38 protein-coding genes and 1 pseudogene (1 of these 39 only partly in view) are annotated in these 55,407 nt (G+C 61.6%); 29 read left to right on the top strand and 10 right to left on the bottom strand.

Annotated elements, in window-relative coordinates; all coding sequences use genetic code 11:
• The first annotated feature begins 1,039 nt into the window (after nt 1–1,039).
• From BJG93_RS32915 to BJG93_RS32905, 3 genes are all read left to right on the top strand, one after another.
• Nucleotides 1,040–2,251 (top strand): ParA family protein, encoded by a 1,212-nt coding sequence (locus BJG93_RS32915; RefSeq protein ID WP_027194638.1) that lies wholly within the window; start codon nt 1,040–1,042, stop codon nt 2,249–2,251.
• Nucleotides 2,248–3,222, top strand: a complete 975-nt coding sequence (locus BJG93_RS32910; protein ID WP_027194637.1) for a ParB/RepB/Spo0J family partition protein — start codon at nt 2,248–2,250, stop codon at nt 3,220–3,222. Before BJG93_RS32915 ends, BJG93_RS32910 begins: the two co-directional genes overlap by 4 nt.
• Before the next feature lie 1,151 nt (nt 3,223–4,373).
• Complete coding sequence (locus tag BJG93_RS32905) at nt 4,374–4,628, top strand: hypothetical protein (protein ID WP_071336712.1); 255 nt, start codon at nt 4,374–4,376, stop codon at nt 4,626–4,628.
• 1,359 nt (nt 4,629–5,987) lie between these two features.
• On the opposite strand, the gene BJG93_RS32900 is transcribed toward BJG93_RS32905, so the two are convergent.
• Nucleotides 5,988–6,326, bottom strand: a complete 339-nt coding sequence (locus BJG93_RS32900) for a hypothetical protein (protein ID WP_027194634.1) — start codon at nt 6,324–6,326, stop codon at nt 5,988–5,990.
• 1,398 nt (nt 6,327–7,724) lie between these two features.
• Between BJG93_RS32900 and BJG93_RS32895 the strand changes: the two genes are divergently transcribed.
• The 23 genes and pseudogenes from BJG93_RS32895 to BJG93_RS32785 all read left to right on the top strand — a co-directional run bounded on the left by BJG93_RS32895 (nt 7,725) and on the right by BJG93_RS32785 (nt 41,504).
• Entirely contained in the window at nt 7,725–8,699 is a 975-nt protein-coding gene (locus tag BJG93_RS32895) for an efflux RND transporter periplasmic adaptor subunit (protein WP_027194633.1), read from the top strand.
• Nucleotides 8,696–11,755, top strand: coding sequence for an efflux RND transporter permease subunit (locus tag BJG93_RS32890; RefSeq protein WP_027194632.1), 3,060 nt, complete (start codon nt 8,696–8,698; stop codon nt 11,753–11,755). The genes BJG93_RS32895 and BJG93_RS32890 overlap by 4 nt, the downstream gene beginning before the upstream one ends.
• Nucleotides 11,752–13,230 (top strand): efflux transporter outer membrane subunit, encoded by a 1,479-nt coding sequence (locus BJG93_RS32885; RefSeq protein WP_027194631.1) that lies wholly within the window; start codon nt 11,752–11,754, stop codon nt 13,228–13,230. Before BJG93_RS32890 ends, BJG93_RS32885 begins: the two co-directional genes overlap by 4 nt.
• Nucleotides 13,231–13,331: 101 nt before the next feature.
• Nucleotides 13,332–14,768: a basic amino acid/polyamine antiporter gene (locus BJG93_RS32880; protein ID WP_027194630.1), complete on the top strand. Its 1,437-nt coding sequence runs from the start codon at nt 13,332–13,334 to the stop codon at nt 14,766–14,768.
• A 151-nt stretch (nt 14,769–14,919) separates the two neighbouring features.
• On the top strand, nt 14,920–15,417 hold the full coding sequence (locus BJG93_RS32875; RefSeq protein WP_027194629.1) for an amino acid permease: 498 nt from the start codon (nt 14,920–14,922) through the stop codon (nt 15,415–15,417).
• 225 nt (nt 15,418–15,642) lie between these two features.
• Nucleotides 15,643–15,927 (top strand): hypothetical protein, encoded by a 285-nt coding sequence (locus tag BJG93_RS32870; RefSeq protein WP_027194628.1) that lies wholly within the window; start codon nt 15,643–15,645, stop codon nt 15,925–15,927.
• 860 nt (nt 15,928–16,787) lie between these two features.
• Complete coding sequence (locus BJG93_RS32865) at nt 16,788–17,438, top strand: response regulator transcription factor (protein ID WP_027194627.1); 651 nt, start codon at nt 16,788–16,790, stop codon at nt 17,436–17,438.
• Between the two features lie 254 nt (nt 17,439–17,692).
• Nucleotides 17,693–18,229 carry a fimbrial protein gene (locus BJG93_RS32860; RefSeq protein WP_034477510.1) on the top strand — a complete coding sequence of 179 codons (537 nt, stop codon included), beginning with the start codon at nt 17,693–17,695 and terminating at the stop codon, nt 18,227–18,229.
• Nucleotides 18,230–18,319: 90 nt separating this feature from the next.
• Nucleotides 18,320–19,093 (top strand): fimbria/pilus periplasmic chaperone, encoded by a 774-nt coding sequence (locus BJG93_RS32855; RefSeq protein ID WP_027194625.1) that lies wholly within the window; start codon nt 18,320–18,322, stop codon nt 19,091–19,093.
• 257 nt (nt 19,094–19,350) lie between these two features.
• On the top strand, nt 19,351–21,942 hold the full coding sequence (locus BJG93_RS32850; RefSeq protein WP_231337645.1) for a fimbria/pilus outer membrane usher protein: 2,592 nt from the start codon (nt 19,351–19,353) through the stop codon (nt 21,940–21,942).
• 72 nt (nt 21,943–22,014) lie between these two features.
• Nucleotides 22,015–22,575: a fimbrial protein gene (locus tag BJG93_RS32845; protein WP_034477507.1), complete on the top strand. Its 561-nt coding sequence runs from the start codon at nt 22,015–22,017 to the stop codon at nt 22,573–22,575.
• Nucleotides 22,576–22,602: 27 nt separating this feature from the next.
• Nucleotides 22,603–23,310 carry a DotU family type IV/VI secretion system protein gene (locus BJG93_RS32840; RefSeq protein WP_231337644.1) on the top strand — a complete coding sequence of 236 codons (708 nt, stop codon included), beginning with the start codon at nt 22,603–22,605 and terminating at the stop codon, nt 23,308–23,310.
• 395 nt (nt 23,311–23,705) lie between these two features.
• Nucleotides 23,706–24,980 carry an OmpA family protein gene (locus tag BJG93_RS32835; RefSeq protein WP_231337680.1) on the top strand — a complete coding sequence of 425 codons (1,275 nt, stop codon included), beginning with the start codon at nt 23,706–23,708 and terminating at the stop codon, nt 24,978–24,980.
• A 211-nt stretch (nt 24,981–25,191) separates the two neighbouring features.
• Entirely contained in the window at nt 25,192–25,725 is a 534-nt protein-coding gene (tssB, locus tag BJG93_RS32830; protein WP_027194621.1) for a type VI secretion system contractile sheath small subunit, read from the top strand.
• A 43-nt stretch (nt 25,726–25,768) separates the two neighbouring features.
• Entirely contained in the window at nt 25,769–27,274 is a 1,506-nt protein-coding gene (gene tssC, locus BJG93_RS32825; protein ID WP_407675343.1) for a type VI secretion system contractile sheath large subunit, read from the top strand.
• A gap of 108 nt (nt 27,275–27,382) precedes the next feature.
• Nucleotides 27,383–27,865, top strand: a complete 483-nt coding sequence (locus BJG93_RS32820) for an Hcp family type VI secretion system effector (RefSeq protein ID WP_027194619.1) — start codon at nt 27,383–27,385, stop codon at nt 27,863–27,865.
• Nucleotides 27,866–28,005: 140 nt separating this feature from the next.
• Entirely contained in the window at nt 28,006–28,551 is a 546-nt protein-coding gene (gene tssJ, locus BJG93_RS32815) for a type VI secretion system lipoprotein TssJ (protein WP_034477505.1), read from the top strand.
• A 5-nt stretch (nt 28,552–28,556) separates the two neighbouring features.
• Nucleotides 28,557–29,906 (top strand): type VI secretion system baseplate subunit TssK, encoded by a 1,350-nt coding sequence (tssK, locus tag BJG93_RS32810; RefSeq protein ID WP_027194617.1) that lies wholly within the window; start codon nt 28,557–28,559, stop codon nt 29,904–29,906.
• Nucleotides 29,903–31,236: pseudogene (gene tssL / locus BJG93_RS32805) on the top strand (type VI secretion system protein TssL, long form). The gene tssK and the pseudogene tssL overlap by 4 nt, the downstream one beginning before the upstream one ends.
• 13 nt (nt 31,237–31,249) lie before the next feature.
• Nucleotides 31,250–35,215 carry a type VI secretion system membrane subunit TssM gene (gene tssM, locus BJG93_RS32800; RefSeq protein ID WP_027194616.1) on the top strand — a complete coding sequence of 1,322 codons (3,966 nt, stop codon included), beginning with the start codon at nt 31,250–31,252 and terminating at the stop codon, nt 35,213–35,215.
• Nucleotides 35,216–35,248: 33 nt separating this feature from the next.
• Nucleotides 35,249–37,690, top strand: a complete 2,442-nt coding sequence (locus tag BJG93_RS32795; protein ID WP_027194615.1) for a type VI secretion system Vgr family protein — start codon at nt 35,249–35,251, stop codon at nt 37,688–37,690.
• 86 nt (nt 37,691–37,776) lie between these two features.
• Entirely contained in the window at nt 37,777–38,043 is a 267-nt protein-coding gene (locus BJG93_RS32790) for a PAAR domain-containing protein (protein WP_027194614.1), read from the top strand.
• Nucleotides 38,044–38,069: 26 nt separating this feature from the next.
• A complete protein-coding gene (locus BJG93_RS32785) occupies nt 38,070–41,504 on the top strand; it encodes an RHS repeat-associated core domain-containing protein (RefSeq protein ID WP_034477742.1) in 3,435 nt (1,144 codons plus the stop codon).
• Here BJG93_RS32785 and BJG93_RS32780 read toward each other — a convergent pair.
• From BJG93_RS32780 to BJG93_RS32745, 8 genes are read right to left on the bottom strand one after another with little or no spacing between them, the layout of a single operon-like run.
• Nucleotides 41,409–42,812 carry a GlcNAc-transferase family protein gene (locus BJG93_RS32780; protein WP_027194613.1) on the bottom strand — a complete coding sequence of 468 codons (1,404 nt, stop codon included), beginning with the start codon at nt 42,810–42,812 and terminating at the stop codon, nt 41,409–41,411. The genes BJG93_RS32785 and BJG93_RS32780 overlap by 96 nt on opposite strands.
• 40 nt (nt 42,813–42,852) lie before the next feature.
• Nucleotides 42,853–43,929 carry a fimbrial protein gene (locus BJG93_RS32775; RefSeq protein ID WP_231337643.1) on the bottom strand — a complete coding sequence of 359 codons (1,077 nt, stop codon included), beginning with the start codon at nt 43,927–43,929 and terminating at the stop codon, nt 42,853–42,855.
• 6 nt (nt 43,930–43,935) lie between these two features.
• Nucleotides 43,936–45,018, bottom strand: a complete 1,083-nt coding sequence (locus tag BJG93_RS32770; protein ID WP_027194611.1) for a type VI secretion system protein TssA — start codon at nt 45,016–45,018, stop codon at nt 43,936–43,938.
• Nucleotides 45,015–46,082, bottom strand: a complete 1,068-nt coding sequence (gene tssG / locus BJG93_RS32765; RefSeq protein WP_154671702.1) for a type VI secretion system baseplate subunit TssG — start codon at nt 46,080–46,082, stop codon at nt 45,015–45,017. Before tssG ends, BJG93_RS32770 begins: the two co-directional genes overlap by 4 nt.
• A 2-nt stretch (nt 46,083–46,084) precedes the next feature.
• On the bottom strand, nt 46,085–47,965 hold the full coding sequence (gene tssF, locus BJG93_RS32760; protein ID WP_027194609.1) for a type VI secretion system baseplate subunit TssF: 1,881 nt from the start codon (nt 47,963–47,965) through the stop codon (nt 46,085–46,087).
• A 1-nt stretch (nt 47,966) separates the two neighbouring features.
• Nucleotides 47,967–48,485 (bottom strand): type VI secretion system baseplate subunit TssE, encoded by a 519-nt coding sequence (gene tssE, locus BJG93_RS32755; protein ID WP_027194608.1) that lies wholly within the window; start codon nt 48,483–48,485, stop codon nt 47,967–47,969.
• Entirely contained in the window at nt 48,482–49,258 is a 777-nt protein-coding gene (locus BJG93_RS32750) for a type VI secretion system accessory protein TagJ (protein ID WP_231337679.1), read from the bottom strand. Before BJG93_RS32750 ends, tssE begins: the two co-directional genes overlap by 4 nt.
• Nucleotides 49,259–49,301: 43 nt before the next feature.
• Nucleotides 49,302–49,883 carry a TagK domain-containing protein gene (locus tag BJG93_RS32745; protein WP_231337642.1) on the bottom strand — a complete coding sequence of 194 codons (582 nt, stop codon included), beginning with the start codon at nt 49,881–49,883 and terminating at the stop codon, nt 49,302–49,304.
• Between the two features lie 647 nt (nt 49,884–50,530).
• Between BJG93_RS32745 and tssH the strand changes: the two genes are divergently transcribed.
• From tssH to BJG93_RS32730, 3 genes are all read left to right on the top strand, one after another.
• A complete protein-coding gene (gene tssH, locus BJG93_RS32740; protein WP_027194605.1) occupies nt 50,531–53,221 on the top strand; it encodes a type VI secretion system ATPase TssH in 2,691 nt (896 codons plus the stop codon).
• 585 nt (nt 53,222–53,806) lie between these two features.
• On the top strand, nt 53,807–54,190 hold the full coding sequence (locus BJG93_RS32735) for an SHOCT domain-containing protein (RefSeq protein WP_027194604.1): 384 nt from the start codon (nt 53,807–53,809) through the stop codon (nt 54,188–54,190).
• A gap of 127 nt (nt 54,191–54,317) precedes the next feature.
• Nucleotides 54,318–54,872 (top strand): hypothetical protein, encoded by a 555-nt coding sequence (locus tag BJG93_RS32730; protein ID WP_027194603.1) that lies wholly within the window; start codon nt 54,318–54,320, stop codon nt 54,870–54,872.
• Nucleotides 54,873–54,891: 19 nt separating this feature from the next.
• Here the strand turns inward: BJG93_RS32730 and BJG93_RS32725 are convergent, their stop codons facing one another.
• Nucleotides 54,892–55,407, bottom strand: the end of a protein-coding gene (locus BJG93_RS32725; protein ID WP_027194602.1) for a phospholipase D family protein. Its footprint extends 1,071 nt past the window's final position; 516 of the gene's 1,587 nt are visible here — the last part of the coding sequence; the start codon falls outside the window, past its right edge — the gene reads right to left on this strand; its stop codon occupies nt 54,892–54,894.

The raw sequence follows: 55,407 nt of genomic DNA, 5'->3' as shown, positions 1-55,407 counted from the left end.
GTTCTTCATCCACTTTTTTCGCTCACGGGACTGTAAGCATGTGCTGGTGAGCTGTCAACACACAGAACCTCACCATCAGCGCGGCCGTAGCGGAGGCGCGTTTGGCTCCGATTCCTCGATTTCGCACACGGGACCTCACCGTATACACAACGAACCTCACCTTTAAGGACGCCCTTCGTGCAACAAGGCCTTGTGTGGCGGCACTTCGAGCGTCGTTTTCGTACTGACGCACAATGCACCTCACCTTTGGGATTCGAGGCTTCGTGAAGCACAGAGAACCACACCTTGATGGGGAATTGGTCTCACCTTGCTGCACAACTACCCGCACCTCTGAGCACACGGAACCTCACCTTCGACACAACGGACCTCACCTTTTGCGACTTAAGTGGTTGAATGGATTAAATGTAGTGTCGATCTGTTGGTTTGTAGGTCTGCTCTCGTTTTAAAAAACGTACTAACTATGTTCAGCAATGAAGTGCGGTGCGAAATGGCGCACTGAACCAAGGTGAGGTTGATTGTGCAACGCACAGAGCGCGTTACGGATTATCCCGCCGCGCGAAGGTGAGGTGGATTGTGCTTGCGCGGTGATTCGCTGCTGAGCGGGCTTTTCACGTGGCGGCGGCTGATCGTTGGAGCGCGGCGTATATGGCTTTGTAGGTGAGGTTGATTGTGCAGTCACGCTCTGGGTCAGCCGCGAACTCGCTGGGAGCCGCGGAATCCCGGCTGAATGGTGAGGTTGATTGTGCTTTAGGTGCGTCGCCGATCTAATGAAAATGGGAAAATGCACAAACGACCTCACCAGGTGCCTAGGTTTTAAGCCGCTGTGTGGCTTTCGCGACTTGGGATGGGAGCGAAGGTGAGGTCATTTGTGCCTTCTAATACGCCGAACGTTGAAGGCGTGTCCCGCTTCCACGGCGGTTCCGTGACCCGAATCTGTCTGTTTTTGAAAAAAATCTGCGTAAAAACAGCAATTTAATAAGCTATTTTCAAGCATTTCCTGTATTCTGAGGTTTCTGGACTTTTATGGAAAAACCTCAGAATGGTCAGAACGAGCCAACTTCCTGCCGTAGACCGAACCGTTCACTTTGAGCAGATCAGCCAGTTCGCAGAAAAAGTCACCATTTTCACTAATGAGCTGCGTGACACGATTCTGGCGCCGCGTCCTCGAAAAACGGCTCCTGTGTTCAAGACCGGCGAGATTGCCGAGATGTGCAACGTCTCTCACTCGCAGGTTCAGTATCTCGCGACTAAAGGGGATGGAGATCTGCCTTCTGGCACGGCGGCCGGCACAGGCCGCACCCGGACCTTCACGCTCGAAGAAGCGCGCATTTGGGTGCAAAAGATTTCCGACATCTACCAGACTCCGCTGGTCACGCGTTTGAAGGAACCCGACGGAAAGATCATCATCACCGCGCAACTGAAGGGCGGCTCCGCCAAGACGACGACGACCATGTGCCTTGCCCAAGGCTTGTCGCTGCGGGGACGCAAAGTGTTGGTGGTCGATCTCGATCCGCAAGCGTCGCTTTCAGAACTGTGCGGTCTGTACGCCGAAAAAGACGTCACGCCTGAAGATACCGTGTTGCCGTACGTTTATGAACAGGACATCGAAGGCGGGCTCGAAGGGCGGGTCCAGTCGACGTACTGGGATGGCATCGACGTGATTCCTGCGCACACGGAACTGATCGGAGCAGAGTTCCATCTGCCAGCTATGCAAAAGGTCCGGCCGGGGTTCCGCTTCTGGACCGTGCTTCGTCAAGGGCTCGAGCCGCTGCGTAAGAAGTACGACTACATCCTGATGGATACATCGCCGTCGCTGTCGTATCTCAACCTGAATGCGCTAATGGCCGCGGATGCCATGGTGATGCCGATGGTGCCGGAAAATCTGGACTTCATCAGCTCGCTGTCGTTCTGGCGACTCTTTTCGGACGTGTCCAAAAGCTTCATCAAATTCGAGAAGGACAAGAAGTACGACTTCGTCTCGCTCGTGTTGTCGCGGGTCGACTATGGGCGGACCTCATCCGCGCCGATCGTGCGCGCGTGGGCGCAAAGCGCGTACGAAAACTGGTTGCATTCGATCGAGGTTCCGGCGAGTTCGGTGATGAGCACCGGCGCGTTAGCGTTCTCGACGGTCTTCGACATTAGCAGCAACCACAGCGCGGCCAAGTCGCTGCAACGCGTGCGGCAGCCTCTCGTCGACTACTGTCGCTGGATCGATGAAATCTATTCGGAAAAATGGAGGAACGCGCAATGAGCAATATGCGAGAACAGTTGCTGGCCAAGACGTCCGGCATTCGCAAGACTTCGTCGATCAACGAGGACGAGGTGAAGCGCAGCAACCGCACTCAAACGGCGCCTGGCCTGGCCGGCGCGCTGGCCGTTGCGCAGCTTCGCGTGCAGGAATTGGAATCGACTGGCATCGCGTCGCAATTGCCGGTTGCGGGCATCTTGCCGAACCCTTGGCAACCGCGCCGCGTGTTCAACGAAGCGAAGTTGGCCGAGCTCGCGGAGTCGATCCGGGAAGTTGGGCTGATGCAGCCGATCGTGGTTCGTCGCCTCGCGGACGACTATCAGATCGTCGCTGGAGAACGGCGGTGGCGGGCGCACAAGATGTTAGGGCTCGACTCGATCAAGGCGGTGGTCGCGGATTGCTCCGACTCGGACATGGCGGTCCTCGCAATGGTCGAAAACATCAGCCGCGACGACCTTGCCGACTATGAGATTGGCGTAGCGATCCGGCGATCGGAAACGGAATTCCCGAATCGCAAGCGGCTGGCGGAAGCGATGGGATTGTCGCGGGCGGGTCTGTACCAGTTCCTGTCGTTCGAGAATCTGCCGGACTTCATCAAGAAGGATCTCGATATTCAGCCGCGACTACTAGGCGGGACGGCGGCGCAAGCAATTGCGGCGGCCATCAAAAAGCACGGTGAGGATGGCGTTAAAGCCGCTCGCGAAATTTGGCCGCTGCTAGTGAGAGGGGAAATGGATCAGGGAAAGGTCGCCGCAGCGATCACGGCCCTGGCGACACGGCAGACGACGTCGGCTGGTACCGGCGGACGCAACATCGAGAAGTTTTTCGCGGGACGAGAGCACGCTGGTAGCATCACGAAGGATGTCAGTAACTTCACGATCAAGATCAAGACTGGGGTGATCACGGAGGCGCAAGAAATCCAGATACGGCAGTTAATCGGACAGATGTTCCAATCGCAGCCGAAAACGAACTGATTGGTCGCCCGTTTGTGATGTAGAGAAGCCCGCTCGCGCGGGCTTTTTTCTTGGCCAGCGACAATGATCTGGCGTGAAGGATGCCTAGAGTCTAGACACCTGATCGGTGGACGCCCGTCGATGCAACCGGGGTGTCTAGACTCTAGACACTGCCAACAGCATCACCGTGATGCTTAGGCAACAGCGCGCGGGCGGTACAAACGGACGTCCTTCGTGCCATGCACGATTGATGGGGCGATTCGCGCTGCAGTGCGTTCGCGGAGCGACCTTGCGGGCGCGCGCGTCAATCGTTCGAGATTTGCGATACCCAATCGGCTCGAATGTAATAAGGCGGGGCATGCCCTCTTCGTCGCGGGCTCCGTGACGGTCGAATTGCCCAGTTCCCTAGCGGAGCCGTACAGGCGCCAAACGACGGAGGGCACAAAAGACCGGCTCCTTATTCGTTGAACGAAAACCCTTTTCTGGTTCCTCGGCCGTTCTCAACCGACAAAAATCCGCGCGCGATTCGTCGACGCGTCTCCGCGCCGCTGCTGTCGGGCCAAATTTTATCGATGAAAGCCGCTGCTCTCGCCATCGAGACTTCGCTGACTAACCGGACGTCACGGGCCTGAAGGCCCACCGGTGAAGTTGCGGTGCAACGGCGGCGCCGTGGTGGTAGTAGCAGCCGCCGCAAAGATCATCTTCAAAAGGTGCTGCGCCGCTCCCGGAGCACGTGAAACAACAGACGCCACAGCGCAAATACCCACCTTGTCGAGCGTAGAGTCATCCGTCCTTCGCTAATGGAGCCGTCCGTTCGATGAGCGTTCAAATCCGTATGGAGGGACGCAAAGGAAGACTGCGAATCTGGTCAGCCTCAGCGAGCAGAAGACATGCGCCAATGTACGACGGGAGACCTTGTATTGGGCTGTCGCGTTAAGCTTGCCGGTTTGAGATCCTGCTCCATCGCGGCAGATCAAGCCTTCCGCAATCGACGCGCCAGCTTACGCGGGATCACATTTCGGTCCGGCCCAGCCCGCTGCGCGACGGCCAGAACGTCGATGGACCCCTCGGGTGCTAGTTACCTGCGCGGATCAACTATTGAAACTTTGCATCACGACCATAGCAGTCATCGTTTTGCTGGCCATGAGCGATGAGCGTATGGACTGCCGCCCTTGATCGTCATGCAGTTTCGCCGTTGCACTGACCGGATGAGCCTGCGCGTGGCACCCCTCATTCGCCGCGCGACTATCATCGCCGCTCGCGGCTCGGCGGAAAATCAGCCGCACGACGCGCAGGATAGGGGAGGGGCGACCACCAAAACGATCGCGGCCGTAAAGCGTCGTCTCGAGAGATCGCCCGCGACATTGATCGACGCGACGATGATTGTTAATAACGTGAGCCGGCGGATCGGCGAGACACCAATATGAGGGGTAGAACAGAACGGTGCCTTCGACGAACTAAATATCGAAAAAATGCCGCGCATTAGCCAATCCGAGCGCGAACACGTTATTTCCTTGCCAATTTCGCTAATGTGCCCCCGTGGAACACCTCCGAACACATCGGAAACTCATTAAGTCCTTGTTTTAAAAAGGTTTTTTTGTCCATGTCCGACATTGTTTCACGACAATGGGTTGATTTAACGCCCCACGCCACATCGCGCGAGTTAAAAAGAGCAAGAGTCCGGAATCAGTACTGGCGCATCGACGGCTTGTAACGTTTGATACGTAATTTGTAGCTAATAGATTGCAAATGGCAGCCGGCGAGTTCTCGAACGTTTCTCGACATGGCCGAACCAAATTGTCCGTGCTTGCCGATCTCACATCTTCTTGATTCCGCGGGTTATACCGATGAGCCGACAACGGTCTGCGAGAGCGAGCGGGTCAAGCCGGAGCCTCCCCAAACGACACGCAGCACTCGGCCATCTGCACATGTGGCCGGCCGTGACCAGCTTCTTCGACACCGCGCCCGCGAGAGGCGCGCTGCAATAAGCCAACCCGCCGGCGTCGGAATTCTTCGAGGGGCTCATCATTGCGGTGCTGCGCGAACCACGACTTGCAGCGTCGGCGCGCAGTCCAGAATCCGGCTCAGCCGCTCGTCCTCGCCATCGATAAGGGGCCTCCGGGCACGTACTCGTCCTTGAAGTTCGTCCGCGCCTCGTCGCCACAAGTGGACACGAACAGTCGCGCGATAACGCCGCCGTGCCGACACCGATCGGCACCATGCCATGCGACGCCGGCGCCGCGCTGTCCGAATCGGAGTGCGCGAGCATCTGCAGTGTGGCGCGCCGGGTTCGCGCGAGGTTGACCAGAATCGGCAAGTTGGTCAGTTACCAGACCTGCCACATTTGTGAATGCTGGTGAAGCACTTCATCGCCCCGAACATCGTTGCCGACGTTGGCCCATGCCTTGGGCTGCTCGCGAGGCCGCGCAGCACCAGAACGATCCGGCGATTGACATCGAGCGGCTGCGTCATGTCGATGCTCGGCATAACGATGCCGCGCGCGTTCGGACAGCGTGCGCAATGATTGTCCTGGGAAACCCGAGCGCGTGAGCCCGATCCCATAGTCCGCGCGGAAGTTGGCCGAGAGTGGCACCGTCGAACCGTGTCGCTCGACGCTGTCCTCGCGATGCAGATCGCAGCCCTGGCTGAACCGGATCAACGTAGCGAACGTTCGGCGACGGCATCTCGCTGAAAAGCGCCGTTGCCTCGGCCGTCCCGCCGCTTCTGACAACGCACCGGCCCTTGACCGGTGCATTCGCGCACACCCTCGGACAACCGGACGCGGCTCACGTGCAAATAAATGGGCCGGCCCATGGTGTACTGCGTGCCCGGTTCCACGTCGCTGGCACCGGTTTCGAGCGCGTCGCGCAGAACAGCACCCCGGCCAGCTCCTGCACCGCGTAGTTGCAGTAGTCGCGAGCCTGGGACTGGCCGTCTTCGAATGCACGTTCGCCGGCAGCGCGCTGGCCGAGGCATAGACACGCATACGCGAATCGCACGGTCGCGAGCCACGGATCGAACTGCGCGTCACTCCATTGGCTGGCGTTGGCCGGCGAGTTCGCGATGGCCGCCTGCTGAAAGCTCGGCGAGGCTCGACGATCGCAGACCGGTACTGATTCCGCCAAGGGTCGAAACTGCGTTGATGCGAGCGAGCGGCTCGCTTCGGCAGACGATCTGATCGAGTGCAGCTACTTTCGCGACCGGACAGAACACTGCTGGCCAGCAGCGAGAGTGCTACGCATCGCGATATCCACGATGCGACCGCGCGTCATGATGCGTCGGACCGGTTCGTGCGAAACGGTTGCCGCGCTACGCCGATGTGGGCTAGTCCGAACCATCGTGAAACGCGCCACGTTGGCCACCTTGGCGAACGGCCATATGCGAATGCGCCGATGGCCGACGCCGCTGCATGACTTTCATTCGATCGCTGTCGCAACCCGCGACGTCTCTACAGCATCGAGCGGGACAGACGGTGCGCTGACGCACTGCCAAGCGATGGACGCTCCGGCGACGGCCCGTGCTGTGCAACTGCCAAGTTTCTTCTCACGCAGAGTCGATTCCCAAGGCCGTTGCCCCGTGCATCGAATCGAGCCTGTGCGCCCAGCACTTGTGTTCATCGCACTTCGTCACTAGTACACCGGAATAGCCGTGCCAATCTTTTTGTGACATACCGCTTGAGAAGGCTAAACAACCTGACGCACGTACCGCAGCTTCATGCGTGTTCCCAGATTCGACCCGCACTGACGGTGAGGCTCTTGACAATGCGTTGTTTGGGACCTTAAATAATTTTGCAGCAAACCCTGAACGAAGGGACCCGATTCGATGCTGCAACCCGCCTGCACATTCATTCGTCTTCAGGATGTGCTGCAATCGTCGTTGATTCCATACGGGGGTAATCTTCGATTTCCGCAGCTTGTTCGGCATGACGAAGCGGTTTCGCAGTAGACCGCATGCCTGAAAATGGAGCCGCAATGACGACGCATGGTTGCAGCGATAGTCACTGTCCCTTAACAACCAGCGTAATGCTTTGGGTTGCCCGAGTGATATGACGGACATGGCTCAATGTGGAACGCGAGGAAGTACGATGACAAATAAGACTGACGCCGCGCAGGCCCCGATAGCCACGACACAGTCGTCGCCTATAGACTGATGACTGATTTGAAGAAGCGCCGGGACGACAGAAGGGATGCGGCTGTTCTCCCCGGCTGACCCGGCCGTTGAAGTCGCAGCGGATCCACTCATCGGTCCGCTGTTACGGATCCCTATGAATTTCCGAGCAATCTGTCGAGCCCCGCATTCACCGGCCGGCTAGCTACGCTGCGGCCGGGTGTACGACCGGGTCGCGTCAGCAGTCAGCCGAGAACGTCATGAACGCCAACCGCTCCGATGCACCGCCGGTTCACCGATCATCCGGAGCCGCATCGACCGGCACATGGTCGTGCGCGTTGACCTGTGTGCTTGTGCTTTCATTGTCGGCCTGCCAGCGGCAGGCCGCAACACAGACTGGCGATACGAGGCCAGCCGTGCAGCTAACCAAGGTCGAACCGGCCGATGCTTCCGCTATTCGCATTTTTACGGGACGCGTCGAGCAGACCAGCATCTCGCCGCTCGCCTTCGAAGTGTCGGGCCGCGTCGTGCAGATCGCGGTGCTCGAAGGCGTGTCGGTGAAACGCGGGCAGCTGATCGCGCGCATCGATGAGGAACCCTACAAGCTGCAACTGCAACGCGCGAACGCGCAGTACCAGCAACTCAGCGACAACCTCAAGCGCCAGGCGGTGCTGCGCAAGGACGGTATCCTGTCTCAGGCTGCTTATGAGCAGTTGTCGGCCGCCACGGATGCCGCACGCGCGGCCCGTGACATGGCAAGCCGCGACCTGCGCAATACCCGGCTCGTCGCGCCATTCGACGGCCGGATCGCCCGCCGCAACATCGAGATTCAGCAAGTCGTGCAGGCGGGGGCGCCCGCGTTCAATCTGGAAAACATCGGGCGAGTCGATGTCGGCGTCGATCTGCCCCAGAGCATCGCCGAACGGCTCTTCGTCGACAAGACGCTGAGAGCCGAAGCGTGGCTGCCTGAGCGGCCGCAAAACCGCTTCGCGCTCGTGTTCCGTGAACGGTCCACGCAGACCTCGCCGACTTCGGCGGCCTACCGCCTCGTGTTCTCGATCCAGGGCCCGCAAGGCGCAATGCTGTTCCCTGGCATGGCGCTGCGCGTGCAGATCTCCGACACGGCGCGTCAGGTCTCGCAAAACGGTAACAGCGGCTACTTCGCCATTCCGATCGCGGCGATGTCGATCGGCCCGGACGGTCAGCGCAGTCTGTGGCGCTACGATGCCGCGTCTGGCCGCGTGCATGCGGTGCCGGTCAGCGTGCGCGAAATTCGCAATGACGACGTGGTCGTCGCGGGTGCGGTCGCACAGGGCGACCGCGTGGTGGCCGGCGGCTCGCAGTTCATGAAAGAGGGCATGGTCGTCCGTCCGATGGATGCGCCTCGATGAATCTTGCGCGCCCCCTTATCGACAAGCCGCTGATCGCGTGGGTTCTGACGCTCATCTCGCTGTTGGGCGGCATCTTCGCGTACTTCAACATCGGAAGGCTCGAAGACCCGAAGTTCACGATCAAGACCGCGGTCGTCGTGACGCTGTATCCGGGCGCGAGTGCGCACGAGGTCGAGCACGAAGTGACGGACCGCCTCGAAAGCGCGATCCAGCAGATGCCGCAGGTCGACAAGCTGACCTCGCGTTCGACACCGGGCTACTCTGAAGTCCGCGTCGAGATTCGCGACCAGTACACGTCGGCGCAATTGCCGCAGGTGTGGGACGAGGTGCGCAAGTCGGTATCGGATGCACAGCCCCGGCTTCCGCCGGGCGCGGGACCGTCACTCGTGGTCGACCGTTTCGGCGACGTCTACGGGATGTTCTACGCGCTGACCGGCGAGGGCTACACGCAGGCGCAACTGTATGAGTACGCGCGCGAATTGCGGCGCCAACTGCTGACACTCGGCGACGTGTCCGACATCGTGATCGCCGGTGAGCAGCAGGAGCAGATCTCGGTCGACGTCGACCAGTCGCAACTGATCGCCAACAATCTGTCCACCGACGATCTTGCGCAGACGCTGTTCCTGCAGAACGAGGTTCGGCCCGCGGGCCGCGAACGTGTCGGCGACCTGTCGTTGCGGATTGCACCGACAGGCTCGCTCGATTCGCTGCAGGCCATTCGTTCGCTGCCTGTCAACAATACGCCCGGCCCGCTGCTGCTCGGCGACATCGCGCGCGTAAGCCACGGCTACGCGACAATTCCGAACCACGTCATTCACTATAACGGCCAGCCCGCGATCACGATCGGCATCAGCGCACGGCCGCGCGTCAACGTGGTGAGCGTCGGCGCGAAGATCAAGGCGAAGCTCGCCGAACTCGAGCGTGACCGCCCGATCGGCATCAAGCTGTATCCGCTCTACGATCAGCCTCAGGTCGTCGACGAGAGCGTGCGCGGCTTTATCTTCGATGTGTTCCTGTCCGTGGCGATCGTCGGTGTCGCGCTGGGCATTGCGCTCGGCTGGCGCGCGGGCGTCGTGCTGGGCGTCGAGCTGTTCCTGTCGATCCTCGGCACGCTGCTGGTCATGTACGCGGCAGGCATCGAGCTGCAGCGTATCTCACTCGGCGCGCTGATCATCGTGATGGGCATGCTGACCGACAACAGCATCGTGGTGGTCGAGGGGATGCTCGTGAAGGTTCAACGAGGCACGTCGCATCTCCAGGCGGCGACCGAGATTCTCAAACAAAGCCAATGGCTTCTGCTCGCGTCGACCGTTGTGGGGATTCTGGCTTTCTCGGGCATCGGCCTGTCGCCGGATTCGGTCGGCGAATTCTGTGCGTCGTTGTTCGCCGTCGCTGCGATTTCGCTGCTATTCAGCTGGGTGATCGCCATCGCCCTCACACCGCTGTTCGGCACGTATCTGTTCAAGCCTGCGGACATCATCGATGACGACCCGTTCAAGTCGAAGCTCTACAAGCGTTACGGCGAGCTGTTGTCATGGGTCACCCGACAGCGCGTGTTCGTGGTCATCGGCCTCGTCGCGCTGACCGTGCTGGCCGGGTGGGCATTCCGTTTCGTCGAGCGGAGCTTCTTCCCCGCGTCGACCACGCCGATCTTCTATGTCGACATGCGTTTGCCGCGCGGCACCGATATTCGTGCGGTCGTCGAAAAGAGCCGCGAGGTGGAGAAGGTGCTGCTCAAGCATGCGGACGTCACCAACGTGCAGACGTATATTGGCTCCGGCGCGACGCGGTTTTTCCTCGTCTACGATCCGGAAACGCGCGATCCGTCATACGCGCAGTTCATCGTCGGCGCGAAGGACCAGAGCCTGATTGACGACATGATTCCGGACATCGAAGCGGACCTGAAGAAGCGCTTCCCCGACCAGCATTGGACGGTCACGCGGCCGAACTTCGGTCCCGGCGGTGGCGCGGCCATTCAGGCACGCTTCTCCGGACCCGATCCGGCCGTGTTGCGCCGCTTGTCTCAAGAAGCACAGAATGTGCTGAAGGCGGACGGCCGCATCATCGCGATTCGCGACGACTGGGAGAACCCGATCAGCATCGTGCGGCCGGAATTCGACGAATCGCGGGCGCGCTCGCTCGGTGTGACGCGCCGTCAGGTTAGCGACACGATGGCTTATGCAACCGAAGGCTTGCGGGCGGGCATCTATCGCGAAGGCGATCAGCTACTGCCGATCGTGCTGCGTTCGCCCGACTACACGCTTGGCGTCGCGGGTCTGCAGGACCTGCAGGTATTCAGCGCGGGGCTGCGCCGTTACGTGCCGCTCGGCGACGTGGTCAACGGCTTCACGGTCGGTACCGAGGAAGGCCAGATCGCGCGCGAAAACCGGATTCGCACGCTGACGGTTTCGGCCAACCCGATCTATGGGCAGAACAGTGTCGACGCGTTCAACCGCATACGCTCCAGCATCGAGAACATCAAGCTGCCACCGGGCTATAGCTTCGAATGGGGCGGCGAGCACGAATCGTCGACGCGCGCGCAGCAGAGCCTGTTCCGTCAACTGCCGCTCGGCTTCATCGGCATGGCGCTGCTCGTGCTGATGATGTTCGGACGCCTGAAGCCGGCGCTCGTCGTGCTGCTCGTCGTGCCGATGTCGATCGTCGGCGTCACGCTCGGTCTGCTGCTATTTCGCGGCGCGTTCGGCTTCATGGCGTTGCTGGGTCTATTGAGTCTGATCGGAATGCTGATCAAGAACGGCGTGGTGCTCGTCGAAGAGATGGATTCGCAGATCGCCGCCGGCGTGCCGCGCATGCAGGCGGTGACACACGGCGCGATGAACCGTCTGCGGCCGGTGATACTGGGGGGCGGTACGACGGCGCTCGGCATGGCGCCGTTGTTGTGGGATCCCTTCTTCAAGGACATGGCGATCACGATTATGGCGGGCCTTGTTTTTGCCACCGTGCTGACGTTGGTCGCCGTGCCGGCACTGTATGCAATGCTGTTCTCGATCAGGCAGGCGGAATGGGAGCCGGGTCGACACCCGGAAGCAAAATGATCCACGCGCGCCGTTGGCTTCTCGCCATCGCGGCCCTGCTGCTCGAAGCCGGCTGTACGGGTTCATTGCAGCTGCAAAAGCCCGCCGCGTTTGCGCCGCAGTATTCGGAGGCACAACCGGGTGTGGCGACACCGATGTCCGAGCAGCAGCTCGCGGCATGGTGGACCCAGTACAACGATCCGACGCTGAACAAACTGATCGATCTCGCGCTCGCGCACAACTTCGACATCGCCACCGCATACGCACGCGTCGATCAGGTGCAGGCCGGCATCCGGCTGGCTCGCTCGCAACTGTTGCCGTCGGTCGGTGCAAGCGTGAGCGCCGCGAAGTACCACGGCGGCGAGACGCAGCTCGAGTTCGAGGAACTGCTAGGCATCAACAATACCGATGCGCAGTTCTGGCGTGTCGGCTTGCAGGCCCAATGGGAGATCGACCTGTTCGGCCAGGGACGCGCAAGGCTCTCGGCGGCACGCGAACAGGCACGTGCGGCCGCGGGCGACGCGGAGGCGGTACGCCTGAGCGTGGTGTCGGGTGTCGCGGATCTGTACGTCACCTATCGCGGGCTGCTGCGTCAGCGCACCATTTTGCTGCAGAGCCGGGCAATCGCGGACGACTTCGTCAACATCGCCGAAAAGAGCTTCACTGCGGGCTTGGTGCTAAGCACGGACATTGAAGCAGCGCGCGCGGGCCGCGCGCAGGTCGATGCGCGTTTGCAGGACGTGGAGAACGGCATCGCGCAGGCGCGGCTGAATCTGCAGAATCTGTGCGGTGTGCAGCCCACCGAATTCGCCGGGCTTCTCGATGAAAGCGACACGCTGATGACCGCGCTGCCGCATGTCGAGCCCGGCCAGCCTGTCGACCTGCTGATGCGGCGCCCGGACCTGATCGCGGCGCAGGCACGCGTGAATGCGGCGGTCAGACAGTCGGATGTCGCGCGGCTCAATTACTGGCCGACCATCTCGCTAAGCGGTTTGCTCGCGCGCAATGGTTGGGAGATCGCGGGTCAAAACCTCGGGGCCAGCACGTTCTGGCTATTTGGCGCAGCGATGGCGATGCCGCTGATCGATTTCGGCGCGCGACGCTCGCAAGTGGAGTCGTCGGATGCACAGGCGCAGCAGGCGATGTTCAACTACGAAAAAACCGCGCTCGGCGCGTTCTACGACGTCGACCGCGCGTTGGCCCGTTTGAACCGGCAGGACGAGTTATTCAAGGCGCGTAATGAAGAAGTCACGCGGCGCACCACGCAGCTGAGCCAGGTGCAGCGCCGTTACCAACTCGGCGATACCGGTCGCGTCGATATCGATCGGGTGCGAGTTGCGCTGCTCGAGAGCCAGTCATCGCAGGTGAGGGAGGAGGTCGGCAAACTGCAGGCACAGTTCGCGCTGTTCAGGGCGATGGGCGGCGGCTGGTTGGCCAGTCCGCCGGTGGCTGCGAACACACGAACGCCGACGGGACCAGCGCCCGCTTCGCAGTGAGCAGCAGCGCGGCGCCGCACGGCTTTTAGCGAAACAGAACCTGCGGATGGCCGGCCGCAAGCCGCTGCGGACGACGTTGGATCCGGTATTCGAGGAGCACGATGGCAACCCAGCTCGACACGAAACTATCGTTGCCCGCATTGACCGCGATGGTCGTCGGCTCAATGGTGGGCGCAGGGATTTTCTCGTTGCCGCGCAATTTCGCGCGCGCGACCGGACCGTTCGGCGCGGTCATAGCATGGTGCGTGGCCGGCATCGGCATGTACGCGCTGGCGAGGGTCTTTCAGGCGCTCGCACAGCGCCGACCCGAGCTCGATGCCGGCGTGTTCGCGTACGCGCGAGCGGGCTTCGGCGATTACGCAGGCTTTCTGTCCGCATTCGGCTACTGGATGGCCGGCTGCTTTGGAAACGTGTCGTACTGGGTGCTGATCAAATCGACGCTCGGCGCTTTCGTCCCCGTATTCGGCAACGGCAATACGGCGACCGCGATCATCGTGTCGTCGGTGGGCATCTGGCTGTTTCATCTGGTGATGCTGCGCGGCGTTCAGCAGGCCACGATGATCAACACGATCGTCACGGTCGCGAAGCTGATTCCGATCGTGCTATTCATCGTGATGTTGGTCGCGCTGTTTCGCACCGACATGTTCCGCGCCAACCTCGGGGAGGGCAGCGATCAGATCGGCGCGGGTCTCTTCTCGCAGGTTCGCGCGACGATGCTCGTCACCGTCTTCGTGTTCGTCGGTATCGAAGGTGCGAGCGTGTACTCACGCTACGCGAAAAAGCGCACGGACGTCGGCGCGGCGACGATCACCGGCTTCGTGGCCGTGCTGTGTCTGCTCGTGCTGGTGACGCTGCTGCCTTACGCGACCTTGCCGCGCGCCGACATCGCGGTGATGCGCCAGCCGTCGATGGCCGCGGTACTCGGCGCGCTGCTGGGCCCATTCGGCGTCATTTTTGTCAGCGCCGGTCTGATCGTTTCGATCCTCGGCGCGTATCTCGCGTGGTCGCTGATCTGCGCCGAGGTGCTGTTCGCCGCCGCGCGTCTCGAGACAATGCCGCGTGTCTTCGCGCGACAGAACGAGCGCAAGCTGCCGGTCGCCGCGGTGTGGCTCACGAGTACCGTCGTGCAGCTGTTCGTCATCAGCACCTACTGGTCCACCGATGCGTTTGCGCTGATGCTCAATCTGACGAGCTCGATGGCGCTGATTCCTTATTTCCTCGTCGCCGCATACGGCATCAAAGCCGCGCGTCACGATAGTGGGCAGGGCGGCGGCGCCTTGAGCGGCGCGCTGCGCACCGAGTATTTCGTCGCGATGTTCGCGACGTTGTATACGGCTTTTCTGCTGTTCGCGGGCGGCCTGAAGTTTCTGATGCTGTCGGCGCTGCTTTATGCGCCAGGTACGGTGCTGTACGTGGTGGCCAAACGCGAGCGTGCGCTGCGGGTGTTTTCGAAAGTCGAATGGGTCATCTTTGCCGTCGCGGCCTGTGGCGCGATCGCCGCGCTGATCGGCCTCGCGACCGGCACGATCGTCATCTGAGCGATCGATCATCGTAGTCGCAAAAGCGCGGCTGGACCGCAACGGGTTCGCGGGAGAGCGATCGCAGCATGGACAAGCGCGTCAGACTTTCGGCTGCGGGCCTGCATTCGGCGCCGGCAATACGCTGAGCGCGATCGTTAGCTACTCGCTGATGATCTGGGTGTTCCATTTTCTGATTCTGCGTGGCGTGAAGGGTTCCTCGATAGTGAATGCGTCGATGACGGTCGCCAAGTTATTCGCGCTCGGACTGTTCGCGGTGCTCGTGGTATCCAGCGTCAAGTGGCAGCTGTTGGTCGCGAATCTGTGGACCGGTCCCGAGCCGTCGGCGGGCGCTCTGTTCGGCGAGGTGCGCAAGACGATGCTGGGCACCGTCTTCGTGTTTCTCGGTGCCGAAGGCGCGAGTGTTTATTCACGGCATGCGCGCGAACGGCGCGACGTCGGCGTCGCGACCGTGCTCGGCTTTCTCTGCGTGCTTGCGTTGATGGTCATGGTCACGGTGTTGTCGTATGGCGTGTTGCCGATCGAGCAGTTGGGCTCGCTGAAAAATCCGTCGATGGCTGGCGTGATGAGCACCGCGGTCGGCCCTTGGGGCGCGGTCGTGATCAAGTTCAACCTGTTGATATCCGTACTCGGCTCCTATCTCGCATGAACGCTGTTAGCGGCCGAAATCCTGCACGCGGCAGGCGAGAGCCGTACGATGCCCGCGTTTCTGGTGCGAGAAAGCCGCAACCAAGTACCGGTCGCCGCGCTGTGGATGACGAGCCGCCATCGATGAACCTGATCCCGTTCCTGCTCGTTGCCGGCTATGGGTTGAGGCTCGCAGCGAGCGGGGGAATAGTATGCGGGGCAGCCGTGGTCACGGCGCATCGATTTTATGCTCGCGCTGGTAGGTTGCGTCTACGCGCTCTTTCTCGTATACGCGGGCGGCCTGCATTATCTGCTGATGTCGACCGTGCTTTATACGGCGTCGACCATGTGGTTTTACATCGCCGAACGTCGCAAAGGGAAATGGCCTGTGTTTACCCCGCCGGAACGCTGGCTATTCATTGTGGTCCTGCTTACTGCGCTGGCCGCACTCGTCGAACTTGTGCGCAATCATCTTGCGGTTTCAGGTCGTGACGCGCAACGCGCGTCGGCGCAACGGTTCGATCGCGTTTGAGCGCCGCGCGGCCCCATCGGCTGAAAGCGGCCCAGATTCGGGTGATGCAATGGCGACGCCCCGGGCAGTTTGCTTGCCGACGTTCGGCGGCGGCGCGAACGGCTATGAGGATTTGCGACGGGTTCGACCGGAGTTGGGTGGTGACATGCAGTGTGACGTTGCGACACGCTGTGCGGCTTGCTCAGCGCCTATGCATTCCGATCACCTGAGAATTGCGTCTTCGTCGCGACAGGTCGATGTACTTGTCGCTTGCAAGCGCGTCTTGCGGTCACCTTGACCAAAGCACTCCTATGTACCTGAGTGGGCAGCATATAGGATTCTGCTGATGTCTTTCCTTTTAGTGCCTCGTACAATCTCACCATCCTAAGCGAGGCTATTTCAACTCCTCGCCGACAAGTGCGGCGCGTTGCGCTATCGCGCCTCCATCGTTGATCCACATCAGGTTGCACGGGAAAAATTGCTTTGGCTTACCAAAGCGAAACGTCCTTCTCAATAAGTTTCCATTGTTTAAAACAATACGGTCCGAATATTTAGATTTTGCAAAGCTGGAATGTCTTGATAGGCGCGATCGCGATCGCGCCGACAGGTGTGTCCTATCTCATCGATTCGCCCGACATCGTTCGCCTGACTTGAAACAGGAGCGTAGTGTATTTAACGCGTCCTGTCTATCAGCGACTTCTGAACATGGGTGTACACGGAAAAAGCACGTTGGTTTCGAGGAAGGTCATCGCTTGGCACGTTAGACATTCTGCATTTTTGTCGTCATATAACCGGTTTAAACGACACACCTTACTTTGGTAACAAGGCATGCAGTTCTTTGGTATGGAAAAGGTATTCGCCAGCTTGATCATGGAGTGTGAGTGAAGAAAATCAGAGTGGGTATTGCCGACGATCATCCATTCATTCTCCTCGGCGTCGAGCATCTTCTTCGGCCTTGTCCGGACATGCAGGTCTGCTTCAAATGCGAAAGTATCGGCCGACTGCTCGAGCTTCTGGTTGAGATGCCCGTTGACGTTCTCGTATGCGACTATGAATTCGAAGGCGATCCGTATGCCGATGGCCTCAATCTCCTCGACCGGATCCAGCGAGTTGCTCCAGCCATAAGAGTTGTCTTTCTGAGCTCGCATTCTTCGACGCACATCATTTCCGCTGCGCTCAATGCGGGGGCGGCCGGTTTCGTCGGTAAGGGGCCCGAGGGCTTTGTCAGCCTTGCCGCTGCCATTCGCGCCGCCAAAAACAAGAGCCTCTTTTTGCCGGATTCCATTGCGAACAGGATGTTGTCCACCACCGGGCGCGCAGCCGAAGGGGGATCTTCGCTCAATTCGCTATCTGAAAAGGAATCGACGGTCGTGCGAATGATCTGCGATGGGATGTCGATCGGGGCGATCGCCGAGCGGCTCAATCGCAGTCCCAAGACAGTCAGCAACCAGAAGAACGCTGGCATGAAAAAGCTAGGAGCCAGAAACGACGTCGAACTCGTCACGATCGTGCGTGAGTGGTACTGCTCGTAACAATTGCTGACCTTCTCAGCCGCAGAACCGTAGTTCTCAAGGCACGTCCGAACTTCGGGAGTGATCCTGTTATCAGTCCGGTCCCACGAACCGATACGACATGTCTTGACTGGGCTATTTGGTCACTCATTTTGGGTATCGGCCCATTAACAGCGATGCGCTTCAATGACATCATCTCCTTGCCTTGACGATCGCTGGAAGCCCCGGCTTCAGAAGGGTCTGTAGTTTTGAAAATAGCACCAAAGAGGAATCTCATGAAAAAACAAATGAAGCACCTGATGATCGCGCTGGCGGGCCTGTCCGTCGCACCGATGGTTTTCGCTCAAACCGCACCGGGCACAGGCAAGGTAACGTTCAACGGCGAGCTGTACGACGAGACCTGTGTGATCAACGCGGGTGACGAGGACAAAACGGTCACGCTGCCCACCCTGTCTACGCAGTCGCTGGCTACTGCTGGCCAAGTCCGCGGCTCCAAGATGTTCGACATTTCGGTGTCGCAGTGCCCAGCTTCGCTGAGCACTGTCGCGGCTCATTTCGAGACCACGAACATGAACCCGAATACGCGTAATGCCATTAACCAGGCAGCCACCTCGCCGGCCGGGAATGTCGAAGTGCAATTGCTTGACGGCGATGGCGAGACGCCGATTCTGCTGGGTAGCACGGGTACGTTCGTTCCGGTCGCGAGCGACGGTACTGCAACGATGAGCTACGGTGGCCAGTACTATGCAACGGACAAAACCACGGCCGGTAACGTGACGGCCGTCGTTCGCTACACGTTGGCATATCAGTAAGCCAATCTAAGCCGAATGGCATCGGGTTGCCCGTCCACTTCGAGGGCAACTCGAGGCGGCATTCCGCTTATCTGTCGCGAGAAGGAGCGAATGTCTTCAATGAAGTTTCCTATTTTATTGGCCGCAGCGGTGGCCTGCAGTGCAGCTTCGTTTGCTGCACAAGCTGCTATCACCATTACCGGTACGCGAGTCATATACCCGGCGCAAAACCGCGAAGTCAATGTGCGTTTGAACAATGTTGACAGCCGTCCGGTCCTCGTCCAGGCATGGTTGGACGACGGCGATGCGGCTGCCGCACCGAATGAAATCAAGGTTCCGTTCACGCTGTTGCCGTCTGTATTTCGAGTCGAACCTCATAGAGGTCAGGCTTTGCGCATCATGTTCGCAGGCGGCGACATGCCGAACGACCGTGAATCTGTTTATTGGCTGAATGTTCTGGAAATCCCGCCGAAGCCCCGGGACGCTGATGACCGGAACATGATCCAGCTCGCGTTTCGTACGCGCATCAAGATGTTCTATCGGCCCGCGTCGTTGCTCGATGACCCAACGGCGGCGCGAGCCAAACTGGAGTGGCGTGTCGAGTCGGATGACAAAGGCGAGAGCGTTGTTCGTCTGGACAACCCATCGCCCTACTACATTTCCATTGGCTCGGCAGAAGTGGAAACGGCAGGCGGGAAAGTCACGCTTTTGCCCAATATGGCGGCACCGTTCGGGCAGGTCGATCTCCGTCCACAAGATGGAAAGCTGGATATCAAACTTCCGGCCACGGTTTCCTATACGGTTCTGAACGACTTCGGTACAGCGATCAAGGACTCGGCGGAAGTGGAAGGCGCGCAAAAGGCGAAAGCGCAAAAAAATCAATAATTGGAATATGGGATGTCGGCGTGCGGAATAGTAAGGCGGCGGTTGAAACAGTATTCGGTAATGTCCCTTTCAGGTTTCATCCGCTGGCATGGGCGGCAATCGTAGCGTCGGGCTGGGTCTTTTCCGCGCATGCCGCGGTCGCCGCATGCGCCCCCGACTCGGCGGGCACGCCGTCCAATGACTGTTCGGCGTCGGAGTTGCCGAAGCAGGCAGCTGGTGCCAACGGAGAAGCTGCGCGTCGGGATGCGTCATCTACCGTGCCGACATCCAATGCACCTTCTGCGGAGGCTCCGCAAGAAGTCGAATTCAATCCCGCATTCTTCACGGGTAACGTCGCCGATTTGTCGCGCTATACGCGAGGCAATCCGGTTTCTCCCGGTGTTTATCCGCTCGAACTGCTGGTCAATGGTAAGAAGCGTGGACGTTTCGATGTCCTGTTTCAGGCAGTGCCGGGCTCGGATATCGCCGCACCGTGCTTCACGATGTCCAGTCTGGACCGGGCTGGCGTAGATACCGAGCGCGTGGTCCAGCGGCTGAAGGAAGCTGGAAAGGGCGACCTTGACGATAGGGACGCACCGTTGCAATGCATCCCGCTGGCGCAGGCCGTGCCGGGATCGGCTGCATCGTTCAACAGTGCGGATCTGCAACTCGATCTGTCGATTGCGCAGATTGAATTGCGCAACGAGGCTGCGGGTTACGTCGATCCATCCCGTTGGGACAGCGGGATCAACGCCGGCTTCGTGCAATACAGCTTCGCCAGCTATACAACTCACCAGAATAGTGGTGGCGGAGATTTCAGCAGTGCCTATCTCGGCCTGCAAAGCGGATTCAACGTGAATGGCTGGCGTTTCCGCCAGTGGTCCACGGCAAGCTGGCAGAGCCGGACTCCCGACGCGCACTGGCAAAATGTCGCGCTGTTTGCGCAGCACGATGTCACGTCGCTTAAGAGTCAATTGACGATCGGCGACAGTTCGACGAGCGGTGACGTCTTCGATTCGTTCAACGTCCGTGGCGTCCAGCTATCGAGCGACGACCGCATGCTGCCGGATTCGATGCGTTCCTACGCGCCGGTCGTGCGTGGTGTAGCTGATACCAATGCGCGCATTATCGTGCGCCAGAACAACATCATCGTGGCCGAGACCAGCGTGCCGCCGGGACCGTTCGAACTGAACGACCTGCCGGCCACGGGTTATGGGGGCGACCTTCAGGTCACAATTGCGGAATCCGACGGCCGTCAGCGGACTTTTCTCGTGCCGTTCGCGTCCGTACCGCAGTTGCTGCGGCCCGGCGTTTCGCGTTTCAATCTGGCGGCTGGCGTCTCTCGCGATGCCGTGCTGGATAAGCATCCGTGGGTGGCGCAAGCAGTTTATCAGCGCGGCTTGACAAACCTGTTGACTGGCTACACTGGCGCACAGTTTTCCGAAGGGTACTGGGCTGGTCTGGTCGGTGTCGCGCTCAATACTCCGCTCGGTGCATTCGCGCTTGATGTAACGGCGGCGGGGACGAATATCCCCGGCGGCTCTGCTGGCCGTCCCGGTTACAGTACTCGCATCAGCTACAGCAAGCTTCTTCCGGGGCCGAACACGAATTTCTCCGTTGCGGCTTATCGCTATTCGACGGCGCGCTTCTATAGTCTGCGTGACGCAATGTACGCGCGCTACGGCTCGCGAGACGCCACGGGTCAGTATGACTACCGCACGCGCAGCCGTCTGCAGCTGAATATCAACCAGCCAATCGGCGAGTCGAGCTCCTTTTACATTGCCGGCAGTTCGCAGAACTACTGGGGCGCTTCGAAGGGCTACGATCTTCAGTATCAGGTTGGGTTCAACAGCTCGTACAAGCGCGTGTCCTACTCGCTATATGCGCAACGCACGCGCCTGCAAAGCTCGCAGATCAGCACGCAGGTCGGTTTGAATCTCACAATCCCGTTGGGTAAGGTCGACTCGAACGCGCATCGTGCGTTCGACTATCTGACTACCAATCTCTCGCGCAGCTCGAACGGAGACAGCACGATACAGGCCACGGCGTCGGGCAACACGACCGGAGCCACGCCGATCAACTACGGCGTCAATGCAGCGCGGGTCGTCACCAGCAAAGATCGGACCGTTTCCGCGGGCGGTTACGCGATCTACCGCACGCAGTACGGTACCTACAACGGGAATGCGTCGATTAGCAACCAGACGCGTCAGGCCGCGTTTAACGCCGACGGCGCGGTCGTCATTCACAGTGGCGGCGTCACGCTGAGCCCGCCGCTTGGCCAGGCGTTCGCGCTCATCGAGGCGAAAGGAGCAAAGGGCGGCCGGATCATCAATGGCCAAGGCGCGCGCATCGACGACAACGGCTACGCCGTGGTGCCTTCGCTGATGCCATACCGCGTCAACATGGTCGCGCTGGATCCGAGCGACGTGCCGCTCGACGTTGAACTGGGCAATACGAGCGAGGAAGTCGTGCCGCGCGCGAATTCGCTCGTCAAGGTGAAGATCACGACCACGCAGGGCACGCCGATTTTCGCCGAGGTCTCGGATCGCGAAGGCAAAGCCATGCCGATGGGCACCGAGCTATTCGACGAATCCGAGAAATCGGTGGGCATCGTCGGCCAGGGTGGCCTCGCATACCTGCGCGGCCTCGAGCACGAGGGCAAGTTGCTGGTGCGCTGGGGCAACGGCGCAGCGGAGCAGTGCGTGATGCCCTATACGGTCCCGGACGACGACAAGGCGGACAGCAGTCAGCACGCGGGAATCGTTGCGCGCATCAAGCTGAGCTGTGATCCGACGCTGGTCTGGTCTCCGCCCGCAAAGTCCGTTGCGCAACGTTCAGCGGGCGCAGCGCTTCTCAGTTCACTTCGCTGAAGTGCGAAAGCCGATGCCTGGTCAGCTCCAGCGCTGCGGCCGTGAAGATTCCGCCGACAGTGGAGGTCAGAAATGAAAAATATTGGTAGATACATTCGGATTGCCGGACTAATTTCCGGCGTGACCGCGAGTGCGCTGTTCGGATCGATTTGCGTGCATGCGCAAGGCTCGCCCTCAGTCAGGCTCAACTTTAGCGGCACCTACAACGCCACGACGTGTCTGCTGGTCAGTTCGCCTGACATGACAGTCACGTTGCGGACGCTTTCGACGCAATCGCTGCCGACGGCCGGAGTGGCAGACGGCTCAAAGGTCTTCACCATCACGATGCAATGTGCGAGCGGCGTGACGGGTGCGCGCGTGTATTTCGAGAGCGGTTCGTCCACCGATCCCAGCACGGGCAATCTGGCCCTACAGAACGTGAGCGGCTCGACGTCCGCAACGAACGTGCAGATCATGTTGGCCAATGCGGACGGGTCGCGGATCAAGATCGGCGACCGCTCCACGATGAAAGTCATTCCCATCACGTCCACGGATCCGACGCCGGTGGATTTCATTGCCAGCTACTATGCGACCGGTCGAGCCACGGCCGGTACGGTCAATACATTCGTCACCTATGTCGTCGAAATGCTCTGACGTTGCCGCCGGTAATACGTTTTTATGATGTCTGACTCAACGGCCGCGCTGATGCGACCGACTGCGTTGCATGCGGCACTGCTGTCCAACGGCGCGGAGATCCCGGCTATTCCTTTTTGGCGCGCGCGTTGTGACACGTTGGTCGAGACGCTACAGCAGGAAATGCAGGATCGAACCTTTCCGGCAACCGATATCCAGGAAGTCAGTCTCGCGCAATGCGTGTTGCTGGACGAGCTGACGTTGCATGCATTGCCCTCCAGGCATCACGAGGAATGGTTGCGTGACCCGCTGCAGATGCGTTTTCATGGCGTGCGCGATGGCACCACACACGTCTGGAAACGAATCGACGCAGTGGCGGACCGTGGCCATCAGGACCTCGCCAGACTCGAGTTTTACTGCATATTGCTGGCGCTAGGCTTCGACGGAGGACGAGAAGACGCTAATGCATATCTAGAACGCGCGAAATCGGCGTTGAGCAGGCATAGGCGTGATGAGACGGTGTTGTCCATTCCCGACTCACCGGAGACTGCCATGTTAGGGACGGGTTCGCTAAGGCCGCTGTGCATGTCAGGTATGTCACGCATAGGCACGATCGCGAGCGCGGTCGTTGCTGGCGCGATTGCAGTCGCGTCACTATGGGCGGCACTCCGCGTTAGTCCGGAAGTTGAGGCACTTCGCTTGCCCCAAACGTCGTCCCCGCACAGCAATCCTGTCCTGACGGAGCGTTCGCAATGACTTCCGTAGACCGCTACCTGGCGGCGCTGATATGGATCGTTGTCTGCGTAGCCGGCCTGATATGGGTATGTTTTCCGCGTGCTCTTCACCCTTGGTGGGCAGTTGCGCTCAGCCTTGTCCTGTTGACGGCGCTGTGCGCCGCGGTTTTTCTCACTGACGGGCGATCGAATGCGACCCACGAGGACCGGGACGTTCAGCGTCGAAACGTGCGTGAGTTGCCCATTGTTCTCGTGGTCGGACCGCACGCCGGTGCGTTGTTCGCACGTGATGGGCAATCATCTACGCTGCGCTGCAACGATGATGCCATCTGGCTGCCTGTCCGGACCCCTAAAGCGCTGCCCAGCGTGATGGCCACCGTGATGGAGTCGCATCGACGTCTGCCGGATGCCGTCTTGATGCCTGTTGTGCCCGATGGTGAGTGCGACGACGCGGTGATTCGCTGCGAATTTTCCCGCTGGAAGCATGAACTCGATGCGAGCATCGGTACCGGGACGTTCGTCTTGCCCTCCTATATCGCGATATACGCCTACCTCGGTGCAGATGGCGACCAGACTGTGGAACCGGTCTGGTTCGGCGACACCATCGATGTATCGACGACGCACCCCGCGACCGCAAGCGCGCGGCAACATGTGCAAGCGCTTAGGCAACAGCTGGACCGGGCATGGCTCTCTGTCGCACGACCGGAACGTGCGTCGAGTGCCGGTCTGGGGCATGCAGTGATCGACTGGCTAGAAGATGCGGCGCTGTTATCGATCCTTTCATCGTTCGCGAACACCGCGCCGTTCTCGCTGCGCGGCTTGCTGTTGGCCGACATCGGACACTCGCCGATACGCGCCGGTGCGTGGATGCGATGGTTGACCGGCAAGACCGGGCTGCGCCTGTCGCTGAACACGCCTAGGGCGCAACCCAAGCCGCTGTCTCTGCCTTTGCTCGCGGCCGTCGCGCGGAACGAGAGCGTCCGAGTCTCGAAGAGCGGGTGGGTTCGGTCGCATAGCGTAACGCTGCACGCGCTGGCTGCCTCGGCCGTCGTCTTGATGATATCGATCGGTGTATCGGCATGGTCGAACGACGGCTCGGTCGCGCGAGCCGCCAACGGTGTCGAGGTCGCCACGCATATAGCCACAGCTCGCGCGGATGCGGAGCATGAGGAATCGTTGCACAGACAGTCCGCCGAGCCGGCTCGCTACGCGAGCGGCAGTGCAACGACCGGACTCGGCTGGGGCCTGTATCGAAGCGATCTGTTGCATGTCGCGCTTGAACGGGTGAGCGCGACATGGCGATCACCGTCGATCGCCGCGCCTTCGCCGCCGACCGCTGTGACGATCGACAACCTCGCGTTGTTCGACAGCGGCAAGGCGACGCTGAAATCAGGCGCAGAGCCACGGCTCAAAGGTGTGCTCGATCTGATTCGCGCGAATCCCGACAAGCGGATTCTTATCGCGGGTCACACTGATAACGTGGGTTCAAGCGCCGCGAATCAAAAACTCTCGGAGGCACGCGCGCAGGCCATCCGCGATTGGTTCGCCAACACTGCTTTGGTGCCCGTCACACGTTTCGCAATTCAGGGTTATGGCGATACGCGGCCGATTGCCGGCAACGAAAGTAGTCAGGGGCGTGAGATGAATCGTCGCGTCGAAATTTCTCTTATTCCCGACTCAGGCACGGACTAAAAGTACCCGTCGCAGGGTGGCCCGCGGGTGCCTCCGCTAGCGGTGCGCGAAACCGGCAATTCATTCGTGAGAATGAAATCGACTTTTTGGGCAAGCGCCCATATCGCCGCGCCGGTTCGAGACATAACATCACCAGGTTGCGGATTTTCCTAGCGAAAGCTAGCGGTATCGCCGCTATGTCCTTTATTTGAGCGAATAACGTCGGAACACTATGTCGGCTTCTAACAGTTCTCAGAAATTCATCGCACGTAATCGTGCTCCCCGCGTCCAGATCGAATACGACGTCGAAATTTACGGTTCGGAAAAGCGAGTCGAACTCCCGTTCGTGATGGGCGTCCTCGCCGACTTGTCGGGCAAGCCGCTCGAACCGCTACCGGCCGTCGGCGATCGCAAGTTCTTCAATATCGACATCGATAACTTCGATGAGCGGATGAAAGCCATGAAACCGCGCGTCGCGTTCTCGGTGCCCAACACGCTGACGAACGAGGGTCAACTGATGGTCGATATCACGTTCGAAAGCATGGACGACTTCTCGCCCGCAGCGGTCGCGAAAAAGGTTGGCGCGCTTGCACAGCTGCTCGAGGCGCGTACGCAACTCGCCAATCTGCAAACGTATATGGATGGCAAGAGCGGGGCGGAAAGCCTGGTCAGCAAGGTGTTGAAAGACCCGGCGCTGCTCGAGGCGCTCGCGAAGGCGCCGAAGCCGCAAGCGGCATCCACCGGCGAGCCGGTGACCAACGAATGATTATCGCTTTCCGCACGAAAGCACAGCCTGAAACAATGGGGAAATGATGGCCGAACTTCAAGCGAATACGCGCGCCAAGGCAACGGCGAGCGTCACCAACCAGTCCGATTTCAACGCGCTCCTATCGCGCGAATTCAAGCCCAAAACGGAGCGCGCACGCGAGGCTGTCGAGGGCGCTGTCCGGACGCTCGCTCAGCAAGCGCTACTCACATCGGTAACGGTGGCCGACGACGCGTACAAAAACATTGAGTCGATTATTGGCGAAATCGATCGCAAATTATCCGAACAGATCAACCTGATTCTTCATCATGAAGATTTTCAGAGCCTTGAAAGCGCATGGCGTGGACTTCATCACCTCGTCACGAACACTGAAACGGATGAGAAGCTGAAGATCCGCTTCATGGATGTGTCCAAAGACGACCTGCGCCGCACCATGAAGCGCTATAAAGGGATTGCTTGGGACCAGAGTCCGTTCTTCAAGCAAATCTACGAGGAAGAGTACGGGCAGTTGGGCGGGGAGCCGTACGGCTGTCTCGTCGCCGACTACTACTTCGATCACACGCCGGCTGACGTCGATTTGCTTGGCTCGATCGCGAAGGTCGCGGCAGCGTCGCATGCGCCGTTTATCACGGGGGCGGCGCCGTCGGTGCTGCAGATGGATTCGTGGCAGGAACTCGCGAACCCGCGCGACCTGACGAAGATCTTCACGCAAAACCTCGAGTACGCGCCCTGGAACTCGCTGCGCAATTCGGAAGACTCGCGCTACATCGGGCTTGCAATGCCGCGTTTCCTCGCGCGTCTGCCGTACGGCGTCAAGACGAATCCGATCGACGAATTCAATTTCGAGGAAGCGACCGACGGTTCCGATCATCGTCGTTACGTGTGGTCGAACGCGGCGTACGCAATGGCGGTGAACATCAACCGTTCATTCAAGAATTACGGCTGGTGCACGCTGATTCGCGGCGTGGAAAGCGGCGGTGTCGTTGAAAACCTGCCGTGTCACTCGTTCCCGACCGATGACGGCGGCGTCGACATGAAATGCCCGACCGAAATCGCGATCTCCGACCGTCGCGAAGCGGAATTATCGAGAAGTGGTTTCATGCCGCTCATTCACCGCAAGAACACTGAGTACGCGGCGTTCATCGGCGCGCAATCGTTGCAGAAACCGGTCGAGTACCACGATCCCGACGCGACTGCGAACGCGAACCTGTCGGCCCGCCTGCCGTATCTGTTCGCATGCTCGCGCTTTGCTCATTACCTGAAGTGCATCGTGCGCGACAAGATCGGCGCGTTCAAGGAACGTGACGAAATGCAGCAGTGGCTCAACGAGTGGGTCATGAATTACGTTGACGCCGATCCCGCGAATTCGTCGCAGGAAACCAAGGCGCGTCGACCGCTAGCCGCGGCCGAAGTGGTCGTCGAGGACGTCGAGGGCAATCCGGGGTATTACCAGGCCAAATTCTTCCTGCGTCCGCATTTCCAACTCGAAGGCCTGACGGTGTCTTTGCGTCTCGTCGCAAAGCTGCCCCTCGTGAAGGAAGCGGCCTGATCCGGCGTCTACCGTTTATTCGGTGATTGAGCGACGGACAGGCGCTCACTAAATATGCCTGACTTTCATTGAGCATTTTTAAATTAATCTGTATCAAGGAGTACTTTCATGGCGCAAGACATCTTTCTCAAGATCAACGGAATTGATGGTGAGTCGGCAGACGCTAACCACAAGGACGAAATCGATGTTCTGAGCTGGGCGTGGGGCGTCACGCAGCAATCGAATATGCACGTTGGTTCCGGCGGTGGTGCCGGTCGGGCGACGGTCGAAGATTTCACGTTCGAGCATTTCATCGATCGTGCAACGCCCAACCTGACGCAATACTGCCTGACCGGCAAGCACATCGACGAAGCCAAGCTCGTCGTGCGTAAGGCTGGCGGTAACCCGCTCGAATACATCAAGTTCACGATGAACGACGTGCTGGTTACCTCGGTGCATCCGTCCGGCGTCAGCGATAGTGAATCGCGTCCGCGCGAAACGGTGAGTCTGTCGTTTTCCCGCCTCAAGCAGGAATACGTGGTGCAAAACGCGCAGGGCGGTAGTGGCGGCGCGATCACGGCAACGTTCGATATCAAGAAGAACCGCGCCTAAGCCGCATGTTTTCCTGAATCGTGGGCTCGCCGGTTTCCGTCGGTGAGCAATATCACGGTTGTTAGCCAGGATGCCGGGCTCGATGCAGCATCCTGGTTAGCTTATTCAGGCGACGTGCGGAATCACCTTGAAACCGTCAGATGGTTCCGAACTTATTTTCCCGCTTCGCGATATCGCTGCGTATCGTGGGCTGGCTGGCCTTGGGCGGGGCGAGCATTTGGCTGTCCGCGTGCGCGAGCACGCCCGCTCCGGTTGTCAAGGAGCAAACGAACCTCCGGCTACAGATCGCGGCAAACGAAAGCGTCAATCCGAACGAGTGGGGAACGGCGGCGCCGATCCTCGTGCGGGTCTACGAACTGAAGGCGTCGACGGCGTTTGAAAACGCCGATTATTTCACGCTGCAAAGCGACGACAGAAAAGTCCTTGGCGACGACGCGCTGGTCGTCGACGAATTCATTCTGCGTCCCGGCGACACACGTGAGATCGTCCGCAAGTCCAACCGTGCCACGACTGCAATCGGTGTACTGGCCGGCTACCGGGATCTCGGCAAATCGATCTGGCGCGCGGTTTACCGGCTGCCGGTCACGCCCGACGCTGCGTGGTACAGGGTGGCCCTTCCAGACAAGGAACAGAAGCTGTCGATCCAGCTTGACCAGCGCACTGTTTCGATTTCAAAGTCAGACTAATTTCAATGAGTTGGTATAGCAAGGTTGTTTGGAGCGAGGGACTCTTCCTGCGTCCGCAGTTGTTTCAGCAGCAGGAGCGGTATTTCGAGTCGTTCGCGCATCGTCGGAGCGCGCCGCTGAGCCCATTTTTCTGGGGCTTCGGCCGCTATGAAATCGATCAGGAATCGCTCGCGTTCGGCAAGCTGGTGTTCAAGAGCGGACTCGGCGTGTTTCCTGACGGCACGCCGTTCGACGTGCCGGGCCTGACGCCGCCCCCGCCACCGCTGACGATCGGACCCGAGCATCAGGACCAGGTGATTTACCTGGCCGTCCCGCTTCGCTTGCCCAACACCGAGGAAACCGCCTTCACCGAACAGAGCGGTTCACTGGCCCGTCACCATGCGTACGACACGGAACTGCGCGACAGCAATGCGATCGGCCAAGGTCCGAAGCCCGTCCAACTGTCAAATCTGCGCTTGCGGCTATTGCCGGAGAAAGAGCTTACGCAGTCGTGGATCGGCCTTGGGCTGACGCGGGTGAAGGCGCTGCACGCCGATGGCGCCGTGTCGCTGCACAGTACCGACCATATTCCTCCGGTGACCGGTTACGCCGCGAATCCTTTGCTGCGTGAATGGGCGATGCGGCTGCACGGCCTCGCGCGATTACGCGCCGACGCGCTCGCGGCCCGTCTGTCAGGTACCGATGGCCGTACGGGTGCGGCGGCCGAAGTGGCCGACTATCTGCTGCTCCAGGTACTCAATCGCTACGAGCCGCTGCTCGAGCATATTTGCCAACTCGAAGAGACTGCGCCGGTGAACCTGTATCGCGAGCTCGCGCTTTTCGCCGGCGAGCTTTCGACCTTCGTGCGTCCGCAAACGCGGCGTCCGCGACCGGCTCCGGGTTATGACCATGCGCAGCTCTACCGCAGTATCAGGCCGCTCGTCGAGGAGGTTCACTATCTGTTGAACCAGGTATTGATTCGCGGTGCGCAGCCCATTCCGCTTACTGAGCAGGCGCACGGCATCCGTACGGCCGCGATGCTGCCGAACGAATTGACAGGCTATTCGAACCTCGTGCTCGCGGTGGGCGCGCAGATGCCTTCCGAATTGCTGCAGCAGCAGTTCCTTGCCCAAACCAAGATCAGTCATCCCCAGCGCTTGCCGGAATTGATCCGTTCGCACCTGCCGGGTCTGACGATGGCGGCGCTGCCGGTTCCGCCGCGCCAGATTCCGTTCAACTCGGGCTTCATCTACTTCGAACTGTCGCGGACCGGACCGTTTTGGGAACAGATTGCGCGCCACGGAGGGCTTGCGATGCATATCGCAGGGCACTTCCCGGAACTCAAGCTTGAACTGTGGGGCGTGCGTCAAAAATGAGTACAGGTGCATACGCGGATGGCGCGTTCGACTTTCTGTTGAACCCCGACAACTCCGCTTCTGGCCCGAGCCAGCCGTCTGCGTTTTCCGCTGGGCGGGCCGCAACCGCGGCTGTCGCCAATCAGGAACCGGTCGTCGACGCGGCCGCGTTCGACCCGCCGGAAGAAGTGCAGACGCGTCTCGAGCGCATGAAGACTGCACGCAATCCGTTGCGGGAAGCGGCGCAGCCTTTATTGCGCATGCTGGCGGACATGCCGTCTTCGCTCGAATCGCTGGCCGAGGTCGGAGCTTGCGCTCGCTGCTGGTGCGTGAGGTCGCGGCATTCCAAACCGTCTGCGACAAGGCGAATTTGCCGTGGAAGCATGTGGCGGCGGTGCGCTACGCGCTGTGCACCGCGCTCGACGAAGCCGCCAACCGCACGCGTTGGGGCACCGGCGGGATCTGGGCCGAGCGCGGCCTGCTCCTCACGTTCGAGGGCGAGGTGGACGGTGGCGAGAAGTTCTTCCTGCTGATCGGCCGCATGGCGACCGACCCCCAGGAGTACATCGACGTCCTCGAAGTGCTGTATCGCATTCTCAGCCTTGGATTCGAAGGACGCTACAGCGTTGCCGCGGACGGTCCTCGCCATCTGGAGCAGATCAGGCAGCGGATGCTGACGCTGGTCAGCGGCACGCGCGACACCATGCGGCTCGCATTGTCGCCGCATTGGCGCGGCGAGGAACCGGGCAAGATGCGGCTGCTGAAAAGCGTACCGGTCTGGGCCACGGCGGGCATCGCTGCGCTGTGCGTGTTTTCGCTGTTCGCTTGGTACAAGTATCGGCTTCTGGCGCAAAGCAATGCGCTCGAAGCGAAGATTCGCGCGATCGGAGAGCCGATCAAGGTCCCGGCTCCGATCGTCCGCGAGCGTCTGCGCCTGTCGGTTCTGCTGAAGGATGAGATCGCCCGCGGCCAGGTCTCCGTGGAAGAAAACGAGCGCAGCAGCCGGGTCGTGTTCCATGGCGACGACATGTTCCTTCCGGGGCAAACCCGCGTTCGACCGGAACTGGTTCCGGTGTTGACCAAGGTTGCGCAGGAGGTCGTGCGGGTCGGCGGCAACGTCACGGTGACCGGACACACCGACAACCAGCCGATTCACACGGCGGAGTTTCCTGACAACCGGGTGCTGTCGGAAAAGCGCGCCGCGTTCGTCGCCGACGTACTGAAGGCGCACGGCATGCCCGCCAATCGGATCGCGTCCGTCGGCAAGAGCGATACCCAGCCTGTCGCGGACAACACCACAGCGGAAGGTCGCTCCCGCAATCGACGCGTGGAAGTCTTCGTCACGCCATAACGGGAAAGCCTTGATGTCTTACTTGAACCGCTTATCGAAACTTGTGCTTACGCGCCAGACGCTGGTGCTCGCGGCAATCCTTGTGGTGGCTGTGGCCGTCTGGTTCGTCGGACCGCTGATCGCATTTGCCGACTACCGCCCGCTCGAGAGCACGCTGTCGCGCATGCTGTCGATCGCCGTGCTGTTGTTGCTGCTGCTGTTCTGGCTGCTCGGCTGGTCGCCGGTTGCCATCGGCGTCGCGTTGCTGTGTCTTGCGCTCTGGTATTTCGGACCGATACTCGCGTTTGGCGAAATCCATCCGCTTGACACGACCTGGTCCCGCGTGCTGCTGATCTCGGTGCTGCTTGCCTGCTACGCGATCTACGGGCTGTATCGCCTGTGGCGCGCAATGCGCAGCGACGACGTGCTGCTGCAGCGCGTTCTGAACCCGTTCACGAAGAATCCGGCTGCGGTCCCTGTCGCGCGAGACGAAATCCGCGCGCTTCACTCGGTCGTCACGAAGGCCATCGACAAGCTCAAACGCATGCGCGGGGGGCCGGCGGGGCTGCGTCGTCTGCTCGAAAGCCAGCGCTATCTGTACGAGTTGCCGTGGTACATGGTGGTGGGCTCGCCAGGTGCCGGCAAGACCACGTTGATTCTCAACTCGGGTCTCGATTTTCCGGAGGCGGACCAGATGGTCGCGGCGTCGCTGAGAAGCCGCGTCGAGACGGCGAACTGCGACTGGTGGTTCGCGAACGAGGCGGTGCTGATCGATACCGCCGGCCGATATACGGTTCAGGACGCGGCGGCGCAAGAGGCCGCGACGGTCGATATCGACCCGCAAGACCTGAAGAGCGCGAACGAGGCCGAATGGCGCGGTTTTCTTGGGCTGCTTCGCAAGCGGCGCCCGCGCGCGCCGATCAACGGTGCGTTGCTGGCCGTTTCCGTCGAAGAACTGCTGACCGGCGCGGCTTCCGAACGCAAGGCGCTCGCTGCGTCGATGCGCGCGCGGCTTGGCGAGATGTGCCAGCAGTTCGGTATTCGCTTCCCGGTTTATGTGCTCGTCACGAAGCTCGATCTGCTGCCCGGCTTCAGCGCGTATTTCCAGTCGTTGACGGCGGAAAGCCGCGCGCAAATCCTGGGCTTCACCCTGCCTTATCAGGAGGAGGCGCAAGAGCACGGCCGCGACACACTGCGCTTGAACTGTGCGGCCGAAATGCGTGAGCTGGAGCAGGGGCTCGAAGACGGCATCAACACGCGGCTGCAAGAGGTGTACGAGGTCGATCTGCGCAAGAAGCTGTATGCGCTTCCGTCCGAATTTCGTAGTCTGTGCGCGGAACTCAATGAACTGCTCGCGCTGGTGTTTCTCGATTCGAGATACGACGACACCAAATTGAACAGTGCGTTGCGCGGCGTCTATTTCACGAGCGCGGCGCAGACTCACGAAGCCGTGCCTGCTGACCGCGCCACCTTATTGCAGCGGCTGCGTCGCGGGCTGGCGGGTTGGGTCGGCGCCGCGACGAAGACCGTGTCGTCGTCCGGCGGCGATGCCGCGCCTACCGGCTATCGCGGCTATTTCCTGCGCAATCTGTTCCAGCGCGTGATTCTGGCCGAAGCGCATCTGGTGCGGCCCAACGTCTACTGGAACATTCGCTTTCGCGCGTTGCGTCTTATCGGGCATCTGCTTGCGATCGTCGTGGCGCTGTGGCTGATCGGTGCGCTCGTCGTGAGCTTTGACAATAACCGCGACTATCTCGCCGCGATCGATGGCAAGGCGAATGCGCTCGCCGCGCGTGTGTTGTCGCAGCGCAAGGCGCCGAAGCCTGGGGCGATGGGGTCGATACTGTCAGCGTCGCATGAACTGCCTCAGTTCCAGGACATGGACCTCGACAGTCCCGGTCTGCCATGGCGCTACGGGCTCTACACGACGCCTGCCATCAGCGACGCTGCCGGCGAGACCTACAACAATCTGCTGCAACAGATGCTGCTGCCGCAAGTCGTCGGCCGGATCGAAACGGTGCTGGACACGCAAATCGGCGCGCAGGACGCAGACCGCGTTTATCGCACGCTGTCGGTCTACCTGATGCTGTTCGATCGCTCGCACTACGACGCGAAAGCGGTCAAGGCATGGGTGCTCGGTGACTGGGAGCACGCCAATAGCGTCGCACCGCTCGGCGAGCGCAACGTGATGGCGCGTCACCTCGACGCGCTGTTGGCCGACGACGTTCCCGCGCTGCCGGCAAAACCGGTGAATACGGAGTTGGTGCGTCGCGCGCGCGAGTTCCTTGGGCGCAACCCGGCGTCCGGACGGCTCTACGAACGCGCGATGAACGCCATGGCCTCCGAGGCGCCCGAGAACGTCACGCTGCTGAGCGCCGCGGGTCCGCAGGCCACTACCGTGTTCATGCTGGCCGGCGGCTCGACGCTCGCGCGAGGCATCCCGGGTCTCTATACCTACGACGGCTATCACGCGGTTTTTAACAAGCGCCTGCCCAAATTTATCGAACAGGCGCAAAAACAGGACGCGTGGGTGATGGGCGCGGCCGATGCACCGGCGCGGTGGCGGCAGATAACAAACGGCAACGTGCTGCGTAAGGACAGGCTCGCCGACGACATCCGTCGCCAGTACTTGACCGACTACGGCAATTACTGGACCCAGTTTCTCGCTGACGTTAGACCGGTGTCGGGCAGCGACGGCACGCTGGCGCCCGATCTGCAGACACTGCGCACGCTGGCAGCGCCGGATTCGCCGCTGGCGAGACTCGCGCGAACGGCCGCCCGTGAGACGTCGCTGTCGGTCGCCGACGGCGCGGACGATGCGTCGCCCGCCGGTAGTGCCGGCAACATGATCATGCGTCGCTCGCAGGCGGCGCGCGTAGCGAGTGCCGTCGCCGCAACCGCCACGATCGGTCAGCTCGCGCAGCAGAAGATGGAACGTGAATTGGTCGACGGACGGTTTGCCGCGCTGCGCGAAGTCGTGACTGGCCAGCCCGACGGCGGCAGCGCGCTGCCCGGCGGCAGCGGCGTGCTGCAGCTGGGCGGCATCATCGGGCTGATCAACGAGCAGTACACGCGTCTGATGACAGCCGGCGACGTACTCGCCACCAACAGCATGCCGCCCACTGATGACCTCGGCTCCACGATGCAATTCGAGGCGCAGAAGCTTCCGCCGCCGTTTCGGGCCGTGCTCGTGGGTCTCGCATCGCAGTCGATGCGCAAGGTGGACCGCAATGTCGGATTCCTGCTCACGATGCAGGTCGAATCGAGCGTGGGTGCGCAATGCCGCCGTGCTGTCGAAGGCAAATATCCGTTCGCCGCGAGCGCCCAGGAGGTCGACATCGACGATTTCAACCGCGTGTTCGCGGCCGGCGGCCTGCTCGACGACTTCTTCCACAAGACGCTCGCCAGCCGTGTCGATACGAGCATGCGGCCTTGGCGATATCGGCCGGTGAGTCCCGGCATGCCGCCCATGCAGGGACCGAGCCTCGAACCGTTCGAGCGCGCCGCGGCGATCCGCCAGACGTTTTTCCGCGATTCCGGCGCGACCCGGATGTCGTGGAAGGCGGGCCTCAAGGTCGTATCGCTGGACCCCGAGATTACCGATCTGCTCATCGACATCGATGGGCAAAACCTGCGCTATGCGCACGGTCCGGTCACGACGTTCCCGGTCACATGGCCGGGGCCACGCGGCGGGTCGATGGCCGGCCTCACCGCGAATCCGCGCGTGCGTCCCGATACCTCGACCATGCTGACGGATGGCCCGTGGGCGCTCTTCCGTCTGATCGACCGGGGCCGCTTGACGTCGACGTTGTCGTCGAGCCGCTCGGCAGTGGATTTCAATTTCGACGACCGGCACGCGGTAATCGAACTGACATCGGGCGGACAGTCGGGACCGCAACTCACGGCGTTGCTAAGGGATTTTCGTTGTCCCGGCAGTGCAAACATGATGGGAAGGCGGTCGGCCGCGTCGGCAGATTCCGCATCCGCCGACGCACTGTAGCGTCTTTTCGATAGAGAGAATGTAGAGGAGTGCATGTCAACTAATGCTTTGAACGCGATAAGTGTGCAGAGCCGCGCAGTGACTGTATCCAGCGCGGCGATACCGCAGTGGCCCGGTCAGACCGCGGATGGACGAACGCAGCCGGCGCTGGCCTTCAAGTCGCTGAAGGGCGGCGAGTATCTCGGCCAGCTGTTTGAATACGAGCTGCTGCTGCGTACGCCCGACGATTACACGGTGCCGCTTGCCGTGAGTGCCAACATCGACCTGAAGGCGCTGTTGGGCAAGGAAATGACCGTCGCGATCGATCTCGAGCCGCCTGTCGGCCCGCGGGCCGACGCCGACGCTGGTCAGCGGCAGATCACCGGACTCGTCGCGGCCGCGCAATACCTGTGTCGGGAAGGCCGCTACAACGTCTATCGCGTCGTGTTGAAGCCCTGGCTGTGGCTGGCGACCCTGACGACCGACTACAAGATTTTCCAGAACAAGACGGTCATCGAGATCATCGACGAGGTGCTGAAGGACTATCCGTACCCGGTCGAAAAGCGCCTCGACGTGAGCCGCTATTCGCTCGGGGGTGAAAGTCCGGCCAACGAGCCGCGCGCGTTCCAGGTCCAGTACGGCGAAACCGACTACGACTTCATTCATCGCCTGATGGAAGAGTGGGGCATCTACTGGTTTTTCGAACATGCCGACGGCAAGCACCGGCTCGTGCTGTGCGATCACATTGGCGCGCACCGCGAGTCGCCGAACCCGTCATACCGGACGCTGGCGTTCCAGCCGCAGGGCGGCAAGACCGACACGGAATACATCAGCGCGTTCTCGACGGCCGAAGTCTTGTGCACCGGTCACTATGTCACGAGCGACTTCGACTTCACGCGTTCGCGTGCCGACATGCGGGCGATCAATCAGCAGCCGCGCGACACCAGCTGGAACTTGCTCGAGCGCTACGACTGGCCGGGCGATTACACCGACGGCAGCCATGGTGAACTGCTGGCGCGTACGCGCATGGAAGCGCTGCGCGCGCCGGGCACGCGAGCGCAAGGCGAAGGTAACGTGCGCGGACTCGCGTGCGGGCAGACGTTCGTGTTGACCAGCTACGACTATACGGCCGCGAACTGCGAATACCTCGTTATCGGTACGGAGCTTGGATTGACCGGTACGCCGGACGAATCGGGTAGCGGTTACGAGTACACATGCAGCAACAAGTTCGACGTGCAGCCGACCAGCGAAGTGTTCAGGCTGCCGCAGCGGACGTCGAAGCCGACCGTCAGCGGGCCGCAGTCGGCTGTCGTCGTGGGCCCCGAGGGCAAGGAACTGTGGACCGACGAATTCGGTCGCGTGAAGGTCCGCTTCGCCTGGGACCGTTACGGCCGAAACGTCGAAACCGACTCCTGCTGGGTTCGTGTGAGCCAGGCGTGGGCCGGTCAGGGTTTCGGGGGCATCTACATTCCGCGCATCGGGCAGGAAGTCATCGTCGATTTCTGGAACGGCGATCCGGATCGTCCGCTGATCACCGGCAGCCTGTACAACACGGCGACGCGTCCGCCCTATGACTTGCCAGGCAACGCGACGCAGAGCGGTTTCATGAGCCGGTCGATGGAAGGGGGCTTGCAGAACTACAACAGCATCCGCTTCGAGGACAAGGCGGGTGCCGAGGAATTCACGCTGCAGGCGGAACGGGACATGAACCGCCTGACGAAGCTCAACGAATCGCACGTGGTCGGTGCCGACTACACGATTGGCGTGGCCGCCGCGCACAGCATGACCGTTGGGGCGGCGTCCAGCACGATCGTTAGCGGCAAGTACTCGGTCAGGGTCAAGGATGTCGCTTTCTATTCGGTCGGTCTTGCGCAGTCGACGATGATCGGCGGCGCTGAGGCGACGGCGGTTGGCGGCGCGTCCGCACTGACGGTGGGCGGAGCGCGTTCCGTCACGGTCGGTGGCGCGTCGTCGCATGCGGTCGGCGGGGCCTATTCGTTGTCCGCTGGCGGCGCGCTGTCTATCGTGTGCGGCGCGTCGTCGCTGACGATGACCAAGGATGGCGAGATCAAGCTGATCGGTAAGAAAATCCGTATCCAGGGTGATGAGCGGGTGGTGGTAAAGGGCATGCCGTTGGAACTCAATCCTTGCGATGCGGAAAAGGGCAATGCGACGACAGTTCCTGTTCCGGTCGTGGTACTCGATGCACTGGATTTTCCTTGCACAGATGTGCCCTCTCCGTGCGAGCCGATCGTGGTACCGCCGCCGTCGACTGAGGAGCCGGAGCCGTCGACTGAGGAGCCGGAGCCGTCGACTGAGGAGCCGGGGCCGTCGACTGAGGAACCGGAGCCGTCGAGTGAGGAACCGGAGCCCTCGACTGAGGAACCGGAGCCGTCGACCGAGGAACCGGAGCCGTCGACAGAGGAACCGGAGCCCTCCACTGAGGAGCCGGAGCCGACGGAGGAGGTACCGCCGGCAACCGGCCAGGACGCGTAACAGCGCATTTCGCCATCCCGTGCATCGCCGAATGCGTTCGCGCCCGGCCCCGCACGGGCTTTGCTGTTCTCTTGAGAATATCGATCATGTATGCAGTGGTTCGTAAAGGCGATCCGATCGGCGACGGCGGTTCGGTGGTCGGGGGGTCGCCATCGGTTTTTGTCAACGGAATCCCGGCGGGGCTCGTCGGCATTAGCTCCGTGGTTTGCTCGCTTCACCCGTCCGCGCAATCGCTGGTCGCCGGCTCGGGCTCCGTATTCATCAACGGCGTGCCGGCCGCCATAGTCGGCGGCTGCGTGTCGTGCGGCTCGGCGCTGTCCGTTGGCTCGCCGGACGTGCTGATCGGCGAGTGACAGCGAGTGACGGCGAGGACATTCAAGTGACGACTGGAATCGATGGAATAGGCGGGGAACTGGTCGGGCTGCCAGGCGTCGTGTTGCCACTCGCGAGTGCCGGACCGCTGCTCGACCGTTGTGAGCGGCTTGGCGACGTGGTCGACCGATATCGCATGCGTCGCGCGCTGTCGGGCATTCTGTGCGGCTCCGTCAATGTGATCAGCGGCAGCAAGATCTGCCTGCCCGCCGACGAAACCGACCTCGCGCTGCCCGGCCGGTTTCCGCTCGCATGGTCGCGCTGCTATTCGAGCGCGCAGCGCGCGCGCGGGCTGCTCGGCGTCGGCTGGCGCATGAGTTGGGAAATCACGCTGCGCAAGCGGGACGATCAACTCATCTATACCGACGAATTCGGCAGCACACTCAGCGTGCCGTATCCGACGCGCGGATCGCAGGTCATCGCGTCGTCCGCGCAATTGCACATCGCGCATCTGAGCGACGGACGACTAGTCGTGGCGGACCTGAGGCCGCACTACCGCGTGTTCGGCGAGTTCGACGCGAATGGCATCGCCCGGCTCAAGTATGTCGAGGATCTGCGCAAGCAGCGGATCGGTTTGATCTGGGATGCCGACGGGCGCTTGCTGCGCATGCGCGGCACCTGCGGTCACGAGTTGCGCATGCACTACGAGACGCGCACGGGCGTGCGTCTGGCTGCCGTCGAGTGCGTCGACGGCGGTCCGACCGGCGCGCTGGTCCAATATGGCTACAGTTCGCATGGCGAGCTCACCGAAGTGCGCAACCGCGTCGGCGAACTCGTGCGCCGCTTTGCATACCGCGAAGGACGGGTCGTCGAGGAGGCCGACGCGCTCGGGATGGCGACACATTATGTGTGGCAATCGATCGGGGGCGCCGCGCGGGTCGTTCAACGCATCACGTCGGAAGGCGCGCGCGAGCGCTTTGCCTACGACGTCGATAGCCAGACCACTGCGGTCAGCGACGTGTTCGGTCATGACGCGAGCTGGCAATACGACGACCAGGGCCGCGTGCTCTCGCACACGGACTTCGACGGCCGACGCTATCGCTTCGGCTATGGCGACGCGGTCGCGCCGCTCACCATACAACTGCCTGGCGAGCGCATCGTCAGACTCGAATACGACCGGCTCGGTCGGGTCGAGCGCGAAACGGACCCGGGAGGCGAGACCCGTTCGACGCAGTATGCGTTTGCGTCGCGCGAGCCCGTATCCATCGCGCTGAGCGATGGGCGCGCATGGATGTGGGTGCGCAACGACCGTCTGCAGCCGGTGCACTACCAGGCGCCGTCTGGAGAAATCGCGCGCTTTGAATACGATGCCGATGGCGATGTCGTGCGTTCGACGGACGCACAGGAAATTGCAACGACGTACACCCGAAATGCCTGGGGGCAGGTGACACGGCGCACGGCGGCAGGCGGAAGCACGACCGCCTACGAGTACGACGTCAATGGCCACGTCGTCAGCATGACCGACGCGCTCGGCGCCGTCACGCGAATAGAGCGCGATGGCCTCGGGCGGCCGCTGACGGTGACGCGTGCCGACGGCCAGATCGAGCGTCATGGGTGGAACGCCGCGGGCCAGCGAACTTCGTTCGTCGGTCCCAGTGGCCGCAGTCGGCACTGGCATCGGGATCGGCGCGGCAATGTCGTGCGGGCGGTCGACGAGGAGGGGCACGTGACCGCGCGTCAGTACGATGCGCATCGGCGTCTGGTTCGAGTCGAGAGCCCGAACGGCGCGGTGCAATTGCTACAGTGGGACGCAAGCGGTTGCCGGTCGATCACGGACGCAGACGGTGTCGAGCGCCGTTTCGACTACACGGATGCCGGCCAAATCCGTTGCATCGCGTGGAAAGCGGGCACGCAACTGCGCCGCGAAACCTTCGACTACGACAGCGCAGATCGCCTGGTTGGGCGCGAAACCGCGCACAACCGTTATGCGTATCGCTATGGACCGCGTGGGTCGCTCGAGTGCGTGAGCCGCACACCGACCCCGGAAGGCGAACTGCTTGGCACCGGCGCGGATGAAATCCGCTTCGAACACGACGCCAATGGTCGCGTAGTCGCGGAACATGGAGCAAACGGCACACTGCGCTATACGTACGACGCCGCTGGCCGCCTCGTCGCGACGCAACTGCCGCAGGAACAGGAGGTCCGCACACGCCGCTTCGAAACCGGCGATATCGCGTTCGTCGAATTGGACGAGCGGCCAATCGCGCGGTTCTGGTATGACGCGATGCGACGGCAGGTTGCGCGCACGCAAGGCCGGTTGCGCACGCATACGGGTTATTCGCCGCTCGGACTGTCCGTGTGGTGGCGCTCGGTAACGGGACCTGATGTAGACACGCCGGGCGCCGCGACAGAACCTGTGATCGAATTGTGGCGCGAGGCCGATTACAGTCCCGCTGACGTGATCGTCAGAACGGATGGTGGACTTGGCGGCCAGACGTGGTTCGACTATGACCGGCGCGGCTGCCTGCTGCGGTGCGTGTCGGAGAAGCTGGAGATCGAATACTTCACATGGGACGCGGCGAGCAACCTGCTCGATGCGCCCGGCGGCACCTGGTTCCCGGCCGTCTACCCGGATCATCGGCTGCGCGAATGCCGCGGCCATCGTTACGAGTACGACGCGTGGGGACAACTGGTGCGCAGAACCGGCCGGGACCCTACGCTGACGCTCGATTGGGACGCGGAGGGCCGCGTCATTGCCGCGCATCGCAATCACTGCACGGTGCGCTATCGGTACGATGCAATCGGTCGACGTATCGCGAAGCTGGTGGAACCGGCTTCGCCGCGTCGGGCGCAGCAACCATCGACCCCTGTGCAGGATGACGTGACGCGCTATCTGTGGCAGGGATTCAGAATGATCCAGGAGCAAAACGCAGTGGCGCTGCGCACGTACCTGTATCACCCCGAGCCCGACTGCTCGACCGGCTTCGCGCCGCTCGCTTGCGTGAACCAGACGCTCGCGGACGATGGAACGATAGAAGACACGCAGGTCTATCACTACCATATCGATGTCGCCGGTACGGCCGTTGCGCTAACCGACGAAAACGGGCGGGTGGTGTGGCAGCAGCGCTATCGGGCGTGGGGCAACCTCGTTGCGCCGGAGTGGGGAAGAGCGGACACTTTGATGCAGCCGCTGCGCTACGCCGGCCAGTATTCAGACGATGAAACCACGCTGTATTACAACGGCGGGCGTTTCTACGATCCTCACTCGGGCCGCTACATTAGCCCCGATCGCATCGGCGACGGCGGCGTCAGTCCCTATCGTTACGCGCCGAATCCGCTGACATGGTGCAACCCGCTCGGCCGCGCGACGCCGGAATCATTGCCGTATGTTGCGGGCATGGACGCGTCACGCATCGATCGTGCGCCGAACCCGGCTCAGCATGTTGCCGGCGTGGTCGAACAATTCCACGACGTAATAGGCTGGGATCTGCTCAAGTTCTGATTCGAACGTTTCATGGAAGTCGAGCCAGTCGCTATTCCGGTGTCGGGAAAGTCGGCCGGCATCGACGATCTTGCGGCACAGCTCAGTGTCGCCGTTATCGAAGATTGCGACGACGGCAGACGTGGCGGCCGACAATGGCTGCTCGATGCCGGGAATGAGCGCATGTTTGTCGACACTGTTCCGATGCACGCACACGCGCACGTCGTTCGCGCGTAATAGGGAGGCTTTCCATGTCGCTTCGCTGACACGCTGCGCCGCCGGAACGGGCACCTCGTCATTGAGTACGGACTTCTGGATACCGCGCAATGCGAAGCAAATGCCTGCGTACGCTTCGTAATCAGCTAGCGTGCGTTCGGCCCCGAGTCCATACTTGCCGAAATCTCGTTGCGGCAGTGTCTCTCCGTCGACGCCGAGCAGCGCACGATTGCGCTGAAAAGAGCGTTGGTTGCGCTCGGTCCAGGGCGCCTCGACATCGCCCCGTTCCTTGGCCTCCTGAGTATGGTCGTTCCAGATCTTGACCCGATACGAGCGCTTATATTCGTGCCAGGCGATCAGCCGGTGCGGACAGTACAGGTCATAGCCGTGCGTGAACGCGCGCACGGCGATCGAAATCTCCTCGCCGAGAAAGAAGTAATGGGGATCGTGTTGGACGGCTTCGGCAAAATGGCCGTCGGCGAATGCAAAATGCGCGCTGAAGAAGCGCGTACGGACAGGGCGCGTGCGCATTCTCCAGTCGCTGAGCTTCTTCGAGCGAAACACCACCACTCCGTCTTTGCTGAAGCTCGAATAAGCCAACAATCTTGGCTCATCGCCTTTTCGAACGTCGTGATTCTCCGGGTCGAACATCGGAAGATAGGTGGTCAGCACCGGTTTTGGACTTTCGTCGCGCAATGATTCCAGCATATCGATCACGAGCGTGTCCCAGCCGTCGACGAAGCGGTGATGCGAATCGAGCTGCAGCGTATAACGCTCCCCGCCGTAGCGCTGCTGGAGTAGGTTGCGGGCCCAGCATGCACCTTGCGACATCATGTGCGGCACGTCGATTAGCTCGATTTTCGCGCCACCGTAATTGAGGTGCTGGATGGTCCAGCTGCCGGTCTGTTCCGTCCGCCATTTACCAAAACCCTGTTGCCAGAACTGGCCTATCGTTTCGTCCGGCGCATGCTGCCAACACACGACGATGCGTAGCAAATCCGGCTTTCTTGCCTGATGGATGAAATCAAGCAACGTAGGAATCAACTGCGGATCGCGATAACTTGCGATCTGCACGAAGATCGAATTCGGTAGTGTGACGGATACATCAATCATACGGGTTGCTTCTGGAATAAGTCCGTAATGGACAGTCGGTTCACAGGATGGTCATTGTGATGGTTGCGGTCGCCTGGATCTTGCCCGCCGTCGGCGTCGCAGTCCCGACGCGCAGCACCTTCGCTTCGAGCTGGAACGGCGATTGCATCGCGCCCCGCGGAGCGTGGACGAGGGTACTGGCCGGATCGTTGGGCCTAAGAATCGTGTTGGTCGAGACTTCCCGCAAACGAATCGCGAGGTGCGTCGCGCCGGTGTTCTTCAACATGCTGCTGTCGTCGGTATCGGGTGTACCGGAAAGCACGGCAGTGATCGAAGCCGGTGGAGTGGGACCGGTGCAGAGCACCGTAAAGTCGACTGGCTGGGTCGGGCCGTTTGTGGTCGACACGTCGCTCGGGCCGAACGTGCCGAAGTCGATGTTCAGTGTGCTCGAATTGACCGAGCAGCTCGGAAGGACCTTGACGTTGATGCCGCCGCCCGTGATGGTCACGACCTGGCTGCCGTCACCACTGGCAATGCCGGTTCCCAGGGTATTGAACATCACGTTGACGTTGCTCGCGATGTCACCCGTTTTGACCAGTTCGACCTGGAATTGCGAGCCTATGCCGAAGCGACCATAGATCACCTGATCGATATCGCCCGCGGCAAAGGACGGCGAAAACGGAAGTGGCGAATTCGTACCGCTCGCACGAAGATAGGTCACGCGAAAACCGATTCCAGGGACGTTGGTGTTATAGACCCCCGGCACGGCGGACGGCGTGGCGTTGAAATAGCCGATCGTTACCGTGCCGCCGTTGGTGCAGTCTGCGAAGTTCGCATAGGTGGCGTACGCGGGCGACAGGCCCGTGGCGATCACCGTGCCGACCGGTAATCCCGGATCGATCGATACCGAGCTTTCCTGGAACGGTATGTTGACCGCTAATGGCCGTGCCGCGATGTAGCCTTGAGACAGCAATTCGGTAATCTGCGAAGGCTTCAACTGGGTGCAGGCGGCGAAGGCGAAATGGGGTATCGCGAAGCAAACCAGGACAAAAAATTGAACGAGTCTTTTCATTGGTAATTGTTGGTTGATCGGCGGACTGTATGGACTGACAGCGAAGCAAATGGCACATGCGCGCACGCTGCCTCAACTGTCGATGTCGTCCCATTTAGCGAGTAAATCGGCCGGAATGATATGGGCGAGTTCTGAAAACCGTTTGCCCACCATCCTTTCCGATTGGCGCAGCAAAACTATGACGGGGCTACTCGGTTCGTTTTGCTCGAACCACATGCGTGTTTCCTGAATGGCTGCGAGCGCGCTCCAGCGATCCGTTGGCGACGGCGCGGTGGTTCCTGGCACATCGGCCGGCACGTCGGCTGGCGCCTGGGCCGGCGGTAGCGTTGCCGTAGCGACGGCAAGCGACGCCGAGCCTGGTACGGTGTTGTTGTTGTCCTGCGCGTTGACGGCTCGGGTGGCTGCCGGCGTGCACGCGCCGCCGCCGTCCACTTGCTGCCGCGCGAATGGCTGCAGCGCTCGGGACAACGGGCCGAGATCGGGCGCATCGACGCCGAGCGTCTTTTCGCACCATTCGGCAATGCGCTGAGTCAGACACTGCGCTTCGACCAATGCGGCAATCGTCGCGTCGCGCCGGCCCCACCCTTCCTTGAGCAGCCGGACGACGGACTCAGGGGCGAGCGCGTCCTTCTGGCGCGGTATCGCGAACGATTTTTCGATATCGCGCACATGCAGTTGCAGCCCCGCCGCCCTCGGCATCGGGATGTCGCGTGCATCGGCCAGCGTGCCGTCCGGCTCGACGAGTCCGCCGATCGCGTTCGCGAACATTGCCGGGTCGCGTTCGCCCTCGAACACTGGTAGCGGGTGGAGCGCTTCGCCATGGCATTCGAGCATCGCCATCAGGAAAGCCAGGCCGTCGCGCAGGCCGGCCGCGCCGTCGAGCCGGGTTCGACAACGCAGCAGGATCACCGCGAGGCGGATGTCTTTCGTGCGAAGCAGCAGCACGCGGCAATCGCGTTCGATCTCGGCCCAATTGGCCGTTGGCGGTACGCCGACGAAGTCGCCGTATTGCGCCTCGGCGCGTGGGGCCGCGGCCGCCTGCAGCATCACGAATGCCGGATCGTATTCGAGGTCGGGGCCGCAAGGCGCGTCCGCCGAGACCGGTTCCAGCAGGTCGGCGTAGCGCAGCATGGCGGCGGAGGTGTTGGCGTTCATGCGAAGGAACTCCGGTGTCGGTCGTTGCACTGTTCAGGTTCGAATACCATGCCGACGACCGGAAGGTCGTCGAGGGAATCACCGAGCCACGTCGAGTAGCCGAGTCTTTGCGACGTGCCGATGCGGGCCGGTGGCGCCGCGCGAGGTTTGACGAGCAGCTTGACCTCCCAGGCATATTCGTGGCCGACGAAGGCCCGCACCCACTCGACGAACGTCGGCAGATCCTCGCCATCCGGCGTGAGGCGCAGATACTGATCGAGCTCGAGTGGACCCACGACGACCCGGAACTTGTGCTGCCGGTCGGGAATCGCCTCGCCGAGCTGCGCGCACGCACCGATGATCGCCGAGGGCCCTGGCACCCCGAGCTTGGTATGTTCCGACGCGGACAGATGGATCCAGTGCGGCACGAATTCTTCGATGCATACCGGAGCACCGAAGTAATGCGAGAGCGTCGCCGCCATGCCGTGCGGATTGCGCGCCTCGCGCACGAGGTGGGCCGCCGCGCTGTAACGCGAGTGCGTGGGCAGACAGGACTGCTTCGCCTCTGCCGGGTCGACGCCGATCAGGCTGGCGACGTAGAACGAAAACGTTTCGTCACCGGCACGGTCGAGCGACGCTGTGGCTTGCCCGGACGCCCATGCGCGATAAAACTGCGACAGCGCGCGGTGATGGAACAGATCGACGAGCCCGACGAGCGCATGATCCTGGTGGCTTTCCACACGACTGTGAGCCAGCTCCGTCATATGCAATGGCAGCGGCCCCTGCGGCCCCCACAGGCCTAGTCCGAACAGACGCACGTCGAGGCGGCCGTCTCGCGTGCCGAGCGACGCAATTTCGCGCGGCGCGAAAGCCAGCGTGGGTTGCTGGCCGATCCGGAACGGCTCTTCTTGCGGCAGGCTCGCGGTGCCCGGCAACGGCATCAGCGGGTCGCGGGCGGCGATTGCGCGCAGCAGGCTCAGGAAGCCGGATTGCCACGGCGTGTCGGGATCGAACCACGCGTCGAGCGATTGCGGGTCGAGCGATGACCGCGTTGGCGCGACGGCGCTCGCAAGCGACGCATCCATGCTCATACCGCTCCGCGTCCGCCCATGCGTGGCCGCCATTGAGTGATCAGGCCACGCTGCATGGAACGGAGTTCGGTTTCGGTGAACATGTTGATCGAGACGTGACGCGCGAGGTAATGCTCGAGCACGAGTCCAAACAGATACGGGCTGATGCCCGAGAAGCCGGTGTCATCGACCGTCAGTTCGCAGCGCACGCCACGCCCATAGACGAGCAGGCCGTCGCCCGGCAGACGCCGGACCACCGGTTCAGTGCGTGCGCCGACGAGCGCCTCGATCTGCCGTGCCTGTTCGCGTTCGCCTGGGGCGATGAACAGCCCGAGCATGTTGCGCAGCGCCTGGCCGCCATCGCCGTGATCGAGTTCGGCGAGCGGCATGTAGTTGAAGCTCAGCTGCCGGATCAGACGCCACGCCGTTTCGCCGCTCGCGTACGGCGGGCGCGGCGCGCTCGGGGCGTGCACGAGGCGCACGCCCTCGATCGGCACGGAGTCGGACATCGTGAGATCCGTTCTGCCGTTGCGCGGGATCAGGCGCGGCAGGTCACGGTTGGTGACCCACGCTTCGACCGATAGGTAGCGGATGTCGTCAGCGTACGGCGCCTCCGCCTGATCGACGAGCGACACGTACACCTCGGTGCCGATATACGGCGTACGGGTGCCGTACTTGCGTGCATTGGCCGACAGCGCGCGCTGCTCGCGGCGCACCGAAAAATAGCGGCCGTGGTTGCCCACGTCGCTATGCAGCGTCTGATAGAGCGGATTGAATTCGACGTCGAGCGATGTTTGCGCTCGCTGACCGAATACGCGCGATACCGAAAAAATCTCATAGTCGAGCGGCCGGGTGCGGTCGGCGAGCAGATGAAAGTCGGTTTGGGCGCGATTGACTTCGACGCGGTCGGTGCGCTTGCGAAACAGGTTGATGACCGGCGTACAGAACAGCAGGAAACGCGATGCGTCGACGTGCGTGGCCAGCTCTTCCGGCAGACGGTCGAGCAGCAGAACGATCTCGGCTTCCTGACTGTCTACGCGCGCGAGACCCGCCGCGAGTTGCGTCAGCGCGAAGAAATAGAAACGCTGGCGGCACGCGAAGTATTCCTGCAGCAGATTGTGGCCGTGAAACGTATTCCACGTAAGCGGCAGCAGGCCCTGGTCCGCTTGCAGACCTTCAAATTCGACCGGTGTTTTCGCGACCACGTTACCGTCGTCTCTCGACGCGCCGTGCGCGCGCACGACGGCCGCGACGCTACCGGCGTGGATCAGCTCGAACAGATGCGAAGCGATACGTTCGTCGCCGCCGATGTAAATGGGCAGCCGGTCGAGGTTCGTCATCTGGTTGAACTTCACTTCGCCGGTTGTGCGCAGGCGCAACCGTAATGCGCCGCGCAATTGCATGTGCGGCAGCAGATGGCGATCGGTGTCCGGGATATCCGGCGGCACGGCGGTGAGCCGAGCTTCCGCAATTTCGATCGGCCATAGCGTGACGTCCTGGCTGCTGCGGAATTCGCACGCGGTTTGCTCGCCGGGCGGGATTGCCGAGCGCAGCATGCTATGCCGGGGCACCTGCAGCCCTTTCGTGAAATCGCCTTCACGCAGGCTGGGACGCAACTGCGCGACCGCCATGGATGGCGTGGGCGCGACGTAGTTCGGATAAACCACTTCGAGCAGGCGCTGCGTAAAGCGCGGGAACTCGGCGTCGAGTTTGATCTGTGTGCGCGCCGACATGAAACAGAACGCCTCGATGAGCCGCTCCACATAGGGGTCGGCAACATCGATGCCCTCCATGCCAAGGCGCCGCGCGATTTTCGGGTGGTGCGCGGCGAACTCGCCGGCCATTTCCCGCATGTATGTCAGTTCGCGGCTGTAGTAGTCGAGAAATTGCGGATCCATATCAATTTCCCCCGCCCGCGTTCGGGTCGAACGTGACGTGATTCATTTCGATGTCGAATGCGCTCTGGATGCGAAATTCCAGCGGATAGGGCGTCCAGTGCATGAGGCCATGAATTTCGAAGATCAGCTGGTTGTAGCGTACCGGGTCCTTGCTATCGAGCGGCCGGATGCGCAGCGACTCAGGAATCAGACGCGGCTCGAAGCGGACGATTGCGGTGCGGACCATCGTCTCGACGGTTTCCCAGTTGCGACTGGTGAGATAGCCGCCGGACAACGCGGGAACGCCGTAATTGACAACCGAGGTGGCCAGCAGCGGGTAGCGCGCCATGTCCATCTCGTCGTCGAGATTGGTCGTGTTGAGCAGCAGGCTCAGGTCACGCTGGACGATGCGGCGCATGCCTTCGCTGTTGGGCGCATAGACGTCCGGCCGCTCGCTGCGCCGCGCGGGCGCATCATCGAGCAGGCGGTCGATCAGCGACGGCATGTAGGCTTGCCGGTGTCGAACGTCGGACGTGTTCATACCCGCTCGTCGTGATTGAACCGGCATTCGCCGAGGTCGAGCAGGCCGACGTCGCCCTTGTCGGTACTCCAGGTTTTCTGGCCGAGCGCGATCACGCCGGTTTCTCCGACGTCTGTCCAGCTCGTTTCGCGCGCGAGCCTGGTGGCAGTGGGGCCGCTTTCCGAGCCGGGGTACCGCACTGGCAGGTAGCCGCGCAGGACAGTCGCGTCGCGGAGGCCCACGACGGCCGAGCGCCACACGAGGTCGGTCAGCGAAGTGACCGGACCGAGCGTCAGTGATTTTATGGCGTCGAACGGCACCCAGCGATAACCGCCCGCGACGGTCAGCTCACACACGGGACCCAGCCGGGTATCGCTGTCGGTCAGCCATTCGAATTCGCCGATCTGCGCACTTTCGCCGCGCGTGGCCGGCGCGGCGTTCAGCGCGGCGCCGCGCAGTTCGTCGGCCGCGGCGAGGTTGCCTTCGCCGAGCTTGGCGTTGGCTTGCAGCAGCGTTTTCACCCACTCGGGCAGCGGATCGATCTCGCCCGGCGTGCGCTGACCCGCGAACACTTCGGCGCGGAAAATCTCGCCGCGAATCAGCCCGCGATACATCTGCGCGCGCGATACGCCTTCTGACTCGAGCGTGGCCCAGGTCTGCAATTGCTGTAGCGCGCGTTGCCATTCGCCGTCGATGCACAACAGCTCGAACAGCAGCCAGCGTGCGCGCACGTTCGACGGATGCTTGCGCACGTTGTCGATGGTTTGCGCCTTGAGGTCGCCATAAGTCTGCATATCGAGCAGGCTATGAAGTGTCGGCGTGCCCGACGTGGGCAGATCAGCGGATATCTTCATCTGAAAATTGAGGCTCTTCGTATTCGATCGATTCAGGCATGGCGATGTGGCTGTCCACGCTGACCATGTGATGTTCTTCGCGCGCGAGCTGCGCGGTCGTCTTTGCACGGTGCCTAGGAAGGCCACGCGGCGCGAGCAGCGCGAGGATCTCCTGCGTTTCGTCCGCCCTGAAAATCTGCTCCGCACCGAACGAGTCAAGGCTCTCGAGCAGCGTGTCGACGTTCTTTCCCTTCGTCAGCAGATCGAATACCGACGATTCGCTATGCAATGGATCGACAAGCCTGGCGAACGGATCATGCGGCGCCCTGATGATCGGCTCGCCATGATCTTCGGCCGTCGCCTTGGGCTGGTGCGCACTGCCGTTCTTGTGGCTCAGTAGCGCGTGACGGTATTCGAGCGTGAGCGCGGCGAGCGGATCCGCTTCGTCGATGCCGGCTGCCAGAAGCATTGCCATGCCGCCGTGCGCGCCGTCTTCCGGCGCGTGCGGTTCGCGACGCAACTGCAGCGGATCTTCGTCGTGCTCCTCGGCGAGCGCTATGAGGTCGCTGAAGTCATCGGGCTGCATGAGCACGGGCTCGATCCGGTGCGCGGGCGGAGTCCCGCCCGACGGTGGCGCCGGGTGAATGTCTTTAGACGCGCTCGCAGCTTCGAGAGGTGGACTCGGTAAATGGTCGTGCATAGGCTCAAGGTCGGCATGCGGACTCGGGTCAGTGCCAGACGAATGCTGCGCGCCCGCGTGACTGTTTTCGCCTGCGAAGGCCGCCTGGCTCGCTTCATCCGCTTCCGTCACATCGTTCCGAGCAACGGTGGGCGCTTGCCCGATAGCTCGGATGGTCCGTGCGAACGTCTTGAGCGCGCCTGCTTCGAGGGGCGAATGGTCCCAGCGAGCCTGATATCCAGTCATGGCGTGACCGGTCGCCAACAGCGAATCAGATCTGCCTGGAAAGCGTGCATTCGTCAAAGTCTCTCGCCGCAGGAATAAATGAATCACCAGCGAAACTGCGGACTGGCGCCTGAAAGATGTGAATGCTACTTCGCGCAACTCGCGCGGAATATGGGCGACGGCCCAAATACATGCGGCGACCGAACGGCTATGCTTTGTCGCTCGATCAGTCTGGCTGCGGGCTTGTTCGGACATCTGTGCGCAGTGCGCCAGATGTCAGGGCAAAGTCGCGCCTTTTCGGTACAAACATCTTTACCTGCAACGTCATCATGTCCATTTCACGCCACGCGCTGTTCGGCAAGCTCGGCGCGACGCTCTTCAGGAGCATCGAATCCGCGACGGCGCTCGCCAAGCTGCGCGGCAACCCCTATATCGAGGTCGTGCACTGGCTGCATCAGCTGTTCGCGCAATCCGATAGCGACCTGCACCGCATCGTCAGACACTGCGGCATCAGCCGCGAACTGCTCGAGCGGGATCTGCAGGCCGCGCTCGCCGCGCTGCCGTCCGGCGCGAGCGCGCTCACGGATTTCTCGCATCACGTCGAGGCGGCGATCGAGCGCGCGTGGGTGGTCGCGACGCTGGCATTCGGCGACCATCGGATTCGCGGCGCATGGCTGACCGCGGCGCTGGTCGAGACGCCGGAGTTGCGGCGCTTGCTGCTGGCCATTTCGCCGGAGTTCGGCAAGATCGCGCTCGACGGACTTCACGACGCGTTGCCGGCCTGGATTGCAGGTTCCCCCGAAGCGGCGGACACCGCCTACGACCGGAGCGACTTTTCGTCCGCGGTGCCGGGTGAGGCGTCCGGTGCGCTCGCGGCATCGGCGAAGGGCGCGGCACTCGCGCAGTTCTGCGCGGATCTGACCGCGCGCGCGCGGGCCGGTGAAATCGATCCGGTGGTTGGCCGCGAGGTCGAGATTCGCACGATGATCGACGTGCTGTTGCGCCGGCGCCAAAACAATCCGCTGCTGACCGGTGACGCTGGGGTCGGCAAGACCGCGGTCGTCGAAGGGCTCGCGCGCGCGATCGCGGCTGGCGAAGTGCCGCCGAAACTCGCCGACCTGCGGCTGTTGAGCCTCGACGTCGGTGCGCTGCTTGCCGGCGCGAGCATGAAGGGTGAGTTCGAGGCCAGACTGAAGTCGGTGCTCGAGGAGGCGGCGAAGTCGCCGACGCCGGTCGTGCTGTTCGTCGACGAGATTCACACGCTGATCGGCGCGGGCGGTCAGGCCGGCACCGGGGATGCGGCGAACCTGCTGAAACCGGCGCTCGCTCGCGGCACATTGCGCACGATCGGCGCGACCACGTGGGCCGAGTACAAGCGGCACATCGAGAAAGACCCGGCGCTCACGCGGCGCTTTCAGGTGCTGCAGATCGCCGAGCCCGAGGAACCGTCCGCCATCGACATGGTGCGCGGACTCGCGCGCACGCTCGCGAACCATCATGGCGTCGTGGTGCTCGACGAAGCGATTCGCGCGGCCGTGACACTGTCGCATCGCTATATTCCGTCGCGTCAATTGCCGGACAAGGCGATCAGCCTGCTCGACACCGCCTGCGCGCGCGTCGCGCTGTCGCAGCATGCGCCGCCGCGCGAATTGCAGCGGATTCGCGAGCGGTTGCAAGCCGCGCGCGTCGAAGCCGAGCTGCTCGCCAACGAGGCACGCATCGGCCTCGGCGGCGAGACGGCGCTGGTCGACGTCAACGCGAACATCGCGACGCTCGAACTCGAGGAACGTGCTGTCGAAGCCGCCTGGCAGGCGCAGTCCGAGGTGGCGAAAGCGCTGGCGAGCGCGCGCGACCTGGTGAGCGAGCGCGCTACCGAAGCCGGAGCTGAGGCCGACGCGCCCGATAGCGCGGCGGCCTCACTGCAGACATTGCGCGAGCTGGAGCAGACGTTGGCGAAGCTGCAGGCGGGCACGCCATTCGTATTCCCGGAAGTCGGCGAAGCGATCGTCGCCGACATCGTTTCTGACTGGACCGGTATTCCGGTCGGACGCATGGTCACCGACGAGGTCAGCGCCGTTCAGGTGCTGCCCGCCACGCTTGCGGCGCGTGTGATCGGCCAGCACGACGCATTGCAGCAGATCGGCAAGCGCGTGCAGACGGCGCGCGCCGGGCTCGCGGACCCGCGCAAGCCGCTCGGCGTGTTCCTGCTCGCGGGGCCGTCGGGCGTCGGCAAGACCGAAACCGCGCTCGCATTGGCGGAGGCGCTCTATGGCGGCGAGCAGAACCTCATCACGATCAACATGAGCGAGTACCAGGAGGCGCATACGGTCTCGGGACTCAAGGGCGCGCCGCCTGGCTATGTCGGGTACGGCGAGGGCGGCGTGCTGACCGAAGCGGTGCGGCGACGTCCGTACGCGGTGGTGCTGCTCGACGAGATTGAAAAGGCGCACGGCGACGTGCACGAAATGTTCTACCAGGTGCTCGACAAGGGCTACATGGAAGACGGCGATGGTCGCTATATCGATTTCCGCAATACGACTATCCTGATGACCAGCAATGTCGGCTCCGATTTGACCGCGAGCCTATGCGCGGACGAATTGCTTGCGCCGGACATCGACGGTCTGCGCTCGGCGCTCTCGCCGGAATTGCTGAAGGTGTTTCCGGCTGCGTTCCTCGGACGCGTGACGGTGGTCCCTTATCGTCCGCTGGGCTCGGATTCGCTTGCGCAGTTCGTGCGCTTGCATCTCGATCGGGTGGTTCGGCGCATGGCGGACAACAACCGTATCGCGCTGAGTTATGCGCCACAGGTGATCGACTACATCGTCGGGCGCTGCCTCGTGCAGGAGACCGGTGCGCGTCTTCTGATCGGCTTTATCGAACAGCACGTGCTGCCGCGTCTCGCATCGCAGTGGCTCGATGCGGTTGCAGCGAAAAGCGCGATCACGCATGTGACGATCGAGGTGATCGATCCAGTCGCGGCGCCCAATGACGCGCTCGCGTTCCGATCGTCCTACGTGTAGCCGGTTTTCTCCACCACCGCGTATGCCGTGGCCCGGCAAGCGAAAGACCGGCTTGCGCTAGCCGATTACGCATATTCCACGATTTATTCGGTTCGCTTACGAAAGTGAACGGCGCGAGTGGAGCGAGCGTTCAATGGATGCATCGAAAACGCTTCTTTTTGGCATCACTTTTGCCGCGCAAAAGCGCCGGTTTTGACTTTGCGTTCACATGCATCTTTAATGCCACGCGGCGTGATCGCCGCGTCGGCAGAAATCGTCAATCGAACGGAATCCTTAAAAATTGCTCGCGTTACTCGATCGCGATAAGCTATAAAGACAAAAAGGTCCGCATTACGCATTTGCCCGCCGACGCGAGGATGACAAATGAAACATGTGCCGAACAGCAGCCTTCTGGCTTCAAAACGAGCCGTCGAACCTGATGCATCTCTTTCATACAGCCCGCACAGACGCGCGTACCCACTTAACATGCCGTCAAGCTAAGTTTTCAGCGCTGCGTTGCTGATCCGATGCGCCATCCATAGCAGCAGCCATAGGTCGAAATCCGTTAAGCCTTTCAATTGCAACCGGAATGACTGGAGAACAACAATGCTCTTCTTCAATGATGGTTTCACATTTCCGAATTTTCTGGCCGACGTTTTTTCCATCTTCATTTTTATTCTGTGGTTCTGGTTGTTGATCACGGTGTCGAGCGACCTGTTCCGCCGCCATGACGTGTCCGGGTGGGGCAAGGTTCTGTGGGTGATCTTTTTGATCATCCTGCCGTATATCGGCATCTTCGCGTATCTGCTCACCCAGCACCGCGGCATGGCGGAACGCGATCAGGCGCGGGCCAGGCAGGTGCGCGAAGACCTGCGCAATGTGGTGGGCTTCAGTGTCGCCGATGAAATCGAGAAGCTCGACAAGCTGAAAGCATCCGGTTCTATTTCCGACGAAGAACACACGCGTCTGCGCGCGAAGCTTGTGCAGTAAGCCGCAAGTCGCTGATTGCAGCCATCAGCGAGCGGGTGCGCGCAGGCTGTCTTGCCTCGGCTTTTTCGCGGTGGGTGGTTCCCGTTCGACGATGAGGCCAGGTTTCCAGACGCAACCGGAGCAACCCATGCCGACCCGCTTCGCCCGCGTTTCGGAGTCTGCCGCGCGAAGCGCACGTGCGTCGCGGGTTTTGCGCCGCGCCGCGCTCACGTGCGTGACGGCGTTGATGCTGGTGGCATGCGCGCAACCGTGGCAGCAATTCGAGGCCGGCCAGGATCAAGCGGCGATCATCGCCCGCATGGGCCCGCCGCGCGAAGTCTACGACCTGCCGGGCGGCGGCCGCCGGCTGATGTGGCCGACCCAGCCGATGGGCTCGACCACCGTCGCCGCCGACGTCGACGCCGCAGGCAAGATCGTCAACGTGCGTCAGGTCTTGCAGCTAAGCGAATTCAATCGCGCGGAAATCGGCAAATGGACGCGCGAGGACGTGCTGATCAATTTCGGCCGCCCCGTGCAAACGCAATTTTTCCGACTCTCGCAGCGCGAAGTCTGGTCATACCGTTACACCGAAAGCAACATCCACCCCATGCTGTTCAATTTCGCATTCGACACCAGTGGCGTGTTGCGCGAGACGCAGCGCACGCCCGATCCATTGCGAGATCGCGATCTGCGGCGATTTTGAGTTGCGGGTTACAGCAGTGCTACAGCAGTGACTCGATCGGCATGATCGACAGCATCCACACACCGAGCCGTCCGTACCACGTCGTATTCGGTTCGGTGTCGTGGCGGATTTCGACGTCGCCATTCGTTTCGATCCAATACAGCTTGCCATTTTCATCGAGATGCACCGCATATGCGACCTTGGGCAGTAGCGCGAGAAACTTGCGATCGACCCGCGTCGCGAGATCGGAGCTGTCGATCACGAGGCCAAGCTCGGTATTCAGATGCGCGGAGCGCGGATCGAAATTGAACGAACCGACGAAGACCCGTTGGGAGTCCACGATGATGGTCTTCGCATGCAAGCTCGACCCCGAGCTGCCAAACGGCCCCGGCGACTGTTCTTTTTTGTGTGCGACGCCTGCCACGCGCCGCAATTCGTACAGATGCACGCCGTTTTGCAGCAACTCGACGCGCCGCCTTATATAGCCCGAGTGCACGGCGACGACGTCGGTCGCTTCGAGCGCGTTCGTCAACACGCGCACGTCGACGCCCTGCGC

Origin of the sequence: Paraburkholderia sprentiae WSM5005, from assembly GCF_001865575.2 — a bacterium.
Lineage (GTDB): Bacteria > Pseudomonadota > Gammaproteobacteria > Burkholderiales > Burkholderiaceae > Paraburkholderia > Paraburkholderia sprentiae.
Note: the sequence above shows the minus strand (reverse complement) of the source record. Positions and strands in the feature narration are given on the sequence as shown.

Coding starts and splice junctions, on each gene's coding strand:
- BJG93_RS32730 (WP_027194603.1), top strand. CDS start 54,318: ATGCCGACCCGCTTCGCCCGCGTTTCGGAGTCTGCCGCGCGAAGCGCA.
- BJG93_RS32910 (WP_027194637.1), top strand. CDS start 2,248: ATGAGCAATATGCGAGAACAGTTGCTGGCCAAGACGTCCGGCATTCGC.
- tssJ (WP_034477505.1), top strand. CDS start 28,006: ATGGTTCCGAACTTATTTTCCCGCTTCGCGATATCGCTGCGTATCGTG.
- BJG93_RS32780 (WP_027194613.1), bottom strand. CDS start 42,812: ATGATTGATGTATCCGTCACACTACCGAATTCGATCTTCGTGCAGATC.
- BJG93_RS32820 (WP_027194619.1), top strand. CDS start 27,383: ATGGCGCAAGACATCTTTCTCAAGATCAACGGAATTGATGGTGAGTCG.
- BJG93_RS32790 (WP_027194614.1), top strand. CDS start 37,777: ATGTATGCAGTGGTTCGTAAAGGCGATCCGATCGGCGACGGCGGTTCG.
- tssM (WP_027194616.1), top strand. CDS start 31,250: ATGTCTTACTTGAACCGCTTATCGAAACTTGTGCTTACGCGCCAGACG.
- BJG93_RS32890 (WP_027194632.1), top strand. CDS start 8,696: ATGAATCTTGCGCGCCCCCTTATCGACAAGCCGCTGATCGCGTGGGTT.
- BJG93_RS32835 (WP_231337680.1), top strand. CDS start 23,706: ATGCCTGTTGTGCCCGATGGTGAGTGCGACGACGCGGTGATTCGCTGC.
- BJG93_RS32840 (WP_231337644.1), top strand. CDS start 22,603: ATGTCTGACTCAACGGCCGCGCTGATGCGACCGACTGCGTTGCATGCG.
- tssB (WP_027194621.1), top strand. CDS start 25,192: ATGTCGGCTTCTAACAGTTCTCAGAAATTCATCGCACGTAATCGTGCT.
- tssE (WP_027194608.1), bottom strand. CDS start 48,485: ATGAACACGTCCGACGTTCGACACCGGCAAGCCTACATGCCGTCGCTG.
- BJG93_RS32745 (WP_231337642.1), bottom strand. CDS start 49,883: ATGCAGCCCGATGACTTCAGCGACCTCATAGCGCTCGCCGAGGAGCAC.
- BJG93_RS32770 (WP_027194611.1), bottom strand. CDS start 45,018: ATGAACGCCAACACCTCCGCCGCCATGCTGCGCTACGCCGACCTGCTG.
- BJG93_RS32855 (WP_027194625.1), top strand. CDS start 18,320: ATGTCTTCAATGAAGTTTCCTATTTTATTGGCCGCAGCGGTGGCCTGC.
- BJG93_RS32880 (WP_027194630.1), top strand. CDS start 13,332: ATGGCAACCCAGCTCGACACGAAACTATCGTTGCCCGCATTGACCGCG.
- tssH (WP_027194605.1), top strand. CDS start 50,531: ATGTCCATTTCACGCCACGCGCTGTTCGGCAAGCTCGGCGCGACGCTC.
- BJG93_RS32845 (WP_034477507.1), top strand. CDS start 22,015: ATGAAAAATATTGGTAGATACATTCGGATTGCCGGACTAATTTCCGGC.
- BJG93_RS32885 (WP_027194631.1), top strand. CDS start 11,752: ATGATCCACGCGCGCCGTTGGCTTCTCGCCATCGCGGCCCTGCTGCTC.
- BJG93_RS32750 (WP_231337679.1), bottom strand. CDS start 49,258: ATGCAGACTTATGGCGACCTCAAGGCGCAAACCATCGACAACGTGCGC.
- tssC (WP_407675343.1), top strand. CDS start 25,769: ATGATGGCCGAACTTCAAGCGAATACGCGCGCCAAGGCAACGGCGAGC.
- BJG93_RS32915 (WP_027194638.1), top strand. CDS start 1,040: ATGGTCAGAACGAGCCAACTTCCTGCCGTAGACCGAACCGTTCACTTT.
- BJG93_RS32795 (WP_027194615.1), top strand. CDS start 35,249: ATGTCAACTAATGCTTTGAACGCGATAAGTGTGCAGAGCCGCGCAGTG.
- BJG93_RS32860 (WP_034477510.1), top strand. CDS start 17,693: ATGAAAAAACAAATGAAGCACCTGATGATCGCGCTGGCGGGCCTGTCC.
- BJG93_RS32735 (WP_027194604.1), top strand. CDS start 53,807: ATGCTCTTCTTCAATGATGGTTTCACATTTCCGAATTTTCTGGCCGAC.
- BJG93_RS32870 (WP_027194628.1), top strand. CDS start 15,643: ATGCTCGCGCTGGTAGGTTGCGTCTACGCGCTCTTTCTCGTATACGCG.
- tssF (WP_027194609.1), bottom strand. CDS start 47,965: ATGGATCCGCAATTTCTCGACTACTACAGCCGCGAACTGACATACATG.
- tssG (WP_154671702.1), bottom strand. CDS start 46,082: ATGGATGCGTCGCTTGCGAGCGCCGTCGCGCCAACGCGGTCATCGCTC.
- BJG93_RS32875 (WP_027194629.1), top strand. CDS start 14,920: ATGATCTGGGTGTTCCATTTTCTGATTCTGCGTGGCGTGAAGGGTTCC.
- tssK (WP_027194617.1), top strand. CDS start 28,557: ATGAGTTGGTATAGCAAGGTTGTTTGGAGCGAGGGACTCTTCCTGCGT.